The sequence below is a fragment of the Glycomyces mayteni genome (assembly GCF_042428885.1).
GTDB lineage: Bacteria > Actinomycetota > Actinomycetes > Mycobacteriales > Micromonosporaceae > Glycomyces > Glycomyces mayteni.
Genome location: NZ_JBHMBP010000001.1, coordinates 110,463 through 168,133, shown reverse-complemented (window position 1 = coordinate 168,133; position 57,671 = coordinate 110,463). Strand labels below are relative to the sequence as shown.

The window sequence follows — 57,671 nt, the reverse complement described above, 5'->3', positions numbered from 1 at the left end:
ACGGCTGGGCCCAGCTCATCGCCGACGGCGTCAAGTTCGCGCAGAAGGAGGACCTCGTCCCCGACGCCGCCGACAAGCCCGTCTTCAAGCTCGCGCCCGCCGTCGCCCTCCTGCCGTACCTGCTGGTCCTCCTGTTCATCCCGCTCGGCCCCGGCGACCTCGTCGGCTCCTCGCTCGACATGGGGCTCTTCGTGGTCGTCGCGCTCGTCGGGGTCGGCGTCCTCGCGGTGCTCATGGCCGGGTGGTCCTCCGCGAACAAGTACACGCTCATCGGCGCGCTCCGCGGCGCCGCGCAGCTCATGGCCTACGAGCTCCCGCTGGTCCTCGCCGCCGCCTCGGTCGCCGTCGCCGCGGGCACCCTCAGCCTCCCCGCGATCGTCGACGCCTGGAACCCCTGGTGGCTCCTGTGGCAGGCCCCCGCGGCGCTCGTGTTCTTCACGGCCGGGCTCGCCGAGATCCGCCGCCCCCCGTTCGACGCGCCCGTCGCGGACTCCGAACTCGTCTTCGGCTACCTCACCGAGTACGCCGGGCTCCGCTTCGCGCTGCTGCTCCTCGCCGAGTACGTCGGCATCGTCGTGATCTCCGCGCTCACGACCGTGCTGTTCCTCGGCGGCTGGAAGGGCCCCGGGCCCGACTCGCTCGGGTGGCTCTGGACGCTGCTGAAGACCGGCGCGCTCGCGGCCGTCGTCATCTGGCTCCGCGTCGCCTGGCCACGCCTGCGCGTCGACCAGATCCAGGCCCTCTGCTGGAAGGGCCTGGTGCCGGTCGCGCTGGCGCAGCTCGTCCTCACCACCGCCGTCGCGCTCCTCATCTGAGGCCGGTTCCTCACGCTTCGTACTGTTTCGCACTGCCAGGCAACCGATCCGGTCGCGGCGCATGTCTACCCGGTATGGCAGGTCGACACGTGCTGCGCCGCATCCGCGCAACGAAGCCCAGGCGCCGGGGGCGCCGCCGCCTCATCGCCCTCGGGCTGGTCCTGGCGGTCCTCACCGGGGCCGCCGTGGTCGTCGGATCGGTGTTCTACGCGAGCGTGGACCTCCCCGAGGACCTCGACGCGGCCCTGAGCCAGGGCACCACCGTCTACTACTCCGACGGGGCCACCGTCATGGGCGAGCTGGCCGCCGAGCGACGCACGTCCGTGGGCCTCGACGCGATCGCCGACGACGTCCAGTGGGCGCTCGTCGCCGCCGAGGACGCCGGGTTCTACGACCACCCCGGCGTCGACTTCAAGGGCGTCATGCGCGCCCTCGTCAACAACGCCACCGGCGGCGACCGGCAGGGCGCCTCCACGCTCACGCAGCAGTACGTCGGCATGGTCGCCGACATCCGCGGCGACGGCTCCTACCTCCGCAAGGCCCGCGAGGCGGCCATGGCCATGAAGATGGAGGAGGAGTACTCGAAGGACGAGATCCTCAACCACTACCTCAACATCGTCTACTTCGGACGCGGCGCGTACGGGGTGGAGGCGGGCGCGCAGGCGTTCTTCGGCCAGTCCGCCGCCGACCTCTCGACCTCGCAGGCCGCGCTCCTGGTCGCGCAGATCAAGTCCCCCGACGGCCCCTACGACCCGCGCGACCCCTACGGCCAGGGCGGCAGCGTCGAGGAGGCGACCGACCGGTGGAACTACGTCCTCGACCAGATGGTCGCGGCCGGGACGCTCGACCGGGTCAAGCGCGACGCCCTCACCGGGCTCCCCGAGACCCTCGACCCCACCGACGACCCCGAGGGCCTGGGCCCCGAAGGCTTCGTCACCGACGGGTTCGTGCTCCGCGAGCTCGCCGACGCGGGGATCTCCACCGACGAGGTCCTGCGCGGCGGCTTCGCCGTCACCACCACCGTCGACGCCGACCTCCAGTCGATCCTCCTGGGCCGCACCGGCATCCGCGAGGTCGCCGACGACGAGTCCCTCGCCGCCGCGGCCGCCGCCGTCGAACCCGGCACCGGCGCGGTCCTGGCGTACTACGGCGGCGAGAACGGCGCGGGCCTCGACCTCGCCCACGACGTGGGCCACCTCCCGGGGACCGCGTTCAACACCGTCACCGCCGCGGCCGCGATCGACGCCGGGTTCGACCCGTACACCGCGACCCTCGACGGCACCTCCCCGCAGCGATTCGCCACCTACACCGACGAGGACGGCGAGCCGAAGGAACTGGTGAACACCGGCGGCCAGTCCGACCCGGAGCTCAGCATCGTCGAAGCGGTCCTTCACAAACTCGACACGCCCGTGTACGGGCTCGCGGAGCAGGTCGGCGCCGACACGGTCGCCGCGGCCGCCGAGGCCCTCGGCATCCGCCGCTTCTGGGACCCGCACGACCGCGACGAGCACGGCGTGGCCGCCGAGACCAGCCCGGACGCGGGCGGCTTCCAGCCCGACCTCGGCATCGGCGCCTACCCGGTCACCGTCCTCGACATGGCCTCGGCCTACGCGACGTTCGCCTCCGGCGGCACCGTCGCCGAGCCGTACTTCGTGGAGCGCGTCGAGGGCCCGGAGGGCACCGAGTACGAGGCCGAGCCGCAGACCTCCGCGAGCGGCCTCGGCCAGACCGCCCTGGGCGCGGTCAACGGGCCGCTCCTGGACTACGCCTGGGAGGTCTTCGGCGAGACCACCGGCTACGAGGTCGGCTCCAACGCCTCCCCGACCTGGCACGTCGGCACCTCCTACGGCCTGTCCCTCGCGGTCTGGGCCGGGGACGAGACCAAGGAAGGCGACGGCAGCTCCCCGCGCGGCACCCTCGCCGAGCAGATCTGGTGGGCCGCCATGAGCGAACGCCCCGACGCCTACCGCCACCCCCGCACCGAACCCCCGGGCGAGCGCGGCGTCGCCGACCCCAGCGCCGAGGCCGAGTCGAAGCAGGAGGAAGCGGGCGCGGACGCCCCGACCCAGGACTGAACACACCGGCGCCCGGCCGCATCGCGACCGGGCACCGGTGGAAAAACTCGTGGGGCCTACGCGGCCTTGGCGGAGTCCGACTTCGCCGCGGGCTTCGCGTCGGCCTTCTTCTCGGACTTGGTCTCGCTCTTCTTCGCGCCGTTCTTCGACCCGTTCGAGCCCAGCGACGAGGAGTCGGTGGAGCGCGAGTCGGTCCGGTAGAAGCCGCTGCCCTTGAAGGTGACGCCGACGTTCCCGAAGACCTTGCGGAGCGCGCCCTTGGCCTCGCAGTTCGGGCAGTCCGTCAATCGTGCTTCGGAGAACGACTGGTGTTTGTCGAACTCGTAACCGCACTCCTTGCAGCGGTATTCGTAGACAGGCACGTCCAACCTCCAGGACTTGACACGGGACCCGACCGACATTAGCAGTCAACGCCCACACCGGCGAAATCCATCCTGCGCAGGCGTGAGGCGTCAGCCACTACCGCAGTGACACGAATCCCTTCACCGGCGTCACCACGCCCGTGACCGGCCGGTCGTGCGGCTCGGCCGGGACCTGGACCCCGAACTCGCCCTCGCGCAGCAGCGCCACCACCGGCACGTCCGGCCCGACGCGGGCCAGCGCCCGGTCGTACGAGCCGCCGCCGCGCCCCAGCCGCGTCCCGTCGAGTGAGACGGCCAGGCCCGGGACGATCACGGCCGCGGCGTCCTCGATGCGCGCCGCCTCCCGCGGCGTCTCCTCGGTGCCCAGCGTCTCCCAGGCGAGGTCCCGGTCCGGCAGCAGCACCGGCAGCATCACCCGGTAGACCACCGCGAGCCGTTCGGGCAGTTCGGGTTCGAGCGTGCAGCCCGGCTCCGCGCCGAACGGCCGGTACGCCGCCACCGGGGCGCCCTCGTCCACCGCCTCGATGAGGAAGTCCCGCAACGCCTTCCACGTCGCCACGTCGGCGGCCGCGCGGGCCTCCCCGGGCATGGCCTTGCGCGCTCCGAGGAGCGCGCGGCGCGCCAACTGCTTGCTCTCATGCATGCGAATTCCCTCCGTCGGCATATGTCACCTGGAAGGATTCCCCTGAACAGGCGATCACACTCGTCCTTTCAGCCAGAGTGATGGAAAACGGGACGCCTTGTCGTGTCCGGTCAGTAGCTCTAGGTAGTCTTCTAAGGGAGTGAACTTGAGGGGGCTTCGGTGTCGCTGCGCTCACGGCTCACCACGGCGTTCCTCGTGGTGGTGCTCGGCCCGGTCCTGGTGGGGGCCGTCTTCGTCGCTGCCGTCATGTCCCACCTGGCGGACTCCCGCGGGGAGGCGTTGGCGAGCTCGGCGGTGACGTCCGTCGACTCCACCCTCGGCACGATCTGCGAGCGCATCCAGGCGTCGGCCGCGGTCGTGGCCCTGAGCCACAGTAGCGGCGGCAACGACGACGCGCTCGAAATGGCCCAGCTCGTGGTCGACCGCAAGGTCGTGGACGGCGTGGTCTTCACCGGCCTCCAGGACGCCGACTCCACCACCGGCCCCGACATCGGCTCGCCCGCCCCCGAGGGCGCCTGGGTCGACTGCGGCGAGGCCGCCGCCTACGCCGGGGCGGGCCCCATCGTCGCCCTCGGCGCGCAGGCCGAGGTCAAGAACGCCGACGGCACCACGGCCGTGTTCAGCGCCTTCCGGGTGGTCGACCAGGAGTTCCTCGGCCGCATCGCGCGGGTCGCCGACGCCGACCTGGTCCTCCTCGACGGCCGCGCCGAGCCGATGCGCGTCGGCGACGTGGACGCGGGCCGCTGGGACGCCACCGACTCGTTCCTGCCGCTGAGCATCGGCACGGTCGCCACCAGCGTCACCCCCATGTACTGGACCCTCGCCGCGATGGTCGCCGCCTCCGGCCTGTGCGCGGTCGGCCTGGCCGCGTGGCTCGCCCGCTCCACGACCCGCCCCCTCCACGAGCTCGCCGACGCCGCCGAGCGCGTCTCCGAGGGCGACCTGAACGTCCGCGTCCCCGTCCACGGCCGCGACGAGGTCGCCCACCTCGCGCTCGCGTTCAACCGCATGACCGCGCAGACCCAGTCGTACGTGAACGCCCTGACCGCCTCCCGCGACCAGATGCGCGGCCAGCTCGGCCGCCTCGGCCAGACCCTCACCGCGACCCTCGACCTCGACCGCATCCTGGAGGTCATCCTCGACACCGCCATGGTCACCGCGGGCGCCGAGGCCGGGGTCGTCATGCTCGTGGACGTCGACGACGCCGACCAGCTGCGCCAGCGGGCCGGCGAAGGGGACCTCGGCATCGACCAGCCCGCCACGATCCGCCTCGGCGAGGGCATCATCGGGTCCATCGCCGCGTCCGGCGCACCCGCGCACGGGCGCATCGCCGACGGCTTCTTCGAGGGCCGCCGCCGCGCCGACACCGAGCCCGACGCCCGCACGATCGTGGCCGTGCCCTTCGAGGGCCGCGCCCCCGCCGAGTCCGACGACCCGGGCGCCCCGCGCACCGAGTCCGGGGTCCTCGGCGTCCTCGTCCTCTACAACCGGATCGCCGGGGACGACTTCGAGCCCGGCGACGTCGACACGCTCCGCACCTTCGCCGGGCAGGCGTCCGTCGCCGTCGAGAACGTGCTCCTGCACCGCCAGGCCCAGCGCCTGAGCCTCACCGACCCGCTCACGGGCCTGTGGAACTACCGGTTCATGCAGACCTCGCTGCGCCGCGAGGCCGAGCGCTCCCGCCGCTACCAGCGGCCCTCCGCGCTCCTGGCGATCGACCTCGACCGGTTCAAGTCCGTGAACGACACGTACGGGCACCCCGTCGGCGACCAGGTCCTCACCGAGCTCGCCCGCCGCATCACCGGCCAGATCCGCGAAGTGGACCTCGCGTTCCGCCACGGCGGCGAGGAGTTCATGGTCCTGCTCCCCGAGACCGACGCGACCGGCGCGACCGCGGTCGCCGAGCGCCTGGGCCGCTCCGTCGCCGCCCGCCCCTTCAAGGTCAACGACGCCTCCGGCGGGCGCGAACTGCACGTCACCGTCTCCATCGGCGTCGCCGTCCTCGGCGAGCACGCCGACACCGCCGGAGAGATCCTCGCGGCCGCCGACGAGGCCCTCTACGCCGCGAAAGCCGCAGGACGCGACACATGGAGAGTGGCAGCCTGATGCGAAGCATCAGTCTGGTTCGGGGAAACGAGCGAAGCGAGTGGTCGGGCGGGGTGACGGGTGCGGGAGGGTGGCCTCCGTGTGAAGACCGTTCACCGTCTGTTCTCCAGGGTGGCCGAGACCTGACGGAGCGTGCCCACGATACCCTCGCCATATGCCAGATACCGCGCCCCGCGCCACGAAAGCAGTCATTCCCGTGGCGGGCAACGCCACCCGCTTCCTGCCGGTCACCAAGGCCGTCCCCAAGGAACTCCTCCCGATCGTCGACACGCCGGTCCTCCAGTACATCGTGGAGGAGGCCGCCGCCGCCGGGCTCGCCGACGTCGCGCTGGTGACCGCCCGCGGCAAGGACGCGATCACCGACTACTTCGACGTCCGCCCCGACCTCGAAGAGGCCCTCGCCGCCAAAGGCAAGGACGACGTCATCGCCGCCGTCAAGGCCCCCGAGCAGATCGCCGACGTCCACGCCATCCGCCAGGGCCGCGCCAAGGGCCTCGGCCACGCCGTCGGCCGCGCCGCCGCCCACGTCGGCGACGAGCCCTTCGCGGTCCTCCTCGGCGACGAGTTCTACGACGTGGACGACAAGCTCCTCCCGCGCATGATCGACCTCCAGAGCGAGACCGGCGGCATCGTCCTCGCCCTCCTGGAAGTCCCCGAGTCCGAGGTCTCCCGGTACGGCGTCGCCTCGGTCCGCTCCACCGACACGCCCGACATCGTCGAAGTCACCGGAATGGTCGAGAAGCCCGCCCGCGAGGACGCGCCGTCCAATCTCATCCTCATCGGACGCTACGTCCTGCCCGGCGCGATCTTCGCCGAACTCGACCGCACCGAGCCCGGCAGCGGCGGCGAAATCCAACTCACCGACGCCATGGACGCCATGCGCGCCAACGGAACCCCCGTCCACGCCGTGATCCTCCGGGGCCGCCGGTACGACACCGGGCAGCCCGTCGAGTACCTCCAGACCCTCGTCGAGCTCGCCAGCCGACGCGACGACTTGCCCGGCTTCAACGCCTGGCTGCGCGAATTCAGTGCGACACTGGACTGACCGCACCGCCGCCAGGCGGCGCATTCGAGTTTCTGACCGACGGGGGGATGAGGAGAGATGGGGACCGGCGACGCGACGCCATTGGCCGACTTCCTGTCGAAGGCGCTGGCGCTCGTCCGACCCCTGCCCCCGGTCGACATCGACATGACCCAGTCGACCGGGTCGGTCCTCGCCGAGAACGCGGTCAACCCCGGGCCGCTCCCCGCCTTCGACTACGCCGCGATCGACGGCTACGCGTGCGCGGCCGACGACATCGCGGGCGCGAGCCCCGAACGGGGCGTGGGCCTGAAGGTCCTCGGCGACCTCGCCGCGTCCTCGTGGCGCCCGGTGCGCCTGGTCGCGGGCACGTGCTTCTCGGTCGCCGCGGGGGCCGCGCTCCCCGTGGGCGCCGACATCGTGGTCCCGCTCGCGTGGACCGACGAGGGCATGGCGACGGTGGACGTCCGCCAGGCGCCCCGCCGCGGGCACGGCGTGCGCCGCATGGGCTCCGAGCGGGCCGCGGGCGAGATCCTCGCCCACGAGGGCCGCCGCGTCACCCCGCAGCTCGTGGGGCTCCTCGCGGGCGCCGGGATCGCCGACGTCGTCGTGAGGCCCACGCCGCGCGTCGTCGTCATCGCCACCGGCGACGAGCTCGTGGACACCGGCCGCCCCTCCCAGCCCGGCCAGCTCATCGACGTCAACTCGCACCTGGTGACCGCCGCGGCCTCCGAGGCGGGCGCCCACGCGTACCGCGTCGGCATCTGCGACGACGAGCCCGACGCGCTGCGCTCGGTCCTCGACGACCAGATCCTCCGCGCCGACCTCGTCATCACCACCGGCGGCACCGGCACCGGCCCCGGCGACATGGTCCGGCGCACGTTCTCGCGCGACGGCGCCGTCGACTTCTCGCCGATCGCCGTGTACCTGTGCGAGACCATGGGCTTCGGAACGATCGGCCCCGAGGAGGTCCCCGTCGTGTGCCTCCCCGGCGACCCCGTCGCCGCGACCATCGCGTTCGAGGTCGTCGCCCGCCCGCTCATCCAGCGGCTCGCGGGCGCCGAGCCGGTTTTCCGGCCCAGCGTGCGCGCCAACCTGACCGAGCCCGTATCCTCACCGAGCGGACTCAGGGAGTTCCGCCCCGTCCGCGTCGCCGAGCGCCGCGGCGGCGGCTACACCGTCGCACCGCTCGGTGCCACCTCATACACGCTCTCCGGTCTCGCCGAGGCCACCGGCCTGATGACGATCGGCGAGAACGCGACCCGGGTGCCCGCCGGGTCCACGGTGGACGTGCTCCTGCTCGACAGGAACCGATGACCCACACCGACATCCAGCCGGACGGCCCCCGATGACCGTCCCACGAACGCAGTTGGACCCAGACCGATGACCCTTTCCAACCCCGGATGGCCGGTGCACCTCGAACACGAGCAGGTGAGCGTCCGGCCCTTCCGCCGCTCCGACGCCAACCGCTGGTCCGAACTGCGCCGCGCCAACGAGGCCTGGCTCGCCCCTTGGGAGCCCGGCACCGGCACCACCTGGCATGAAGCCCACTCGCCCGCCGCGTTCCGCGCGATGCTGCGCAGCCTCAAGCGGTCCGTCAAGGACGGCACCAGCTGGCCCCTCGCGGTCTGCTGGGACGGCAAGCTCGTCGGCGGCCTCACCGTCGGCAACATCGTGCGCCGCGCCTTCGGCTCCGCCTACGCGGGCTACTGGATCGACCGCGGCCACGCCGGGCGCAACATCACCGCGACCGCGCTCGCGCTCGTGGTGGACCACGCGCTCACCGTCGGCCGCCTGCACCGCATCGAAGTGAACATCCGGCCCGAGAACGGGCCCTCGAACCGCGTCGCCGAGAAGCTCGGCCTGCGCCGCGAGGGCCTCCACAAGCGGTACCTGTACATCGACGGCGACTGGCGCGACCACTACGGGTACGCCGTCACCGCCGAGGAGGTCGTCTCGGAGCGCATGGTCGACCGCTTCGAGCGCCTCAAGCGCGCCGAGGCCGAGCGCCCCGCGTCCTCGTCCTAGTCGCGTGCCGTGAGGACGATCGGCCCGTCCTCGGTGATCGCGACGGTGTGCTCCATGTGCGCGCCGCGCGAGCCGTCGGCGCTGCGCAGCGTCCACCCGTCGGGGTCGTAGACGATCTCGTCGGTGGTCTGGAGGAACCACGGCTCGATCGCGATGACCAGGCCCGGCTTGAGCTTCATGCCCCGGCCGGGGCGGCCGTCGTTGGGCACGTGCGGGTCGCCGTGCATGGTCCGGCCCACGCCGTGCCCGCCGAACTGGGTGTTCACGCCGAGGCCGTCGCCGCGCGCCACGGTGGCGATGGCGTGCCCGACGTCCCCGAGCTTGTTCCCGGCGACCGCCGCGCCGATGCCCGCTTCGAGCGCGCGCGTGGTGGTGTCGATGAGCCGCAGGTCCTCGTCCTTCGCCTTGCCGACCACGACCGACAGCGCCGAGTCCGCGACCCAGCCGTCCACCTCGGCCGCGAAGTCGAAGCTCACCAGGTCGCCGTCCTTGAGCTTGTAGTCGTGGGGGAGGCCGTGCAGGACCGCGTCGTTGACGGAGGTGCACAGGACCTTCCCGAAGGGGCTCCCGCCGAACGAGGGGTGGTAGTCGACGTAGCAGGAGACCGCCCCGGCCTCCTTGATCCTGCGGGCCACCAGGTCGTCGAGGTCCAGGAGGTTCATGCCGACGTCGGCGGTGCGCGCCAGCTCCGAGAGCGTGGCGGCCACGAAGCGGCCCGCCGGGCGCATCGCTTCGATCTCGGCGGGGGAGTACAGCTCGATCATCGTCGGCCTTCCATAGGGTTCCGGTATTTGTATACCGGTACTATAATACCGGTATGATCCGACCGCCGCTGAGGCCCGAAGAGCACGACCGCGGCCGCGCCCTCGGCCGGGCGCTGCGCACGGCCCGCGGTCCGCGCAGCCTCCCCGACGTCGCCGCCGAGGCCGGGATCTCCCCGGAGACGCTGCGCAAGATCGAGACCGGCCGCATCGCCACACCGGCGTTCTTCACCATCATGGCCCTCTGCGACGCCCTCGGCGTGGCCCCCGACCAACTCCTCGAAGTGGCCGAACATCCCATCACCGGTTGATGACCAGGTCACGCCGGTTTACGTTCGTAAACGCTCGCTTTTGAGCACGGGTTAGGCTCTCGCCGTGGATGCCGCGACCCAACTCCCGACCGTGGGCATGATCGGTGCCGGCCAACTGGCCCGCATGACCCATCAAGCCGCCATCGCCCTCGGCCAGAGCCTCAAGGTCCTCGCGGGCGACCCGGCCGAGAGCGCCGCCGTCGTCGCCCCCGCGACCGTGCTCGGCGACTACCGCGACGTCGAGGACCTCCGCGGCTTCGCCAAGGGCTGCACCGTGGTCACCTTCGACCACGAGCACGTCCCCCAGGAGGCGCTCCAGGCCCTCGTCGCCGAAGGCGTCGACGTCCAGCCCCGCCCCGAGGCCCTCCTCTACGCGCAGGACAAGCACGCCATGCGCACCCGCCTCACCGGCCTCGGCCTCCCGCAGCCGCGCTGGGCCCCCGTCGACTCCATCTCCGACGTCGAGGCCTTCGGCCTCCCCTGCGTCCTCAAGGCCGCGACCGGCGGCTACGACGGCAAAGGCGTGTGGATGGTCGACACGCCCGGCGACGCGCAGGCCGTCCTCGCCTCCGGCATCCGCCTCATCGCCGAGGAGCGCATGCCCCTCCAGCGCGAGCTCGCGATCCAGGTCGCGCGGTCCCCGCGCGGCGAGACCGCCGTCTACCCCGTCGTGGAGACCGTCCAGACCGGCGGCATCTGCACCGAGGTGATCGCCCCCGCGCCGCACCTCGACCCCGCCGTCGCCGCGCAGGCCAAGGAGATCGGCGAGACCGTCGCCCGCGAACTCGGCGTGGTCGGCATGCTCGCCGTCGAGCTGTTCCAGACCTCCAAGGGCCTGTTCGTCAACGAGCTCGCGATGCGCGCCCACAACTCCGGCCACTGGACCATCGAAGGGGCCGAGACCAGCCAGTTCGAGCAGCACCTGCGCGCCGTCCTCGACTACCCGCTCGGCTCGACCGCCCCGGTCACGCCGTACACCGTCATGGCGAACGTCCTCGGCGGCGCGCCCGGCGGCCCGCGCCTGGACGAGCGGCTCCAGCACCTCCTCGCCGACGACCCCGGCGCGCACGTCCACCTCTACGGCAAGGCCGTCCGGCCGGGCCGCAAGATCGGCCACGTCACCGTCCGCGGCGACGACCCCGACCTCCTGCGGCGCCGCGCCCTGCGCGCCGCCAAGTGGCTCCAGGAAGGCGAGTAATGACAGAGCAGCAGCCGCGCGTCGGCGTCATCATGGGCTCGGACTCCGACTGGCCCGTCATGGAAGCGGCCACCGCCGCCCTCGACGAGTTCGGCGTCCCCTACGAGGTCCGCGTGGTCTCCGCCCACCGGACCCCCCACGGGATGCTCAGCTACGCCGACTCCGCCGCCGGGCGCGGCCTCCAAGCGATCATCGCGGGCGCCGGCGGCGCCGCCCACCTCCCCGGCATGGTCGCCTCCGCGACCCCGCTCCCCGTCATCGGCGTCCCCGTGCCCCTCAAGCACCTCGACGGCATGGACTCCCTCCTCTCGATCGTCCAGATGCCCGCGGGCATCCCCGTCGCCACCGTCTCCGTCGCCGGGGCCCGCAACGCCGGCCTCCTCGCCGTCAGAATCCTCGCCGCCGCCGACCCCGACCTCCGCGCCAAGATGGAGGCCTTCCAAGTCGACCTCGAACGAATGGTCGCCCAAAAAGACGCCAACCTCCGCTACAAACTCACCCACCCCGAATAAGCGGTGGCGCGCCGACAGGGCCGGTGTCTAGCCTCGGCGGATGAGTGGACTGCATCCGACCGGCGGGTATGAGCACGTGACGATCGTCGAGGCGGGACGGCTCGCGTTCCTGGCCGGGCAGTGCCCGGTCGACGGGGACGAGCGGGTCGTCGGGGTCGGGGACCTGGAGCGGCAGATCGAGCAGGTGGCTGCCAACTGCCTTGCGGCGCTGGCGCATGCGGGCGCGAAGCCCGAGGACGTGGTCCGGTCGATCGTGTACGTGGTGAGCAGCGAGAGCAACGTGGTCGGCGGCGCCTGGCACCGGCTCTCGGAGCACCCCGAGCTCGGCCCGGCGTTTAAGGCCGCCAGCACCGTCACGGGCGTCACCGCGCTCGGCTACCAGGACCAGCTCATCGAGGTCGACCTCACCGCGAAGCTGGACTAGACCTCGGCGCAGAGGATTGCGACGTGGTCTCCGGCGAGGCGGGTCGCTACCAGGGTGGCTTCGTTGGGGCCCTTGAGTTTGAGTTGTCTTCTGAGGGCGGCGGGGTCGATGCCGGTGCCTCGTTGCTTGATGGTGAGGCGGCCGATTCCCCTTTCGGCGAGGAGGGGCTTGAGCTTCTTGGGGTGGAGGGGCCAGACCTCTCCGACCTTCCAGCGGCGGGCGAACGGGGATTCGGCGAGGGTGTCGCTGTAGAGGTAGGCGATCTCCTCGCTTCCCGTGCGGGCGTTCAGGGTCTCGGCGAGTTCGGCCACCAGGCCCGCCCTGATCACGGCGCCGTCGGGTTCGTAGAGGTAGTCGGCGACGTCGCCCACCTCGGCCCGTTCCTCCCCGGTTCCCGTCAGCTCGTGCCACTCGCCCGCTTTGAGCAGGCTCGCGCGTCTCGGGACCTCGGCGGCCTCGCCCAGCCACAGGCAGGCCTCCACGACGTCGCGGTCCACCGAGACCCATTCGGCTTCGGCGCCCGCGGGGATCCAGTCGTGGGAGATGCCGGGGCCGAGCTTGACGGCGGCGAAGCGCGCGGTGCGGAGGCGGGCGAGGAGCGGGTCCAGGGGCGGGGAGTAGTCGGCCGGGTTGAAGTTGCGGGTGCGGCCGGAGCGGCGGGCCGGGTCGGCGAAGGCGGACTCGGCGAGGGGGGTTTCGAGGGCGTCGGCGACGGTCACCCGGACCGGGAGGCCCAGGGCCGCGGCGTTCGCCGCCGCGTAGCCCGCGGTCGCCTCGCTCATGTCGACCGCTTCGACCGCCATGCCCGCCTGCGCGAACGCCAGGGCTTCGGTGCCCAGGCCGCAGCACAGGTCCGTGACCTCGTGGACGGCTGCGGCGAAGCGGGCCGCCCTGCGCTGCGCCACCGGCCAGCGCGTGGCCTGCTCCAGGCCCGCCCTGGTGAAGTACAGCCGGGGGGCGAGGTCGCCGAACTTGGCGCGGGCGTGGCGCCGCAGGTCCGCGAGGGTCAGGGCCGCGGCGGCAAGGTCCGGGTCGATCCCGGCCTTGCGGAGGGCGAGCGGGGCGCGGTCGCCGTCGCGTTCGAGGGCTTCGGCGGCGCGGGTCTGGAGCCCGGGGTCGGCGAGGAGGGCGTTGGGCAGGCTCGTTTCCACGGGACCATGGTATGACCTGTGAGACCCGTTGTTGACGCCCCCACCTGGGCGAACTAACGTCGGCCTTAGCACTCGCAGGACGAGATTGCTAAGCGCTATGATCGCTTTGGCACTCTCTCCGTGAGAGTGCCAGCCACGGGCCGGTGCCTCGGCACCCGCGACGACGAGACCCGCGCTGTCGTGGCGGACATCCGCACTGCACAGAACAGGTTTGGAGAAACCAAGTGAGCAAGGCTGCCATCAAGCCGCTGGGCGACCGCATCGTGGTCCAGGCGAACGAGGCCGAGACCACCACCGCTTCCGGTCTCGTCATCCCCGACACCGCCAAGGAGAAGCCCCAGGAGGGCACCGTCCTCGCCGTGGGCCCGGGCGCCTTCGACGACAAGGGCAACCGCCTCCCGATCGACGTGAAGGTCGGCGACACCGTCATCTACTCCAAGTACGGCGGCACCGAGGTCAAGTACAACGGCGAGGAGTACCTCGTCCTGTCCTCGCGCGACGTCCTCGCGGTCGTCGAGCAGTAGAGCGCGCACCGGGCCCTCGCCAGAGGGCCCGTCCGCGTTCCTAGGAAAGGGAACCAATGCCGAAGATTCTCAACTTCGCCGAGGACGCGCGGCAGAACCTGCTGAGCGGTATCGACCAGCTCGCCGACACCGTGAAGGTCACGCTGGGCCCGAAGGGCCGCAACGTGGTCCTCCAGCGGTCCTTCGGCGCGCCGCTGATCACCAACGACGGCGTGACGATCGCCAAGGAGATCGAGCTCTCGGACCCGTACGCCAACCTCGGCGCGCAGCTGGTCAAGGAGGTCGCCACCAAGACGAACGACGTCGCGGGCGACGGCACCACCACCGCGACCGTGCTGGCGCAGAAGATGAGCCGCGCGGGGATCAAGGCGGTCACGGCCGGGGGCAACCCGATCGCGATCCGCAAGGGCATCGAGGCCGCGGCGAACGCCGTGTCCGAGGAGCTGCTGCGCCAGGCCATCGAGATCTCCGACCACGAGCACATCGCGCAGGTCGCGGCCGTGTCGGCGCAGGACCCGGAGATCGGCGAGCTCATCGCGAAGGCGATGGACGTCGTCGGCGCCGAGGGCGTCATCTCGGTCGAGGACGGCTCCAGCCTGGAGACGATCCTCGAAGTGACCGAGGGCATGCAGTTCGACAAGGGCTTCATCTCCCCGAACTTCATCAACGACCAGGACTCGCGCCAGACGGTCTTCGAGGACCCGTACATCCTCATCACCAACGCGAAGATCTCCTCGATCGAGGAGCTCCTGCCGGTGCTGGAGAAGGTCATCGAGACCTCGAAGCCGCTGCTCATCATCGCCGAGGACGTCGAGGGCCAGGCCCTCGCGACCCTGACGGTGAACGCCCTGCGCGGGACGCTGCGCGTGTGCGCCGTCAAGGCCCCGGCCTTCGGCGACCGCCGCAAGGCGATCCTGGGCGACATCGCGACCCTGACGGGCGCCGAGGTGGTCTCCTCGGAGATCGGCCTGGAGCTCAAGGCCGCGGACCTGTCGCACCTGGGCCGGGCCCGCCGCGTCACCGTCTCCAAGGACGCCACCACGATCGTGGACGGCGGGGGCGAGCGCGACGAGGTGGACGCCCGCATCGCGCAGATCAAGCAGCAGGCCTCCACGACCGAGTCGTCCTGGGACCGCGAGAAGCTGGAGGAGCGTCTCGCGAAGCTCTCCGGCGGCGTCGCCGTCATCCAGGTCGGCGCGGCCACCGAGGTCGAGCTGAAGGAGCGCAAGCACCGCATCGAGGACGCGGTCAACGCGACCAAGGCCGCGGTCGAGGAGGGCATCGTCGCCGGCGGCGGCGCGGCCCTGGTCCACGCGATCGCGGTCCTCGACAAGGTGGAGCTCGCCGACCCGGAGGCCCGCGTGGGCCTCAAGATCGTCGCGGCCGCCCTGTCGGAGCCGCTGCGCCAGATCGCCGCGAACGCGGGCGAGTCGGGCGACGTGGTCGTGGCGACGGTCGCGGGCAAGGGCTGGCGCGAGGGCTGGAACGCGGCCACCGACACCTACGAGGACCTGGTCTCGGCCGGCATCCCCGACCCGGTGAAGGTCACGCGCAACGCCGTCCTGAACGCCGCCTCGATCGTGGGCCTCGCGCTCACCACCGAGGTGACGATCGTGGACAAGCCCGAGGAGGAAGAGGAGACCGCCGGTCACGGCCACTCCCACTCCCACGGGCACTCGCACTAAGCCCGGGATCTCCTGAGCGACAAGCGAATACGACGAGGGGCGCCGACGATGTCGGCGGCCCTTCCGCGTGCCCGGAGGCGGGGCCCGGGCTTCTGGACGCCCGCGGAACCGCAAGTGTCAACATCCCGACAGTTTGTCGCGCGGCTGTCGGGAAACCGATAGAGTTCAAGAGCCTTCGCGGCCTTTGGGGATCGGAGCCGCGAAGGCACTTTTACGCCTGATTCAAGGCGTTACGCGGGTGCGTCCCGCACCCGCAGCTCCCGCATCCGGTTGAGCGCCGCGGCCACCTCGAACCGCCTGGGCACCGCGAAGTCCGCGTCCCGCACCCGCAGCAGCACCTCCTGGCCCTCCGCGTCGAGCGCCGCGTCCAAGCGGTCCAGCGCCTCCGCGACCGTGGCCTCCCCGTCGATCCACCCCTGCCGCACCGCGGCCTCGATCGCGTACCCGATCCCGGCGGTCATGGAGTGGTCGGTGATCTGCTCGACGGCCCGCACGTCGATCTCGGACTCCCCGAACCGCAGCCCGTCGGTGTCGTCGGCGCGGATCTTCTGCTTCCCGCGCGACTCGGAGCTCACCGACCGCGGGTCGATGACGCGCGGGCGCGGCGTCCGGAACCCCTCGGCCTCGACCCGCCGCCCGGTCGGCTTGGCCGCCAGGGCCTTCGCGCGCTCGGTGACGTCCTCGGGGACGTACGCGTCCATGAGCACCACGCGGTCGGCGACGTCCATGTAGTCGCCGGAGCCGCCCATGACGAGCACGACCGCGACGCCGTGCTCGTCGGCCATCGACCGCACCACGTCGACCAGGGGCGTCAGCGGCTCGCGGTCCTTCGCGACGAGCTCCTGCATGCGCGCGTCGCGGATCATGAGGTTCGTGGCGGCCGTGTCCTCGTCGATGAGCAGCACGCGCGCACCGGCTTCGAGGGACTCGACGATCGCGGCGGCCTGCGAGGTGGACCCGGAGGCGTTCTCGGTGGAGAAGTGCCGCGTGTCGTCCCCCGAAGGCAGGTGGTCGACGAACGCGTGGACGTCGACGCCGGTGACCGCGCGCCCGTCCTCGGCCCGGACCTTGACCGCGCCCCGGTCGGCGACGACGAAGTCGCGCCCGTCCCCGGGCACGTGGTCCCACACCCCGGACTCCAAGGCCCGCAGCAGGGTCGACTTGCCGTGGAAGCCGCCGCCGACGATGAGCGTGACGCCCGGCGCGATCCCCATGCCCCGGACCCTGCCCGCGTGCGGCAGCTCCACCTCGACCGCGAGCGAGTCGGGGGAGCGGAACGGCACCCCCTTCTCCAGCGGCCGGTCGTCCACTCCGGACCGCCTCGCGAGCATCGCCCCGTCGGCGACGAACGCGACGAGTCCGATATCCGACACCTGCTTCCGCAGGGCCGCAACGTCATCGGCGTGGCGCACCCACGCGCCGGCTTCGCTCTCGCCGACGGCGAGCGCGTCGTCCGCCGCGTCCGGCAGGTCGTCGCACAGCAGCCGCGCGGCCTGGCGTCCGGCGATGCGCCGCCCGTGCCCCGGGAACTGCGCGCCGAGGCGGAACACGACCGACCCGTCCTCCCCGACCTGGCACGACGCGCGCCGCAGGATCTCCTGGCCGCCCGCGTCGATCCGCAGGTCCCTTGTCGGACATGCCTTCCGGAACCGCTTCGCGAGGAGCACCGCGAGGGCGCGGCGCCGCTCCTCGGTCGCGTACCACTCCGGCAGGAGGTCCGCGGTCTCGGCGTCGAAGCGCAGCTCGACGCGGCTCGGCGGGGCGAACGGATCGGACTGGACTTTCAAAATGTCCAGAATCGCCGGTCCTGTCCACCATTTGCCACGCAAGGATTTATATCGGCCGTAACTCGTACCTTCCAGGGCCGTTAGTTCGTTAGACAGGTCATGGCGAGGTGGATGTGAACGATGATCACCAAAATCGCGGGACTCGGCCCGGTGCTGTCGTCCGCCTCTTCGCTGTGTCATGCCCCCAGTTTCCCATCAGGGTCGAGGTCTTCGCGTCAGCGAACCCGAACACCATGCGTCCACGCCTCTTCCCGGAATCCTCGAAAAGTCACTCGAAAAATTCGCGCGAACTCGCGTCATGGCGGCGGACCGCCTGCGTGCTGGATACAGAGAGACACGCACGGCCTACCGCACCGAAAGGTAGAACAAAGTGAGAACCGTACTGGTCTGTGTTAAGACTCCTCAAGCCGGACAGAAGATCTCGGCCTGCGCGACCCGCATGGGCCTGGCGCAGGCGGTCAAGTCGGTCGAGGGATCGCCCGAGCTGTTCCTTGAGCTCGGCCGCCGCCAGGTGGACGTGGTGCTGGTCGACGTCGGCCTCGCCGCCCCGGACCCGGTGAAGTTCGTCAAGACCGTCCGCGCCCGCTCCCCGCGCACCGGGGTCCTCCTGTCCGGCGCTGCGGACCCCCGTACCGCCGCGATGGTCGTGGCCGCGGGCGCCCGGGGCGTCATCCGCACCCCGTCCAACAACTCCGACGACCTCCTGGTGGCCCTCGCCCAGGCGATCATGTTCGCCTCCCCGAGCCTCCAGCGCGTCACCGAGACCGTCCCGAGGCAGCGCTCGACCCTCCAGGGCATGAAGCTGACCGAGCGCGAGCTCCAGGTCCTGCGCGGCATGTCCGAGGGCAAGTCCAACGCCGAGATCGGGCGCGACCTGTTCGTCTCCGAGGACACCGTCAAGACCCACGCGCGGCGCATGTTCCGCAAGCTCGGCGCGCGCGACCGGGCCCACGCGGTGGCCGAGGCCTTCCGCTCGGGACTGGTCTGCTAGTCCGCATCCACTGAGGACTGACGCGGCGCCGTCCGGCAGGAGCGGCACCACCGCGGGGAGCTGGCAGGCCCCCGCCGGGTTCAGTCCGGATCGGCAAGCGCCAGAAGGACCTCGTCGCCTCCCGGAGTGGCGACGAGCTGAAGTCCGACCGGGAGGTCCTCGACCAGCCCGGCCGGAAGGGCCAGCCCGGGGGCACCGGCGAGCCCTGCGATGCACGTCAAGCGCACGATCGCCTCGCGGTCGGGTTCCTCACCGATCAGCGGCGCGGGTCCGGGCGCGGCGGGGATCGCGAGCGCGGTGCCCTCGGGGAGCCGGTCCCTGACGAGCGCCACCACGCCGCTGCGGACCCGCTGCGCCCGCGTCACCTCGGCGCTGGTCAGCTTCGCCGCGTTGGCGAAGCGCGCCTTGACGCCCGGCCCGAACTCGGGCCGGGACGCCTCGATCCACGCGCCGTGCGCCTGCCACGCCTCCCAGGCCTGGAGCACGGCGTACGCGCGCCTGGCGTTCTCCAGCGGCGCCACGGCGGGCGCCGCCTCGTGGACGAGCCCGAACTGCGGGTCGTCGAAGAACGGCGACGTGTCCACCTCCAGGCCGAACGCCTCGACCGCGGGCATCACCGCCGCGCGCGTCGCGGGCGCGATCTCGTCCCAGATGTCGCCGGGCGCCAGGAGCCTGCGGATCGGCGCGTGGTCCTCGGCGGGCTCGTCGAGGAGCACCTGCATGGCCAGGCGCAGCGTGTGCGCGTCCCTGGTGAGCACGCCCGCGGTGTCGAACGTCGGCGCGAGCGGCACGGCCCCGCGCAGGCTCACCCGCTCGTGCGTGGGCCGCAGCCCGTACAGCCCGCAGTAGGACGCGGGGACCCGGATCGACCCGCCGGTGTCGGTGCCGAGCCCGATGTCCGCCAGCCCCAGCGCGACCGCCGACGCCGAACCGGACGACGACCCGCCGGGCACGCGGCCGGGCGCGGCCGGGTTCTCGGGGGTCCCGTAGTGGAAGTTCGAGCCGTTGAGGCTCCACGCGAGCTCGTCGGTGACGGTCTTTCCCACGACGCGTGCGCCCGCCGCGCGCAGCAGCGCCACGGCCTCGGCGTCGGCCTCCGGCGGCACGTGCGTCTCCAGCCAGCGCGGATTGCCTGCGCCCGTGGGCGTCCCGGCCAGGTCGAACAGGTCCTTGACGGCGAGCCGGAGCCCTTCGAGGGGCCCGGCGGAGCCGGTGCCTTCGTAGACGACGCTGTCCTCCACGAGGGCGATGAACGGGTCAGTCAAGATCCAACTCCTTGGGCAGCGTGACGTGGGCGCCTTTGACGAGGTCGACGACCTGCGAGATCCGCACGTCCACGGCCGCGCTCAGGTACGCGAGCGCGACGGGCCCGGGGATGCCGCGCCGCTCCCGCAGGAACGCGAGCGCGGCCCGGGTCGCCTTCCGGACGGCCTCGTCCAGGTCCTCGTCGAGCCCCGTCGTGATCCAGTGTTCCCCGGTCTCGGCGTACGGGCCGCCAAGGGCCGCGGCGAGTCTCCTCACGTCGGGGTCCGCGTGCACCGTCAGCCGCAGCACCGCGCGCAGCGGCGCCTCGAACGCGGTGAGCGCGACCTCGCCGTCCCCCTGCGAGAAGTGCGGGTCGCCGCAGTAGAACGACGCGCCCGGGACGGCCACAGGCAGGTAGAGCTTCGCGCCCTCGCCGAGCAGCCGGATGTCGAGGTTCCCGCCGTGCGGGCCCGGCGGCACCGAGTGGACCGGGTCGGCCGTGTCCGGCGCGGTGCCCATGATCCCCAGGAACGGCGCGAGGCCGAACCGCAGCGACCTGCCGTCGCCCACGGGGATCACGCCGCGCCCGCGGCCGTCGACCGTGGCGACGGTGCTCACGGTGCCCTCGCCGAGCGGGTACTCCCCGGCGAGCGCGCCGCGCCCGTGCCGGTTGCTGACCACCCCGTACGGGGCGCGCCGCTCCAGTTGCAGCACTTCCACTTCGAGGACGTCGCCGGGCTCGGCCCCGGCCACGTGGACCGGTCCGGTGACGACGTGTGGCCCGGCCCCTTGCGCGCGCACGCATTCGCGGGCGATGCGCACGGCGTCGTCGAGGACCTCCCCGATCCCGTTGGCGCCGAAGAACGCCGCCGGGTCGCCGCCCTGGTCCTCAAGCAGCCCTTCATGGCTGACGGTGTCGATGCACACGGTCTCGCCGGAGCGGACCTTCAGGACCGGCGCGGACGCCGCGTTCGGGAGGCGCCCCCACTGGACGGTGTCGGGCCGGGACGGCAGGTAGTGGTCGGCGCGGACGAAAGCGGCGCGGTCGAAGGAGGCGAGCGGCTGGAGGAGCGTCATGGGGCGGCACCGCGTTCCGGGGGCGAGGGAGTGTATACGAGAATGGTGGCCTGATCGTAGTGGAGGGAATCCATGGCTGGGGACAAGGGTCCGCGGCGGGCGCCGCAGGAAGCGGTGCGCGCGGTCCGCGAGGACATCATCCGGGGCGTGTTCGCCCCCGGCGAGCGGCTCACCGAGGACGCCCTCGCGGCGCGGTACGGCGTCTCGCGCGTGCCCGTCCGCGAGGCCCTGCGGGTCCTCGAAGCCGAGGGGTTCGTCGAGGCCAAGCCCTACGTCGGGGTCTTCGTCAAGGAGCTGAGCGAGGCCGAGGCGGAGGACCTGCTGGAGCTGCGGTCGGTGATCGAGCCGATGTGCGCGGCCCGCGCTGCCCGCAACCGCACCCCCGAGCAGCTCGGACGCCTGAAGGAACTGGTGAACCTCGGCTGGGACGCGGTGCGCGAGGGCCGCCTCGAAGAGGTGCCGCGCCTGAACTCCCGCTTCCACGAGGTCATCGCCGAGGCCTCCGGCTCGGAGGTCCTCGGCCAGATGATCCGCCAGCTCAGCCAGAAGATCGCGTGGGTCTACGCGGTCGGCCTGACGCTGCGCGCCGAGGACTCCTGGCGCGAGCACGAGGAGATCCTCGCGGCCCTGTCCGCCGGGGACGCCGACCGCGCCTCGGGCCTGCTCGGGCAGCACATCCTGCGGGCCACCACGGCCTACCGCAGGCGCCTGCGGCCGGAGGCCTGAACGCCTCCCGAACCCCGCCGCGACACGTTGTATACGATTGGGTCCGCCACCGTTCCCGGAAGGACCCCATGGACCCGCAACACCTCGCCCTGCTGCTCGCCGCCGGATTCGGGGCGGGCCTGTGCAACGCCATCGCCGGAGGCGGCAGCCTCCTGACGTTCCCGGCGCTGCTCGCGATCGGGCTCCCGCCGGTCCCCGCCACCGTCACCAACGCCGTGTCCGTGTGGCCCGGGTACGCCGGGAACGCCTTCGCGCTTCGCAAGCACCTCACCGGGTTCCGGCCGGTCCTCGCGCGCCTGGTCGCCGTCGCCGCCGTCGGCGCGGTCGGCGGCACCGTCGCCCTCCTCGCGGCCCCGCCGGAGGTCTTCACCGCGCTCGTCCCGTACCTGATCCTCTCGGCCACCGCCCTGTTCGCGTGCCAGCCGCTCATCACCCGCCGCCTCGCCGCCCGCGGCGGCGGCCCCTCGGCGCCCCTGCTCTACGCGGGCGTCTTCATCGGCGGCGTCTACGGCGCGTACTTCAACGGCGGCATGGGGATCGTGTTCCTCACCGCGCTCGCCCTCGGCATCGACGCCGTCATCGGGCGGCTCAACGGCCTCAAGGCGCTCCTGGCGCTCACCACCGGGACCGCCGCGATGGTCTCCGTCTCGATCTTCGGCCCGGTCGACTGGCTCGCCGTCCTGATCCTCGCGCCCGCGTGCCTCCTCGGCGGCTTCGCGGGCGCGCGGCTCGCCGACCGCCTCCGGCCGATCGTCTTCCGCGTCGTCGTCATCGCGTTCGGCACCGCCGCCGGGGCCGCGATGCTCCTCACCTGACCGAAAGGACCCCCATGACCGACCTCCTCCTCAGGAACGGCCGCCCCTGGACCCCCGGCCTGCCCCTCCGCTCCGCCGACATCGCCGTCGCCGGCGGCCGCATCGCCGCGGTCGGCCCCGGCCTCGACCTCGAAGCGGCCGAGGTGATCGACCTCGACGGCGCGATCGTCCTCCCCGGCCTCGTGGACGCCCACTGCCACCTCGACAAGACCATGTTCGGCGGCCCCTGGACCCCCAACACCGGCGGGCGCACCCTCGAAGGGCGCATCGCCAACGGCGAGGGCCGCCGCGCCGAGCTCGGCGTCCCCAGCGCCGACTACGCCGCGAACCTCCTGCGCGCCATGGCCGCCGCCGGGACCTCCTTCGTGCGCAGCCACATCGACATCGACCCCGAAGTGGGCCTCGGCGGCGTCGCGGCCGTGCGCGAGGCCGCCGCCCGCCTCTCCGGCGCCGTGGACGTCGAGCTCGTCGCCTTCCCCCAGGGCGGCCTGCTCACCCGGCCCGGCGTGCCCGCGCTCCTCGAAGCCGCGCTCGCCGACGGCGTCGGCACCGTCGGCGGCCTCGACCCCGCCGGGTTCGACCGCGACCCGACCGGCCAGCTCGACCTCCTCTTCGACCTCGCCGAGCGCCACGGCGCGAGCATCGACGTCCACCTCCACGACCGGGGCCTGCTCGGCGCGTGGGAGTACGAGCTCATCATCGAGCGCACCAAGGCCCTCGGCATGGCCGGGCGCGTCGCCATCAGCCACGCGTACGCCATGGGCGGCCTCGAACCCGACCACCGGCGGCGCATCGCCGAGGCCCTCGCCGAAGCGGGCGTCGCGATGATCACCTGCGCCGTCGGCGGCGCCCCCGTCGTCCCCGTGCAGGTCATGGCCGACGCGGGCGCGCTGCTCGCCCTCGGCAACGACGGCATCCGCGACCTGTGGACCCCGTACGGCGACGGCGACATGCTCCGCCGCGTCAACCAGGTGTCCTTCCGCGACCGGCTCATGTCCGACCCGGAGATCGAGCTCGCGCTCGCGGCCGGGACGCACGGCGGCGCGGCCGTCCTCGGGCTCGACGGGTACGGCCTCGCGGTCGGATGCAACGCGGACCTGTTCGCCGTGACCGCTTCGGCCCCAGCGGAAGCCGTGGTCAGCGTCCCGACGCGCAAGCTCGTCGTCAAGCGCGGCGCGGTCGTCGCCCGCGACGGCGTCCTCGCCGCCTGATCGTATACGAAACATCCGCGTCATCGTCCGGACCGGAGCCTGCAATGGTATACCGGTAGAACTTGAGTCATGAACGCACGGCTCAACTCCGAACACGGGCTTGGGCCGGGTCATGTATACGACCGCCTCGGGCGGTCGCGATGAGCATCGACCCGGCCCTCGCCTTCCGCGGGACCTCCCTGACCTTCGCGAACGGCACCCGCGCGCTCCACGACGTCGACCTGGAGATCCGCCCCGGCGAACTCGTCTCCCTCGTCGGCCCCTCCGGCTGCGGCAAGTCCACGATGCTCCGCCTCGCGGCCGGGTTCGAGACCGCCACCTCCGGCGCGGTCGAGGTCGGCGCCGGCCGCCTCGGCTACGTCTTCCAGGAGGCCACGCTCCTGCCCTGGCGCACCGTCGCCCGCAACGTCGAGCTCCCCGCCGAACTCGCCGGCGTCCCCAAGGCCGAGCGCCGCGCCGCCGCCCTCGACGCGATCGAACGGGTCGGCCTGGCGGACTTCGCGAAGCACCGCCCCTCCCAGCTCTCCGGCGGCATGCGCATGCGCGCCTCCATCGCCCGCGCGCTCACCGTCAAGCCCGAGCTGTTCCTCTTCGACGAGCCCTTCGGCGCCCTCGACGAGATCACCCGCCAGCGCCTCAACGAGGAGGTCGGCGGCCTCTTCGCGCGCGAGGGCTTCGCGGGCGTGTTCGTCACCCACTCGGTGCCCGAGTCGGTGTTTATGTCCACCCGCGTGGTCGTCCTGCGCGGCCAGCCCGGCGAGGTCGCCGCCGACATCCCCGTCCCCTTCGACTTCCCCCGCGACCCCGAGCTGCGCTACACGGCCGCGTTCGCCGACGTCGCCGCCGAGGTCTCGGCCGCCCTGCGCGGCACGAAGAGGGAGGTCGCCGCGTGACCGCCGTCCTCGACACCCCCGACACGGAAGCGCCGCAGGCGAAGTCACGCCCGAAGGTCCGCTGGCCCTTCAAGACCGCGCCCGTCCGCGTCCTCGCCCCGGTCGCCGTGTTCGCCCTGGTGATCGCCGCGTGGGCGGCCTCCAGCCACCTCCTCGTCCCCGAGGCGTCCCGGTTCCTGCTGCCGTCCCCGGAGGCCGTGGTCGCCGAGGGGCTCCTGGACCCGCTGGCGCGCACCGAGATCCTGACGGCCCTGTGGAACACCGTGCAGGTCGCCCTGTGCGGCCTGGCGATCGCGATCGTCCTCGGCGTGCTGTTCGCCGTGATCATGAGCCAGGCCCGGTGGGCCGAGTTCTCCCTGTACCCGTACGCCGTGGTGCTCCAGACGATCCCGATCCTCGCGGTGGTGCCGCTGTTCGGGTTCTGGTTCGGGTACGAGTTCGGGTCGCGGGTGATCGTGTGCGTCATGGTCTCGCTGTTCCCGGTCGTCACGAACACGCTCTTCGGCCTCAAGTCGGTCGCGGCCGCCGAGCACGACCTGTTCACCCTCCACGGCGCGACCCGCTTGCAGCGCCTGTGGAAGCTCCAGCTCCCGGCGGCCCTGCCCGCGATGATCTCCGGGTTCAAGATCTCCGGCGGCCAGGCGATCATCGGCTCGATCGTCGCCGACTTCTTCTTCCGCCAGGGCGTCCCGGGCGTCGGCCGCATGATCGACGTCTACCGCCAGCGCCTCGCCACCGAGGAGCTCCTCACGGCCCTCCTGCTGTCCTCGCTCGTCGGCCTGTGCCTGTTCTGGGCGTTCGACCTCCTCGCCGGACGCGTCGACCGCCTGCACGGCAAGCGATAACGCCCCTCACGATCCCCTTAGGAGTAACCCATGCACCGCAGATTCACCGCCGCCGCGGCGGCCCTCACCGGCGCGAGCCTCCTCGCCGCCTGCACCGCCACGACCGCCGACGTGCCCGCCCCCACCGGCGAGGGCGTCCTCGCCGACATCTGCCCCTCCACGATCGTCATCCAGACCGACTGGTTCGCCACCCCCGAGCGCGCCGCCGCGTTCCAGCTCGTCGGCCCCGACGGCACCGTGGACGTCGAGAAGGGCGCCTACACCGGGCCCCTCGGCGACACCGGCGTCAACGTCGAGGTCCGCCTCGGCGGCCCCTTCCTCGGCGGCCAGCCCGTGCCCGCGCAGATGTACCAGGACACCTCCATCACCCTCGGCTTCGTCCCCACCGACGACGCGGTGCGCGCCAACGCCGAGTTCCCGGTCACCGGCGTGTTCGCCTCGCTGGAGGTCACGCCGCAGATCGTCATGTTCGACCCGGCGACGTACGACGTCGACTCCTGGGACGACGTGAAGGCCACCGGCGCCCCCATCGTGTACACCGAGGGCAAGGTCTTCATGGACTACCTCATCGCCCAGGGCTACGTGGACCCCTCGCAGGCCGACGCGTCCTTCGACGGCACCCCGAGCCGCTTCGTCGCCGAGGGCGGGCGGGTCATGCAGCAGGGGTACGTGTCGAACGAGCCGTACCGCTGGGAGCACGACGTCGAGGGCTGGATGAAGCCCACCGACTACCTGATGATCGACGACGCCGGGTACGAGGTCTACCAGCACGCCTGGTCGGTGCGCTCGGGCGAGCTGGAGGAGCTCGCGCCGTGCCTGACCGAGCTGGTGCCGATGCTCCAGCAGGCCCAGATCGACTACGTCACGGACCCCGAGCCGGTCAACGAGGCCATCCTGCGCATCGCCGAGACGATCCCCGACGGGCCGCCGATCACGCTGGAGGGCAACGCGGACTCGGTCGAGGTCCAGCTCGCGGAGGGCATCGTCTCCAACGGGCCCGACGACACGCTCGGCAACTTCGACACCGACCGCGTCGACCGCGTCATCGCCGCGGTCCTCCCGATCTTCGAGGGCTACGGCGAGACGATCCCGGACGGCCTCAGCGCCGACGACCTCGTCACTAACGAGTTCATCGACCCCGCCATCGGGCTCCCGGCGGCCGGGCGCCCCCGTCCCCGGAAGGACCCCCGTGCCCCCACTCGCCCGGATCACCCGCGCCCGCACCGCCGACGGCCTCCAGGACCTCCACATCGCCAACGGCCGCATCACCGGCGCCCCCGGACCGGGAGCGGTGTTCGACGCCGCCGGGCGCGTCGTCCTTCCCGCATTCACCGATGCGCACGTCCATCTCGACAAGGCGTTCCTGCTCCCCGCGATCGAAGACGCGCTCGCCGCCGAGGGCGCTGCCCTCACACCCGACCTCGGGGACGCCATCGCCACCGTCGCGCGGCTCCGCGACCGCCTCCCCGCGGGCACGGTCGCCGCGGGCGCGCAGCGCGCGGCCGACACCTTGCTGCGCAACGGGACCACCGCGGCCCGCGCGATGGTCGAGATCGACCCCGCCACCGGGCTCGGCCTCCTCGAACTCCACCGCGGCCTCGACACCCGCCTGGACCTCCAGCTCACCGCCTTCCCCCAGCGCGGCCTCGAACTCCCCGGCCAGACCGACCTCATGCGCGCCGCCATGCGCGAAGGCGCCCGCATCGTGGGCGGCTGCCCCTACGTCGACGCCGACCCCGCCGCGCACCTCGACTTCGTGTTCGGCCTCGCCGAGGCCACCGGCGCGCCCGTGGACCTGCACCTCGACTTCTCCGACGACCCCGGCGCCTCCCAGATCGGCCTGGTCGCCGACCGCACCCGCGCCCTCGGCCTCCAGGGCCGCGTCGCGATCGGCCACGTCACGACCCTCGCCGCCATGGACGACCCCGACAAGGCGCTCGCGGCCCTCGCCGACGCCGGGATCGCGCTCGCGGTCATGCCCGCCACGGACCTCTACCTCGCCGGGCACCCGCGCGCGGCCTCCGGCGGCTTCGCGACCCGCTCGGTGGCCCCGGTGCTGCGCGCCGCCGAACTCGGCGTGCGCGTCTCGATCGCCAACAACAACCTCTGCAACCCGTTCGCGCCCTACGGGAACGGGAGCCAGCTCCAGGCGGCGTGGCTCGCGGGGCTGCTCTTCCGGGCCGCCGCGCCCGCCGACCGCCGCGTCCTGCTCGACGCGATCACGGCGAATCCGGCGGCCGTCCTCGGCCTGCCCGCGCGCGGCCCGGCCCCGGGCGCGGTCGCCGACCTCGTGGTCGTGGAGGCGGACCGGATCGGGGACGTGGTCGTGCAGTCGCCGCGCATCGCGGCTGTCGTCAAGGACGGGGCGCTGATCGCCTGACCGCCCGGCGGCCCCTCAGCTCTCCTGGCCGTGCGTCTTCAGCCAGCAGTCGCAGAACCCGCGGGCGTAGTCCCAGGTCACGTAGTGCGCGGGGTCGGGGTCGAACGCGGGCTCGTGGACCTGCGCGCAGTTGGCCTCCAGCAGGCCGCGCAGGTTCGCCATGAGCAGGCCCCACGTGAAGTAGTGGGGCTCGTCGCAGTCGGCGCAGTCGACGACCACGCCCCGGAAGCCCTGCGGTTGCAGGACCTTCTCGAACATCTCCAGTTCGTGGAGGTCCTCAAGGAGGTCGGCGCGGTCGTCGTCGTCCAGCTCGGGTTCGAACGGGGCGAGCGCCTCCGCGTGGTCGGGATCGTCGGCGAACGGGTCGCGAGGCTCCTCATACACGCTTCCCAGCCTAACGCCACCGCGCGCCCGCGCGCCCGAGCACAGCGCGACGTGGCCAGGTGAACGCGGGTGCGCGGCCCGGACTCCCGGATGCGTGCCATCGTCGCGATCGGGTGCTGACACCGCGTGCGCCGCTGGTTAGGCTGGGCCGCAAGTAACCCCGACGGATGCGAGGAGACGGGCACATGGACGGTTTCGGCGAGAACGTGGAAGAGATCTTCGACGACGTGGTGGACGGGGTCGCGGACGCGGTCACCGACATCGACGCCACCGAGGTGTGGGAGGACGTCAGCGACGGCGCCACCGAGGCGTGGGACGCGGTCTCGGGGAGCGAGGTCTTCGAGACCGTCTCCGAGGAGGCCGGGGACCTCTTCGAGTAACCCCCCTCACCACACCCCTCAACTGAACACCCCCTGCACTTGACAGATCAGCACTCACAGGACCGGCCCCGGCGACACCGTCCGGGGCCGTGCCGATTCAGCGGATGACCGGATGCCCAGCTCTCCGCCGTGAATCACACCCCAAGGGGACGTGTGCGACGCGGGGCGACGCCCGTTACGGCACTACCATTGCCCCATGGCGTTCTCAGGGGATTTCGGAATTCAAGGGCTCGAAGGCGCTGCCGGCGAGCGTGTCGGAGGCACCACGGTGCCCATGGGCGCGGCGAGTGCGATCCCGCTCGGCCTCACCTACGACGACGTGCTGCTGCTGCCCGGCGAGTCCGACGTCGTTCCGGCGGGGGTCGACACCTCCTCCCAGCTCACCCGCAACATCCGCATCTCGGTGCCGCTCCTGACCGCGCCGATGGACACCGTCACCGAGGCCCGCATGGCGATCGCCATGGCCCGCCTCGGCGGCCTCGGCATCCTCCACCGCAACCTCCCCGCGGAGGAGCAGGCCCAGCAGGTGGACCTCGTCAAGCGCTCCGAGTCCGGCATGGTCGCCGACCCGGTCACGTGCTCGCCCGAGGACACCCTCGGCCAGGTCGACAAGCTCTGCGGCAAGTACCGCATCTCCGGCCTCCCGGTGACCGACGAGAAGGGCAAGCTCGTCGGCATCATCACCAACCGCGACATGCGCTTCGAGACGGACCACTCCGTCAAGGTCGCCGCGGTCATGACCCGGGAGCACCTCATCACCGCGCCCGAGGGCGTCTCGCAGGACGAGGCCCTCGAACTGCTCAAGAAGCACAAGATCGAGAAGCTCCCGATCGTCGACGCGGACTTCTACCTGCGCGGCCTCATCACCGTCAAGGACTTCGCCAAGCGCGAGGAGTTCCCGAACGCGTCGAAGGACGACTCGGGGCGCCTGCGCGTCGGCGGCGCCATCGGCGTCGGCGAGGACCAGTACGCGCGCGCCGGGCAGCTCGTCGAGGCGGGCGTGGACCTCCTCGTCGTCGACTCCTCGCACGGGCACTCCCGCGGCGTGCTCGACATGATCGCGTCGATCTCGAAGGACTTCGGCCACAAGGTCGACATCATCGGCGGCAACATCGTGACCGCGCAGGCCGCGGCCGCGATGATCGAGGCGGGCGTCGACGGCATCAAGGTCGGCGTCGGCCCCGGCGCGATCTGCACCACCCGCGTCGTCGCGGGCGTCGGCGCGCCCCAGGTCTCCGCGATCATGGACACGGTCCGCGTCGCCCGCGAGCGGGGCGTCCCGGTCATCGCCGACGGCGGCATCCAGTACTCCGGCGACATCGCCAAGGCCATCGTCGCCGGCGCGTCCACCGTCATGATGGGACAGCTGTTCGCAGGCTGCGCCGAGAGCCCCGGCGAGCTCATCTACATGAACGGCAAGCAGTTCAAGCAGTACCGGGGCATGGGCTCCCTGGGCGCCATGCAGTCCCGCGGCCAGGCGAAGTCCTACTCCAAGGACCGCTACTTCCAGGACGCGGTCGACTCCAACGACAAGCTCGTCCCCGAGGGCGTCGAAGGTCAGGTGCCCTACCGCGGGACCCTCGCACAGGTGGTCTACCAGCTGGTGGGCGGTCTGCGTATTGCGATGGGGTACACCGGGGCCGGTACGATCGAGGGGATGCATGAACGCGGCCGTCTGGTCCGGATCACCGCTGCGGGCCTCAAGGAGAGCCACCCGCACGACATCCAGATGACCGTGGAAGCGCCCAACTACCACACGCGGTAGTCGGGCCCGGTAGGAGGAGAGACTGTGCGGGAATTGGTCGAGATCGGCCCCGGCAAGATCGTGGCGCGCGGCTGGCGGCTGTCCGAAGTGGCGCTCGTGCCGACCCGGCGCACCAGGGACATCGACGATGTCTCCACCGAATGGCAGCTCGACGCCTACCGGTTCGAGATCCCGGCGGTCGCGCATCCCTCGGATGCGACGATGAGCCCGGCGTCCGTGATCGAGATGGGCCGCCTCGGCGGCCTGGGCGTCCTGAACGGCGAAGGGCTGTGGTGCCGCTACGTCGACCCCACCTCGCTGCTCAAGGAGCTCGCGGACACGCCGGCGGAGAACGCCATCGAGCGGCTCCAGGAGATCTACGCGGAGCCGGTGAAGCCCGAGCTCATCGCCGAGCGGATCGCCGAGATCCGCGCGGGCGGGATCACCACGGCGATCCGCTTCAGCCCGCAGCACACGGCCGAGCTCGCGCCGCTGGCGGTCGAGGCGGGCGTGGACCTGCTGGTCATCCAGGGCACCATCGTCTCGGCGGAGCACGTCTCCTCCGGCGGCGACGTCCTGAACCTGAAGCAGTTCATCGCCGACCTGGACATCCCGGTCGTCGTGGGCGGGGCCACCAACTACAAGACGGCGATGCACCTGATGCGCACCGGTGCGGCGGGCGTCATCGTCGGGGTCGGCTCCGACGACTGGTCGACCACCGACACCGTGCTCGGCATCGACGTGCCGATGGCCTCGGCGATCGTGGAGGCCGCGGCGGCGCGCCGCGACTACCTCGACGAGACGGGCGGACGCTACGTCCACCTCATCGCCGACGGCGAGGTCACCAACTCGGGCGCCATCGCCAAGGCCGTCGCCTGCGGCGCCGACGCGGTCATGCTCGGCTCGATCCTCGCCGACGCGGCCGAGTCCCCGGCCGCCGGCGCCTGGTGGCACTCCGCCGCCTCCCACCCGAAGCTCCCCCGCGGCCGCTTCCGCCCGGGAGACTCCGGCGACGTCGAAGTCCCCGACCTCGAAGCCATCCTCTACGGCCCTTCCAACTCCTCCGACGGCTCCCAGAACCTCTTCGGGGGCCTCCGCCGAGCCATGGCCAAGACCGGCTACACCTCGGTCAAGGAGTTCCAGAAGGCCAGCCTGGTCACCGCCTAACAACAAAAGCCGAATCGGGGCCCGGACGCATCCGCGTCCGGGCCCCAGCGCGTTCGCGACGGCTGCGCGGCACCATCGAAACCGGATCGGCCGTTCGGGTGGGGGTCGGCGATAATGGGGGAGGGTTGGTCCCCTGCTCGGGGGTTTGTGCCTCCGCACACAGGTATCTGTCAGGTAGGCCACGTATCCTTGCCACCGTGAAGCGCAAGATTGGCCCCGTTCCCACAAGGAGTGGGGAACAACACAACCCTGTCTCGGCGTTGGTGCTGCTGTGACCTGCCCGTTCTGTTCCGTGCCCACCGTGCCGGGCGCGCGCTACTGCCACAACTGCGGTGCGCCCCTGTCGCCCGAGGCGACCGCTCCCCAGACGGAGCGGCGCTACGTGACGGTGCTCTTCGGGGACCTTTCGGACTTCACGACCTGGTCGGAGAGCCTGGACCCCGAGCGGGTCTCCTCCGTGACCGACCGCCTCCTCGCCGAGTGCGTCTCCGCCGTCAACGAGTTCGGCGGGCACGTCGACAAGCTCACCGGGGACGGCATCATGGCCGTCTTCGGGGCCCCGCTTTCGCACGAAGACGACGCGGAGCGAGCGGTCCGGGCCGCCCAGGCCATGCAGAAGCGCGTCCGCAGGCTGCTGAAAGCAGAGTCCGGCGGGGGCCTCCCCATCGGGCTGCGCATCGGCCTGCGCTCGGGACTCGTGGTCGCCGGCATGCAGGCGAACCTCGAATACACCGTCATCGGCGACACCGTGAACACCGCCGCGCGCATCTGCGCGATCGCCTCCGTCGGCACCATCTGGGCCGGCGAGGAGACCATGCGCGCCACCAAGCACGCCGCGGCCTGGCGCCGCCTCACTCCCGTGCGCCTCAAGGGAAAGCGCGAGCCCGTCGAGGTGTTCCAGCTCCTGGGCCTCGAAGACGAGCCCGGGACGCGCGCCAGCCTCGGGGACACCGCGCCGTTCATCGGCCGCGACGCCGAGATCGGGCGCGTGACGGGGCGGCTCGAAGCCGTCATCGACCGCGGGGAGCCGCTGGTCCTCATCCACACCGCCGAAGCGGGCATGGGCAAGACCCGCTTCGCGCGCGAGGTCAGAACGCTGGCCACGGAACGGGGCGCCCGGGTGCTGACCGTGCGCGTCGCCCCCTACGGCGAAGGCCGCCGCTTCGGCCCCCTCGCCGACCTCGTGCGCAAGGCCGCGGGCCTGCGCTTCGACGACGACCGGGCCACCGCCGAGGCGAAGCTGCGGCGCATCGCCGACGGCCACGCCGACCACGGCGAGTGCCGCCTGAACATCACCGTGCTCCTCGGGCTCCTCGGCCACGGCCGCCCCGGGGCGGCCGACCGGGTCGGCGGGTTCACCGGGCAGCAGTCCGACGCGTACACGATCCCCGAGGCCGTCGCCGAGCTCATCACGCACATGTCGACGAACACGCCGATGGTCCTCATCATCGACGACCTGCACACCGCCTCGGCCGCGGGCATCGACGCCCTCGGCGTCGCGCTCGCGAAGATCCACGGCCCCGTGCTCGTGCTCCTCTACGGCCGCCCCGAGCTCACCAGGTCCTCCGGCGTCCTCACCCGCATCTCCGAGGCCGAGGTCCACCCGCTGCCGCCGCTCGCCGGCGCCGACGCCGCGCGCCTCCTGCGCGAGTTCCTCGGCGGCGGGCGCCTGCCCAAGCCCGACGAGGACCGGCTCCTCGGCTTCGCCCAGGGCAACCCGTACTACCTGGCCGAACTCGTCACCCTCCTCGTCGAGCAGGATCTCCTGACCGGGACGGGCGACCAGTGGCGCCTCGCCGCGGGCTCGCTCACCGGGAAGGTCCTCTCCCGCGACCTCGCGCAGGTCCTCGGCGCCCGCATCGACGCGCTCAGCCCCGCGGCCCGCGCCCTGCTGCGCGCCGCCTCGATCTTCGGCGACGCCGTCCCGCCGGAGGCCACGCAGCTCCTCGAAAAGGAAGTCCCCGGCGAGTTCGACCTCGCCCTCCAGGAGCTCCTCGACCGCCGCATGCTCCGCCGCCGCTCCTACGGCGGCTACCGGTTCGTGACCCCGCTGCTGCGCCAGGCCGCCTACGCGCCCATCGGCAAAGCCGACGCCGCGCACGCGCACGCCGAGGTCGCCCGCTGGGCCGCCGACACCGAGCTCGAAGGCCAGAGCGCCGACGACCTCGTGGTCTTCCACGCCGAGCAGGCCGTCACCCTCGCCCGCGAAGTCGAGATCGAGGCCGTCGACGAGGTCTGGAACGTCCTCCCGCTCGCCGTCGACGCCGTCCGCAAGCAGGCCGACCGCGCCATGGACGCCTCCGAGCCCGAACGCGCCGTCGCCCTCCTCAACGGCGTCGAGCGCATCGCGGCCCTCTCCCACGACGACCGCCTCCTGCGCGGCCGCGCCCTCACCCGCCTCGGCCGCACCGTCGACGCCGAGGCCGAGATCGAGGGCCTCGCCATCGACATCGGGCTCATCCCCGACGACGACCACGGCGGCGACGACCACGGCGCGGACGAGCACGACGACCACCCCGCGCCGCGCCTGTTCGGCGACGACTTCCCCGAGGACGCCTCCGAACTCGTGGCCCAGCTCCTGCTGCTGCGCGGGCGCCTCCACCGCTACAAGGGCGAGCTCGCCGAGGCCCGCGGGGCCTGGACGGCCGCGCTGGCGCTGTCGCGCCGCGAAGGGCTCGCCGGGCCCCGCTGCGACGCCCAGTGCCGCATCGGCCTCCTCGACTTCCTCGCCGGGCACCTGTCCGAGGCGGAGGCCCGCTTCATGGACGCCTACGACGTCGCGTTCGGCGTCGGCGACGACAAGCGCCTGGCCTGGGCCCTCCAGCACCAGGCGTGGGTGCTCGTCGCCCGCGGCGACTTCGACGGCGCCGACGAGGTGCTCCGGGAGGCCGCCAAGGCCTTCGCGCGCCAGATGGACCTGGTGGGCCGGGCGTGGGTTCGCGGCGTGTCCGCGTTCGCGCTGCTCATGGCCGGGCGGTTCACCGAGGCCAAGCGCCTCTCCGATGTGTTCATGCCCATCGGCGAGCGGAGCGGCGACGTGTTCGCCGTCGGGCTCCTGCGGGCCATCGGCGCCGCCGCGCAGATCGGCCTCGGCCACCCCGAGGGCGCCGACGCCTTGGCGCGCAAGTCCTTCCGCGACTTCGAGCGGATCGACGACGACTGGGGCCGCGGCTTCGCCAAGTACGTGCGGGCCCTCGCGGCCCGCTCGATCGGCGCGATCGACCACGCCCTGGACCTCGCCGCCCACGCCGAGGAGTACGGCGCGAAGACCGGCCACCCGCTCCTGATCAGCCTGGCGCACAACCTGAGGGGCCGCTGCTCTCTCGAAGCGGGGGACCCGGCGACCGCCGAGACCGCCGCCGAGGAGGCGCTCGCGCTGCTCACCGACGACGTCCTCGAACCGGGCCGCGCGGCCAACACCGCGCTCCTGGCCGAGGTGCGCGCCGCCAAGGGCGACCGGGCCGAGGCCCTGCGGATGCTCGAACCCCTTGCGGCGCACTACGACGAGCCGTCCCTGGGGCGTCCGCGGCGGGCCATCGTGGCCCGCTACGCGCGCCTGCTCGACGAGGACGGCCGGCCCGAGGAGGCCGCGAAGTGGGCCCGGCTCGTGCACAAGTCCTTCGGCGAGGACCCGGAGGCCACTGCGTGGGCCGCGGACTACGTCGCCGCCGCAAGGGAACTCGACGGCTCCAGGGCGGCGGGGGCCTGATGCGGGGAGGACGCGGCGGGCGGACGGGCGCTCCCGCGTTGCCCGCCGGAACACCCGTCCTCCCGCGCGCTACACGGGGGATGCGTTCACTATGCGCCACCGGTACTTCGCCCACGGGAAGCGACATATCAACCGTTCGGCCAGTTCTCGCTGGCTTTTCGTCTAGGGGTATACAGAATCGTGGGCGCGTTGCCGTACCGTTATCCGATAGGTCCCATGACTCGGATCCCCCAGGCCCGAGTCGCTTTCGCAACGCAGCGGCGCGCACCCCGGCGCTGACCCGCGCACCCGACCTGAACAGGCTCGACACCGAGTGACGCTTCGGCTTGCACGCTGGCCGAGAACGGAGGCAGTTTCCAGTGGACACCATGTCGTCCTACGGTGCTCCAACCGCTCCCCTCTCCCCGCCGAGAGCCCGGCCCGAGGCCGACCCCGAGTCCCTGCTCCAGGGCATCGAGCGCCTCACCGGCTTCAGCGAGATCGACCGCGGCGCGTACTCGACCGTCTTCAGCGCCACGCGCTTCGACGACGGCGCCGAAGTGGCCGTGAAGATCGAGGCCCGGCCCCTCACCGACGACGCCTCCCGCGAGCGCTTCCGCCACGAGGTCCAGACCGCCGGGCGCCTCTCCGACCACCCCTGCGTCGTCAAGATGCTCTCGGCCGGGCTCACCCACCAGGCGAACCCGTACGTCGTCATGGAGCGGTGCCGCGGCTCCGTCGCCGACCTGCTGGACCGCCACACCACGATCCCCCCGCACCGCACGATCGAGATCGGCATCCGCATCGCCGACGCGCTCGCCGCGGCCCACGAGGCCGGGATCGTCCACCGCGACATCAAGCCCGCGAACCTCCTCATCGACCACCACGGCCACGCCGTGCTCGCCGACTTCGGGCTCTCCAGCCTCATCCCCGTCCCCCGCCCCGGGGAGCGGTTCTCGATGATGGCGACCCCCGCGTACGCGCCGCTGGAGGTCTTCCAGATGCAGCACGTCGGCCCGAGCGCCGACGTCTACTCCCTCGCGGCCACCTTGTACGCGATGCTCAGCGGCAACCCGCCGCGCTTCCCCGCCGAAGGGGGCCTCGACATCAACGAGGTCGCGGCCCTGTTCGACCAGCCGATCCCGGCGATCCCCGGCATATCGCCGCTGCTCCTGGAGATGCTGCGCACCGCGCTCATCAACAACCCCGACGGGCGACCCACCGCGGTCGAGTTCCGCGAGTTCCTCGCGAGCATCCCCGAGGCGTCCACCGGCATCATCCCGCGCGTCACCGACGACCTCCCGCACGCGCCCTCGCCTGCGTCCCAGGGGCTCTACGGCGCGTACACCTCGCCGCCCCTGAACGCGCCGCCCACGGAGTTCCACGAGCCCGCGGCCCCCGGCTACGCCGACCTCGGCGGCGCGCCCGACTCGCCCTCGACGCTCCGCCTCGCCCCGGCCAAGCGCCGCGGCCGCGCCGAGGAGCGGCCGGGCACCGTCCCGGTCCGCCGCCCGGCGCAGGCCGCCGCGGCCCCCGCGCGCCTGCCCAGCCCGCCCGTGAGCCCCCCGGTGAGCCCCGCCCCGGCCCCGAGCCCCGCGCGCGACTTCGCGGGCGAGACGGGCCGCTGGGAGGCCTACAGCGCCGGACGCGACCAGGAACTCGAACGCGACCACGACTCGCGCCTCCCGGTCCCGGTGCCCCGCAACGAGACCGGCCTGACCCGCCGCGAGCGCCGCCTGAATGAGGGCGGCGGCAACGGCTCCGAGATGGGCCGCCTCATCGGCATGGGCGCGGTCGGCCTGGTCATCCTCGGCCTCCTCATCGCGGGCGGCGTGTGGCTCTTCGGCGACGGCGAGGAGCCCGCCGACCTGGCGTCCCAGTCCATGGCCGACGACTACGTCGGCGAGTGCACCCTCGCGGTCGAGGGCGCGGGCTGCGTCACCGAGCCGGCCTGCTTCGACGCCGCGTTCGCCGCGACCGGCTGCGACGGCGCCCACCAGTGGGAGGCGTACGCGACCGGGCAGCTCCCCGAGGGCGTCAGCGACGTCGAGGCCGCCCGCGCCGACCCGGCGGTGGCCGCGGCCTGCGTGAACGGCCAGGCCGACGGCGGCCCGCTCTCGCAGCTCATCTCCAGCGACGCCGTCGACTGGACCACGGACGTGTACGTCCCCGGCGACGGCACGTTCCTGTGCGTCGCCCAGCTCGGCGACGGCACCGAGGCCACGGGCTCGACGTTCGCGCGGGCGGGCTAGCACCGCAACCGAACCAGGCAACGAGGAAGGGGCCCGGCGCGTCGCGCCGGGCCCCTCCTCTTTCAGCCGCGGGCGGGAGACACCCCGCGGCCCGGGATCAGAACTCCTCGTCGAGGTCGACCTTGCCCTCCACGGCCACTTGGTAGGCGGTCGGCCTGCGCTCGAAGAAGTTCGTCAGCTCCTGCACGTCCTGGAGCGCCATGAAGGGGAACGGGTTCTCCGAGCCCCACTTCTTCGGCATGCCGAGGCGCACGAGGCGCTGGTCGGCGGCGTACTCCAGGTACGACTTCATGTCCTTGACGGTCATGCCGGGCATGCCCTCGCCGATGAGGTCCTCGGCGAACTGGAGCTCGGCCTCCACGGCCTCCTCCAGCATGTCGGTGACCTGGCGGCGCATCTCGTCGTCGAACAGCTCGGGCTCCTCCTGGCGCACGATGTCCACGACGCTGAACGCGAAGTTCATGTGGCAGGACTCGTCGCGGAAGACCCAGTTGGTGCCGGTGGCGAGGCCGTCGAGGAGGCCCCGGCTGCGCAGCCAGTACACGTACGCGAAGGCGCCGTAGAAGAACAGGCCCTCGATGCACGCGGCGAAGCAGATCAGGTTGAGGAGGAACTTGCGCCGGTCCTCGCCGGTCTTCAGCTCCTGCATGTCGAAGACCTCGTCGATCCACTTGAAGCAGAAGTCGGCCTTGCGCTTGATCGAGGGGATGTTGTTGACCGCGTCGAACGCCTTCGCGCGCTCGTCGGGGTCGGGCAGGTACGTGTCGAGCAGCGTCAGGTAGAACTGCACGTGCACGGCCTCCTCGAAGAGCTGGCGCGAGAGGTAGAGCCGCCCTTCGGGGGAGTTGACGTGCTGGTACAGGTTGAGCACCAGGTTGTTCGCGACGATCGTGTCGCCGGTGGCGAAGAAGGCCACGAGCCGGTGGATGAGGTGCTGCTCCTGGGGCGTGAACGACGCCAGGTCGGTCAGGTCCGAGGCGAGGTCGACCTCCTCGACGGTCCACGTGTTCTTGATCGCCGCCCGGTACTGGTCGTAGAAGTCCGGGTATTGCATGGGTCGCAGGGTCAGGTTCATGCCCGGGTCGAGCAGCATTGGGCGTCCTCTCGGTTGTCGGTTCGCTTGGGGCGGGCGGCAGTTCGATGTCATGGAGCGGGCGGGGCGCCGCGGCGCCCCGCCCGCAGCGGTCTTACTGGCAGGCTTCGCAGCTCTCCGGGTTCTCCAGGGAGCACGCGATGTCGGCCGGGACGACCTCCAGCTCGGTGGGGGCCTGCTCGGCGGGAGCGGCGCTCACGGTCGTCTGGTTGATGCGCGTGGCCGGGCGGCTGCGCAGGTAGTACGTGGTCTTGAGGCCCTGCTGCCACGCGTACCGGTACATCGACGAGAGCTTGCCGATGGTCGGGCTGGCCTGGAACAGGTTGAGCGACTGGGCCTGGTCGATGAACGGCGTGCGGGCCGCGGCGAGGTCGATCAGGGCGCGCTGCGGCAGCTCCCAGGCGGTGCGGTACCGCTCCTGGAGGTCGGCCGGGATCGCGCTGATGCCCTGGACGGAGCCCTCGGCGACGACGATGGCCTGGCGCAGCTGCTCGTTCCAGATCCCGCGCTCCTTGAGCTCGGCGATCAGGTGGCGGTTGACCTGGAGGAACTCGCCCGACAGGGTCTCGCGCTTGAACACGTTGGAGACGACCGGCTCGATGCACTCGGCGCACCCGGCGATCGAGGCGATCGTGGCGGTCGGCGCGATGGCGATCATGAGCGAGTTGCGCAGGCCGTGCTCGGCGACCTCGCCGCGCACGGCGTCCCAGCGCTCGTTCAGCGTGACGCGCGCGTTCGGGTAGTGGTCGAGGTGGAGCACGCCGTCGGCGGCGCGGGTCTCCCCGAAGTTCGGGTGCGCCCCGAGGGTCGCGGCGAGTCCGGCGGAGGTCTCGAAGGCCACCAGGGCGATCCGCTCACTGATCGCGGTGGACAGCGCGAGGGCCTCCTCGGAGTCGAACGCGAGCTTCAGCTTGAAGAACACGTCGGCGAGGCCCATGCAGCCCAGGCCGATCGGGCGCCACTTGCGGTTGGCCTTCTCGGCCTCGGCGGTCGGGTAGAAGCCCAGGTCGATGGTGCGGTCGAGGAACTTGACGGCGCTGCGGACCGTGGTCTCCAGGCGCTCGAAGTCGAAGCCCTCGGGGGAGCAGTGCTCGGCGAGGTTGACGGACCCGAGGTTGCACACGGCGGTCTCGGAGTCGTTGGTGACCTCCAGGATCTCGGTGCACAGGTTCGACAGGTGGATCACGTTCTCTTTGCGCGCGGTCTGGTTCGAGGTCCGGTTCGCGGTGTCGGAGAAGGTCATCCAGCCGTTGCCGGTCTGGGCCAGGGTCCGCATCATGCGGCCGTACAGCTCGCGGGCGGGGACGGTCTTGCGGGCCTTCCCGGCGTTCTCGGCGGCGCGGTACGCCTCGTCGAACTCCTCGCCCCACAGGTCGACCAGCTCGGGGGTCTCCTTGGGGTCGAACAGGGACCAGGTCGCGTCGTTCTCGACGCGGCGCATGAACTCGTCGGGGATCCAGTTGGCGAGGTTGAGGTTGTGCGTGCGGCGCTCGACGTCGCCGGTGTTGTCGCGCAGCTCCAGGAACTCCTCGATGTCGGCGTGCCAGGTCGCGAGGTACACGCACGCGGCGCCCTTGCGGCGACCGCCCTGGTTCACCGCCGCCACGGACGAGTCGAGGGTCCGCAGCCACGGCACGATCCCGTTCGAGTGGCCGTTGGTGCCGCGGATGAGCGAGCCGCGCGAGCGCACGCGCGACCAGGCGATGCCGATGCCGCCCGCGTACTTCGAGAGGCGCGCGACCTGGCTGTAGCGCTCGTAGATCGAGTCGAGCTCGTCCTTGGGGGAGTCGAGCAGGAAGCACGAGGAGAGCTGGGCGCGCTTGGTGCCCGAGTTGAACAGGGTCGGCGAGGACGGCAGGTACGCGAGGGCCGACATGAGCCGGTACAGCTCGGCGGCCTCCTCCACGGACTGGCTCAGGCCGCACGCGACGCGGAGCATGAAGTACTGGGGCCGTTCGAGGACCGTGCGGTGCTCGGGGTGGCGCAGCAGGTAGCGGTCGTAGACGGTGCGCAGGCCGAAGTACTCGAAGCGGTCGTCGGCGGCGTCGTCGATGACCGCGTCGAGCGCGGCGGCGTTGGCGTCGACGAACGCGACGAGGTCCTCCGAGAGGAGCCCGTTGTCGCGGCACGCGGCGATGGAGGTCGTGAACGAGGTGACGCCCTCGCCCGCGGTCTCGTCCGCGATGTGCTCGGCGAGCAGGCGGGCGGCGAGCTTGGAGTAGGTCGGCTCGGAGGCGACGCTCGACGAGGTGATCTCGACGGCCCGCTCGCGCAGCGCCGCCTCGGTCGCGCCGGGCCACAGGCCGGCCTCGATCTGGGCGATGACCTTCTCGCCGTCCACGTCGGGCAGTCCGGCGGCATGGACGCGAATGCGCTCGGCGATGAGCGCGACGGGGCCCTGCTCGGGCTCCCGCTGCTGCGGAGCGGTGGTGGTGGCGGATGGCGTGGTGGCGAGCCCGGTCATCTCTGCATCCCCTCGTGCTGTTGGTTCTGACAGAGGGGAATCATACATGTTGTGGTCGGGCTCCGGGGTCTCCCCAAGATGATGTGTTTTTCCGGTGATTCGGACGGCGAAACCGCAGCGTGTCCGCTAGGCTCACAGGTTTCGGCGGAGTCAGCCTATGCCCGTCCTCCGACACTCGACGCGCCGAATCGCAGGACGAAACGAAGGTGTGATCCTCGCCGGGCAAACCGCGTTCGATCCCCTCCCCGGGTGCTGATAGCATCGTTCCGTCCGACTCGTCGGGCACGCCTCCGTAGCTCAGTGGATAGAGCACTGGTTTCCGGGACCAGGTGTCGCAGGTTCGAATCCTGCCGGGGGCACGAGCAGGGCCGTCCGCGTTCGCGGGCGGCCTTTTCGCTGTCTTCGGTCCGGAAGTTTCGGAGTGATCGATCAAGAAAGTTCCGATAGTTTTCCGAAAGTCATTGACATGTTCGGGGCGCGCGTCCACGATGGTCTACATCGAGGGATAGACGATTCTCGATACGGCTTCTTCGGCCGTTCCGCCCCCTTTCGAGGAGACAGGATGAAGCACAACCCTCCCCCCAGCCTCTTCAGCCGCAGGAACCTCCTGCTCGGCGGCGCCGGCGCGCTCGCGCTCGGGGCCTCCGGGCTGGTCATGCCGAGCGCCGCGCAGGCGCAGCAGGTGATCACCACCAACCAGGAGGGCACCCACAACGGCTACTACTACTCGTTCTGGACCGACACCCAGGGCCGCGCCTCGATGACCCTCGGGTCGGGCGGGAACTACAGCTCCTCCTGGAACGGCGCCAACAACTGGGTCGGCGGCAAGGGCTGGGCCAACGGCGGCCGCCGCACGGTCAACTACAGCGGCTCGGTCAACCACGGCAGCAACGGCTACCTCGCGCTGTACGGGTGGACCTCCAACCCGCTGGTCGAGTACTACATCGTCGAATCGCACGGCCCCTACAACCCCAGCAGCGGCGCCTCGCAGCGCGGCACGCTCAACACCAGCGGCGGCACCTACTGGCTCGGCCAGTCCACCCGCTACAACGCCCCGTCGGTGGAGGGCACCAAGACCTTCAACCAGTACTGGAGCGTCCGCCAGGGCAACCGCACCTCGGGGACCATCAACACCGGCGAGCACTTCGACGCCTGGGCCCGCGCGGGCATGAACCTCGGCGCCTTCAGCTACTACATGATCATGGCGACCGAGGGCTACCAGTCCACCGGCAACTCCAACATCACGCTCGACAGCACCGGCGGAGGCGGCGGGGGCGGTGGCGGCGGCGCCTGCACCGCGGTCCTGTCCGCGGGCCAGAGCTGGGGCGACCGGTACAACCTCAACGTCACCGTCTCCGGCAAGAGCGACTGGCGGACCACGCTGAACATCCCCTCGCCCGCGAGGGTCCTCTCGACCTGGAACTGCAACGCGTCCTACCCCAGCGCGCAGCAGCTCGTGGCGACCCCCAACGGCTCCGGCAACACCTTCGGCCTCACCATCCAGGCCAACGGCAACTGGAACTGGCCCAGCGTCGGCTGCGCCTGACCCCCTTGGGGAACCCCGGAAGACCGCCCGCTCGCGCGGGCGGTCTTTCTCGGTTTCCCGCCCGGAACGCCGGGGCATAGGATCGCCCTATGCGATCGAAACTCCCCGTGATCGGCGCCGCCGCCCTCGCGCTCACGGCACTCGCCGCCGGCTGCTCCGACGGCGCCGACGAGGTGCCCGCCGCCGACGAAGTGCTGCCCAGCGCGTCGGAGGTGATGGCCGAGGTCGAATCGGTCCACTTCGAACTGGCGGTGGACGGGGAGGTCGAGGGCCTCGCGGTCAAGAGCGCCGACGGCGTGGTCACCGCCGACGGGGACGCCGAGGGGACCGGCACGATCACCGCGCTCGGCATGGACCTGGAGGTCGACTACACGATCATCGGCGAGAGCGCCTACGTCAAGGGCGTCACCGGCGGATACCAGGAGATCCCGGTGGGGGACGAGATGCTCCCCTACGACCCGACCGTCCTGCTCGACCCCGGCGCCGGGATCGCCGCCCTCCTCAACGCCGTCGAGACCGCGACGCCCGAGGACACCGAGGCCGTCGGCGGCTTCGACACTTACCGGTACGAGGTCGTGTTCGACCCCGCGGCGTTCGCGGAGTTCCTGCCCGCGGCCGGGGACTGGAACACCGCGACCGTGTGGTTCGACGAGGAGACCCTCCGAGTCGTCAAAGCCGAGTTCGCCCAAGGGGACGCGACCGTGACGCTCCTGCTCGACGACTACGACAAGCCGGTCGACATTGAAGCCCCCTGAGCCCGCCGCCCCCCGCCGCTCCGGCCTGGCCCTGACCGCCGCGGGCGCGGCCGTCCTCCTCGGCTCGATCGACGCCTACGTCCTCGTCAGCGTCCTGGTCGACATGATCGGCGACCTCGACATCCCCGCGAACCACCTGGAGCGGGCCACGCCCCTGGTCACCGGGTACCTCCTCGGCTACATCGCGGGCATGCCCCTGCTCGGGCGCGTCTCGGACCGGTTCGGGCGCCGCATCGTCATCCACGTGTGCCTGGCGGCCTTCGCGATCGGCTCGGTCGTCTCCGCCCTCTCGGTCGAACTCGCGCCCCTCGTCGCGGGCCGGACCCTCCAGGGCCTCGCGGGCGGGGCGCTCCTGCCCGTGACGATGGCCCTCGCCGCGGACCTGTTCGCCACCGAGCGCCGCGCCGCGGTCCTCGGCTGGGTCGGGGCCGCCCAGGAGCTCGGGGCCGTCCTCGGGCCGCTCGTCGGCGCCGGGATCGCCGCGCTCGTCGGCTGGCAGGGGATCTTCTGGATCAACGTCCCCCTCGCGGCCCTCGCCGCCCTGGCCGTCCACGCCGCGCTCCCGCGGGACGTGCCCCGCCGGGACGCCCGCATCGACTTCCTCGGCGGCGGCCTCCTCGCCGTCGCCCTGGGGCTGTTCACGATCGGCCTGTACAACCCCGAGCCCGAGGACGCGGTGCTGCCGCCGTGGGGCCCGGTCGCGATCGTCGCCGGCGCCGCCGTCCTCGCCCTGTTCGCGATCCAGCAGCGCCGCTCCCCGGTGCGCCTCCTCGAACCCGACGGCGTCAGATGGCGGCCCTACACGGCGGTCCTGGTCGCCAGCGCCGCCGCGGGCGCGGTCCTCATGGTCACCCTCGTCGACACGCAGCTGCTCGCCCAGACCCTCCTGGGCCTGGACTCCGCGGGCGGCGCGCTGCTGCTCATGTGGTTCCTCGCGGGCCTGCCGGTCGGGGCCGTCGCGGGCGGGGCCCTCGCGGGCCGCTACGGCGAGCGCGTCCCGGCCCTCGCCGGGTTCGCCACGGCCGCTTTGGCGTACGTGTGGATCGCCGACGCCGTCCCGCACGTCGCGCTCGGCCTCGCGCTGGCCGGGGCCGCCCTGGGCCTGACGATCGCGCCGCTGTCCTCGGCGGCGCTGCGGGTCGTCCCCGAGGACCGCCACGGCACGGCCGCGGCGCTCGCGGTCGTCGCCCGCATGATGGGGATGCTCATCGGCGTCGCGGCGCTGACCTCCTGGAGCCTCCACCGCTTCCAGGAGTCCACCGCGGACCTCGACACGCCCCTGCCGTTCGGGATCTCCGAGTCGGTCTACCTCTCCCGCCAGGAGGCGTACCTGGAGGCCATCGACCACGCCCTCGCCGCCCAGTACGCCGACGTCTTCACCGCGGCCGCCTGCATCTGCCTCGCCGGAGCCGTCGCCTCCGTGGCGCTGCCGGGCCGGGTGAGAGTGACGAGCGCCGTTTAGCCGGGCCCGGAGGCCGCCGGGCCGGATAGGGTTGGCGCATGGCGGATCTTTCTGTTGTGGAGAACGGCGGCGAGCAGCGGTACGAGCTGCGGAACGACGCGGGCGAGGTGCTGGGGTACCTGGAGTACATGCAGGGGGACGACTTCATCGTCCTGCCGCACACGGAGGTCGACCGGTCGCTGCGCGGGCAGGGCTGGGGCGACCGGCTGGTGCGGCACGCACTGGACGACCTGCGGGCGAAGGGCGCGAAGGCGTACCCGACCTGCCCGTTCGTGGACCGGTGGATGCAGCGGCACGACGAGTACGAGGACCTGCGCTACGTGCCGCAGTAGGGCTGCCGTTCAAGGGCGCTAGGCCGCACCGCCGCGGACTGTTCACCTCCGCGCAAACTGCGGGTTCAACTGCCGTTCACCGGGGGATGAAGCATCGTCGATATGCGACGCTCCCCCGCCCTCCGAGGCCGCTGATGCTGTCGGCGCTCATCCTGCTCCGGCACGTCGCCGACGGGCCCGGCGACCGGCTCACCGACGCCCAGTCGAGGCGCGCCTGGGCGCTCGCCGACTTCCTCCAGCTGTACAACCCGACGGCGCTCCTGGCCGGGCCCGGCCGGGCGTGCGCCGACACGCTCGCGCCGCTGGCGAGCCGCCTCGACCTCCAGGCGCTCGCCTCCCCGGACCTGGCCCGGGACGCGCCCGCGCTCAGCCCCGCGCACGCCGCGGTCTGGCGGGCCGCCCGCGCCCTGCGGTCCCTCCCGGACCCGCGCCGCACCGCGGTCGTGTGCGCCGAGGCCCCGGTGCTGTGCGCGCTCCTGGTCGGCACGGCCGCCCTGGACGGCCACGACCTGGCCGCGCGCTCCCAGGAGCCGGACGGCGACCTCGCCCCCGGCGGCGGGTGGGTCCTCCACCGCGACGACGGGCGGCTGGTGGACGTCAAGCCGCTGAGTGTGCGCTAAATCGTTTGCAGCTCCTGTTCAACCCCCGGTAAGGTCGACGGTTCGCCTTTCAGGCATCCAGCGCCGCGCTCCGCGCGTCAGAAGCATGGTCTGACAAATCCACCGGGGAGACTCCTGTGTCAGAAACCGAACTCCAGGAAGAAATCGCCCGACACGAGCACGCCCGCGTCTGCATGGCGCGGATGCGGGACCTCACCGAGGGCATCCACGACATCTACTCGGGGGACTTCGACGAGTCCGCGAAGAACCTCGGGCTCGGCGACGTCAGGTCCGACCACCTCTTCGGGTGGGCCATGGCCAACTACACCAAGCCCCGCCTCGCCGACCTCACCGACCGCGGCATCGCCCTGTTCTTCGGCCGCATCTGGATGGACGACGGCGAGGACTTCCACATCGGCCGCCGCCACATCCGCGACGAGCGCAACGACCCGATCGTCCTCGACTGGCGCGCGCCCCTCTCCGAGCAGTACTACCGGGCCTCCGTCCACGACCGCCGCGAGGTCGCCAGGCGCCGCCGCTTCGGCTTCAACGGCGGCGCGCTCACCGGCTTCGAGGACGAGAACCTCGTCTTCGGCGAGGAGGTCGCCTCCGACATCCTCACCGCCGAGATCGAGCGCCCCCGCACCGGCCCGATGCGCGACATCGTCGCGACCATCCAGCCCGAGCAGGACGAGCTGATCCGCCGCGGCGCCGAGGCCAACCTGTGCGTCCAGGGCGCCCCCGGCACCGGCAAGACCGCCGTCGGCCTCCACCGCGCGGCCTGGCTGCTCTACAACTACACCGACAAGCTCAACAAGTCCGGGGTCCTCGTCGTCGGCCCCAACGAGGGCTTCCTCAACTACATCGCCGGGGTCCTCCCCACCCTCGGCGAGACCTCCGTCTGGCAGGTCACCGTGCAGCAGCTCACCGGCGCCCACACCGCCACCGCCGCCGACACGCACGAGGCCGCGCTCGTCAAGCACGACGAGCGGATCGCCCTGGTCTGCGAGCGGGCCGTCTGGGGCCACCTCGGGACCGTCGCCGACGCGGGCGTGACCGCCGAGGAGGGCCTGCTCATCGCCGACGGCGGGTGGCGCTGGCGGCTCGGCGCGAGGTTCCTGGAGGAGGCGATCGCGAACGCCCGCAGGCACACCCGCACCTACACGGCCGGGCGCAAGGCCGTCGAGGACGCGATCGTGCAGGGGGTGCGGCGCCAGGCGGAGATCCGGTCGGGGCACTCCCCGGACGCGAAGTGGGGCACGAAGATCAAGCGGACCGAGGCCGTCCAGGGGTTCATGGACGCGGTGTGGCCCAAGCTGAACGCGAAGACCGTCATGAAGAAGCTGTACACGGACGCGGCGTTCCGGGCCGACGCGACGCGCGGCATCCTCACCGAGGCCGAGGCCGCCCTGCTCACCGGGAAGCCCGCGAAGCCCAGCGCCGCCGACCTGCTCGTCGCCGACGAGGTGGAGGCGCACCTGAAGCTGCGCGACCCCTCGGCCTCGTTCGGGCACATCGTGATCGACGAGGCCCAGGACCTGTCCCCGATGCAGTGCAGGGCCATCGCCCGCCGCTCGGGGAAGGGCTCGGTCACGGTCCTGGGGGACCTCGCGCAGGGGACGACGCCGTGGGCCGCGTCCTCGTGGGCGGACCAGATGCGGCACTTGGGGAAGGACCAGGTCGAGCACACCGAGCTGACCACCGGGTTCCGCGTCCCCGCCGTCATCATCGAGCTGGCGAACCGGGTCCTGCCGCACCTGGGCGTGGGCGTAGCCCCGGCCCGGTCGATCCGCTCGGACGGGTCCCTGGACCACATCGAGACCGCCGACCTCGCCCAGGGCGTGCGCGACGCGGTCGCCAAGGCGCTCAAGGAGGAGGGCCTCGTGGGGGTCATCGCCGCGGACGCGCGCGCCGAGGAGCTGCGGCCGCTCCTCGAAGGGACCGAGCGGGTCGAGCTGGTCGCCGCGAGCCTCGCGAAGGGCCTCGAATACGACCACGTGGTGGTCGTCGAGCCCGTCGAGATCGTCGAGGCCCCCGCCACGGGCGGCGCGACGGTCGAGGGAGTCGGCTTGCGGCACTTGTACGTCGCGCTCACGCGCGCCGTCTCGCGGCTCACCGTGGTCCGCTCGCGGGAGCTGCCGGCCCAGATGCGGTGACGCACGGAGCGTGGTCGGTCCGATGTGGCGCCCGCCTCGGTGTTGGTACCGATTTGGTCACAATCATCTGACGCCGAGGCGAACGCCTGGATTGTCGGGCAAAGCGATGAAATCTACGGGTCCTTTACGGATTCGCCGCAACCATGCCCCAACCTGCGGATATACCCCCCGTAAGTTCCTCATCCGTACCCAATGGACGGTCAATGAGGACACTTGGGGCGCAGTGGCACTGCATGCTCATATTCCCCATAGCGCCGCGAACCCCCGTATCGCCCCGCGGCCCGGAGTATGAGGAGAACGATGTTGCGAGCACGACGACCCGGAACCGGCGCCATCGGGACCGGCGCCGCCCTGGTCATGATCCTGGGCGCCACCACCGCCTGCGGCCAGGGCCAGGGAGCCGGCGACCCCGGCTTCGAGGACTGCGCCTCCGACCCCGTCTCCTGCAACTCCGGCGAACGCGCCGACGGCGGCGAGATCACCTGGGGCATCGACGGCTCCTGGACCGGCTGGAACCCCAACCTCTCCGCCGAGTACACCGTCTACACGCTCCAGGTCACCGCCCCCTACTGGCCCGCCGTGGGCCAGTTCGACCAGAACGCCGACTTCGTCGTCAACGACGCGATCTTCTCCGGCGACCCCGTCCTGGTCAACGAGCACCCCATGCAGGTCGAGTACACCCTCAACCCCGACGCGAACTGGGGCGACGGCAACCCCATCGGCATCGACGACTTCACCTACACCTGGTACGCCCGCTCCGGGAACCCCGCGCTCTGCCAGGACTGCACGCCCGCCGCGGCCACCGCCGCCGACGTCGCCTCCATCGAGGAGGGCGCCACCGCCGACAAGATCGTCATCACCTACAGCGACGAGTACGCCTCCTCCGAGTGGAAGTACGAGCCCGTCCTCTCCAACCCCTCCCACATCGCCGACGAGCAGGGCCTGGACTGGAGGGGCGACCCCGCCGCCATGGCCGCCGCCGAGACCTACTTCTCCCAGGCGATCCCCACCTGGAGCGCCGGGCCCTTCAAGATCGACGACGCCGCCACCGGCGACTACGCGATCTTCAAACCCAACGCGGACTGGGCCGGGTCCACCGAGGTCACCCTCGACAAGCTCACCCTCAAGTCCTTCGACTCCCTCGAATCGATCATCACCGAGATCCGCCAGGGCAACGTCGACGGCTCCAGCCCCGGCAACATCAGCGCCGAGAACGTCGTCCAGCTCGTCGGCGAGTCCGGTATCGACTTCAACGTCGACCGCGGGCCCCTGTGGCACCACATCGACATCAACGTCAACAACGAGTTCCTCTCCGACCCGGTCCTGCGCACCGCCGTCTTCCAGGCCATCGACGTCGAGGAGATCATCGCCCGCACCTACGCCAACGTGCAGTCCGACGCCGCGCGCAAGCTCAACCACCTCTACCGCAACGACTCCGCGAACTTCCAGGACCACCTCACCGCCACCGGCCAGGGCGCCGGCGACACCGAGCAGGCCCGCGACGGCCTCACCGAGGCCGGGTACACCTGGGACGGCGACGGCAAGCTCCTCGACCCCGACGGCAAGCAGGTCGTCTTCAACTACCGGTACGCCGACGGCTCCGACGACCGCCAGACCATGGCCGACCTCGTCGCCTTCAACCTCGCCGACATCGGCATCGACGTCGAGCTCAAGTCCTTCCCCGCCGCCGACCTCGGCCCCACCCTCGACGGCTCCGAGTTCGACATGGTCGCCTTCGGCTGGACCTCCCAGCCCGTCATCGTCAACTCCGCCCGCCAGTTCTGGGCCTCCGACGCCCCCACCAACTACGGGCGCCTCAACGACCCCGAACTCGACGACCTCATCGACGCCCTCGCCCTCGAACCCGACCCCGCCAAGGCCGCCGAGATCGGCAACCGGATCGCCGAGCAGGTCGTGGACGACGCCTACCAGCTGCCCCTGGTGAACACCCCCGTCGCCATCATCGCCACCCCCGAGCTGGTCAACGTCCGCGACAACTGGGCCTCCCAGCAGCGGGCCCTGTACAACGTCGCCGAGTGGGGGCTCAGAGCCGAGTAACCCTCATGCGCAACGGGGCCGGTGCGGACGCACCGGCCCCTTCGCCCTTTCAGAACGCGGTTTTGTCCGAAACTCCCCGAAACGCGGCCCCCCAGGTGTAACGATGAACCGGTCGCGCCCCTCGGCGCGGCCCACAAGGGAGCAACAGGGGGAGTGGTCATATGCGACCTGCAAGGGCAACCGCGCTGGCGGTGGCCGGTGCGGCGGCGCTCGCGGCGGGGGCGCTCGGCGCCTGCGGCGGCGGCTCGTCGAGCGGCGGCGACAGCGACGTCACCTGGGCGATCAGCTCGGGCTGGGACTCGTGGAACCCGAACACCAGCGAGGGCAACAACAGCTACCTCAACCAGGTGCTCACCCCGCTCGCCGCGTCCTTCGGCGACTTCAACCCGGACGGCGACTTCGAGTTCAACGACGCCGTCCTCTCCAAGGCGCCCGAGCTGACCTCCGAGGCCCCGCTCACCGTCACGTACACCCTCAACGAGAACGCCCAGTGGTCCGACGGCAAGCCCATCCGCGCCGAGGACTTCATCTACGTCTGGTACCAGATGTCCGGCAGCGCCGACTTCTGCAACCAGGAGCAGTGCGCGCCCGCCACCACCGACTGGGGCGCCAACGTCGCCTCCGTGACCGAGGCCGACGGCGTCGTCACCGTCACCTACATCGACGGCTACCTCAACCCCGAATGGCAGTTCGCCTACCCGAACCTCCAGCCCAGCCACGTCATCGAGGACAACGGCTTCGCCGACTGGCAGAGCGACCCGGCCGTCATGGGCAACAGCGCCGACTGGCTCGCCACCACCGCGCCCACCTGGTCGGCCGGGCCCTACAAGCCCACCGACGCCAAGGTCGGCGAGTACGTCATCTACGAGCCCAACGAGAACTACCAGGGCAGCGCCGACCCCGGCCTCGACAAGCTCACCCTCAAGGTCGTGGAGGGCACCGACGCGATCGTCACCGCCCTGCGCAACGGCGAGATCGACGGCTCCTGGCCCAGCGAGTTCAGCCAGGAGGAGCTCGACAAGCTCGACGGCGACGACGCCGTCAAGACCGAGGTCTACGAGGGCAACGTCTGGCTCCACATCGACACGAACACCAAGAACAAGTTCCTGTCCGACCAGGTGCTGCGCCAGGCCGTGTTCACCGCCATCGACAACCAGGAGCTCGTGGACCGCGCCTACCCCGACACCGAGGTGGCGCTGCGGCAGAACCACTTCTTCAGCCAGACCAGCCAGTACTTCGAGGACTTCCTCAGCCAGACCGACCCGCAGCAGGGCTCGGGCGACGCCGACGCCGCCAACGCCGCGCTCGCGGCCGCGGGCTACACCACCGGCGACACGCTGACCACGCCCGACGGCGAGGCGGTCACGCTGAAGTTCCGCTACGCCGACGGCGACGCGACCCGCACGCTCATCGGCGAGGTCGTCCAGTCCCGGCTCGCCGAGATCGGCATCGACGTGACGCTCACGGCGATCCCGGACGGCCAGCTCGGCCCGGTCCTGTCCGAAGCGGACTTCGACCTCATCGTCTACGGCTGGTCGGGCACGCCCGCGTTCACGACCGCGCCCTACCAGTACTTCGGCTCGACCTCGGGCTCCAACTTCGGCGGGTACTCGCTCGACGGGCTCGACGAGGCGATCGCCAAGGTCACCTCCACGACCTCGCTGGACGAGGCCGCCGGGTTCGCCAACGACGTCGAGGCCATGGTCATGCCCGCGGCGTTCACGCTGCCGCTGCTGGACGAGCCGCAGTCCACGATCTACAACCAGAACAACCTCGGCGGGGTCACGCCGAACGGCAACAGCCAGTCCGGCCCGCTGTGGGACGTCCAGAACTGGAAGCCCGCCTAGCAGGGAAAACCGCTTGACAGCGGCGTGAACGAGGGGCGATCCGCACGGATCGCCCCTTTCGCGTATCGGTCGGGTAACAATGCCCCGCCAAATCCGTACCGAGACGTTCCATTCGCTCCGCGGCCGTGGAAGCCTGTGATCCAGTACTGCCGAGGAGAACGCCCACCCCCTCTGCGCCCGCGCGCGGCACCGACGCCGCTCCCCGCGGTCCGCGAACGGGCGGTCCCCCCGGTCGAACACACCCAATGGAGGAGACACAGCAATGGCTCTTACCCGTAGAGCACTCGGCGGACTGACCATCGGCGGGTCGTCCGCGCTCATGCTGGCGGCCTGCGGCGGCAACGAAGAGGACGGCGGCGAGGCCAGCGGCGAGCTGGTCTGGGCGATCGCGTACCCGTGGGAGGCCTGGAACGAGAACACCAGCACCGGCAACAACTCGGCCGGCCACCTCGCGATGACCCCGATGATCGCCGTCGGCCAGGTCGGCTACGACTTCGACCCGGAAGGCAGCGTCTTCTACGACGACGCGATCTTCGACGGCGAGCCGCAGCTCATCAGCGAGGACCCGATGCAGGTCCAGGTGACCCTCAAGGAGGGCGCCCAGTGGTCGGACGGCAAGCCGATCCGCCTGGAGGACTTCATCTTCCAGTGGTACTCGCTGTCCGGCAACGCCGCGCACGCGAACCAGGAGAAGGCCCTCCCCGCGGGCACCGCCTGGGGCTCCATGATCGAGAAGATCGAGGAGACCGAGCCCGGCGTCATCGTCACCACCTTCCTGCCCGGCACCGTCGACCCGGAGTGGCTGTTCACCGGCGGGGTCTACCTGCCGAGCCACTACGCCGAGGAAGAGGGCGGCTTCGCGACCTGGGCGAGCGACCCCGAGGTCATGGGCGACGCGATCACCTGGTTCAACGAGAACCTGTGGACCGTCGTCTCCGGCCCGTACAAGCCCGTCGACAACAAGCTCGGCGAGTACATCGTCTACGAGCCCAACGAGAAGTACCAGGGCTCGAAGAAGGCCAAGTTCACCAAGCTCACGATGAAGCCGGTGACGGGCATCGAGGCCGAGGTGACCGAGCTGCGCCAGGGCACCATCGCGGGCTGCTGGCCGAACGACTTCTCGCTGGAGATCCTCCAGGAGCTCGACGAGAACCCGGAGGAGTGGGCGTACGAGACGTACGCGGGCGCCACCTGGTCGCACTTCGACATCAACGTGCGCAACGGCTTCCTCAAGGACGTCGAGCTCCGCAAGGCCGTCTTCACGACGATCGACATCAACGAGATCAAGGAGCGGGCGTTCCCCGGCACCGAGGTCCCGTGGCTCGGCAACCACTACTTCACCGAGGACAGCCCCTACTACGAGGACTACCTGACCCCGGCGAACTACGGCCTCGGCGACATCGACGCGGCCAAGGCGATCCTCACTGCCGCCGGGTACACCTGGAACGCGGAGGAGAAGCTGGAGAAGGACGGCGAGCAGGTCGTCTTCAACTTCCGCTTCGCCACCTCGAACGAGATCCGCAAGCTCACCGGCGAGATCATCCAGGCCCAGCTGGAGCCGCTCGGCATCGACCTGGAGCTGAAGGGCTTCGGCGACGAGGACTTCTCAGCGACGCTCGCCTCCGCGGACTTCGACATGATCGTGTTCTCGTGGGTCGGCTCCCCGGCGTTCACCACCAGCCCGGACCAGCAGTTCTCGACCGAGTCGGCCTCCAACTACGGCGGCTACGACGACCCGGTCATCAACGAGCTGCTCCCGAAGGTGCGCGGCACGTTCGACATCGCCGAGTCCGCGGGCTTCGCGAACCAGATCAGCGCGCAGGCCGTCGCCCAGGCGTTCACCCTGCCGCTGTACTCCAGCCCGCTGTCGGTGCTGTGGAACAAGAAGCTCGTCAACCTCACCGACCCGGTCAACCCCGCCAGCCAGGCGGGCCCGGTCTGGAACGTCCGCGAGTGGGACAAGCCGTAGCGCCACGGCCCCCCTCGGGCCCGGAAACGGGGCCCGAACAACGGCGGTCGATTCGCAGTACTGCATCCCGATAATTCACTGAATTCCCCCGTGGGGCCGATGCCACATCGGCCCCACGGTCCATTCAGACCACACCCTCCGGGGCCCTAAGTCACGAATGCATCACGAATAAACTCCAGTTGGGCCCTCCGCCGTGTCAATCCGCTCACGTCTGTGCCAGTGTTTGTCACAACACCGCCGAGGGACGCACGCCTTCCCCCAACCCGTTTCGTCCGGACGCGAGGCATCGGCGCTTTCGCGACCGACCGGAGGCCCCTCGGCATCGATATCTGGAGGAGAAACACTCATGGCTCTTACCCGTAGAGCTCTCGGCGGCCTGTCGCTCGGCGGCGGCGCCGCCCTCACGCTGGCCGCTTGCGGCGGCAACGACGGCGACGGCGGCGGTTCCGGCAAGACTGAGGTCGTCTGGGCGATCTCCTCCGCCTGGGCCTCCTGGAACGAGAACACGCAGGCCGGCAACAACTCCTACGGCCACCAGGCCATGGTGCCGATGGCCGCCGGCTCCGGCGACTTCGACCCCAACGCCAAGTGGGTCTACGACGACGCGATCTTCGCCTCGGAGCCGGAGCTCGTCTCCGAGTCCCCGATGACCATCAAGTACGTGCTGAACGAGAACGCCCAGTGGTCGGACGGCAACCCCGTCCGCGTCGAGGACTTCATCTTCCAGTGGTACTCGATGTCCGGCAAGGCCGAGCACGCCAACCAGGAGAAGGCCCTCCCGGCCTCCGTCGACTGGGGCTCCATGGTCGAGTCCATCGAGCAGGCCGACGACGGCTCGATCGTCGTCACCTACGTCGCGGGCTACTCCGACCCCGAGTGGCTCTACGCCTCGACGGTCTACCTGCCCTCGCACATCGCCGAGGCCAACGGCTTCGCCGACTGGGCCACCGACCCCGAGGTCATGGGCGACGCGATCCAGTACTTCGAGACCACCACCCCCACCGCCGACGGCCAGGGCGTCCTCGGCACCGGCCCGTTCAAGCTGGTCGACGCCAAGCTCGGCGAGTACATCGTGTACGAGATCAACGACAAGTACCAGGGCTCCATCAAGCCCACCATCGAGAAGCTCACGCTCAAGGTCGTCGAGGGCACCGCCAACATCGTCACCGAGATGCGCCAGGGCACCATCGACGGCGCCTGGCCGAGCGAGTTCTCCGAGGAGGAGAACGCCAAGCTCGCCGAGGACCCGAACATGCAGATCGAGACCTACGCGGGCTCGGTGTGGCTGCACTTCGACGCCAACGTGCAGAACGAGTTCCTCGCGGACATCCCGCTGCGCCAGGCCGTGTTCACCGCGATCAACATCCCGGACATCTCGGCCAAGAACTACCCGGAGTCGGGCGTCCAGCAGAAGCTGAACCACTTCTTCTCCAACGACAACGAGTACTTCCAGGACATCATCGGCCCGACGGGCCAGGGCTCCGGCGACGTCGCCAAGGCCGCCGAGATCCTCACGGCCGCCGGCTACACCGGCGCCGAAGAGGGCGGCACCCTGACGACCGCCGACGGCAAGGCCGTGACCTTCCGCATCCGCTACGCGGAGTCGGACCCGGTCCGCAAGCTCGCCGCCGAGCTGTCCCAGGCGTCCCTCGCCTCCATCGGCATCGCGCTCGAACTCGTCGCGATCCCGGACGGCGAGCTCGGCAACGTCCTCGCCGAGGGCGACTTCGACCTGATCATCTTCGGCTGGTCCGGCTCGGCCGCGTTCACCGTCGCCCCCTCGCAGTACTTCCAGTCGGACTCCGGCTCGAACTACGGCAAGTACAACAACCCCGAGGCCGACGCGCTCATCGCGCAGGTCCGCGCGACGTTCGACATCGACGCCGCCGCCGAGGCCGCCAACGCGGTCGACGCGCTGGTCGTGCCGGACGCCTACACCCTGCCGATCTTCGACGAGCCGCAGGCGTTCTACAACAACCCGCAGGTCCTGGAGGGCCCGGTCGTGAACGGCTACACCCAGGCCGGACCGCTCTTCAACATCCGCGAGTGGAAGATCAAGTAAGCAGGGCTCTCTGAGCCCGAGCGGCGGAGCCCCTTCCCGGGGCTCCCCCGCTCGAATGGTTTCTGAGCGGATTCCGTTCTGGTGGCGAGGCGATGACGCAGCGCCGCGGGCGGCCCGCCCGGACCCCGGCCCGGTCTCAGTGTCGCGACGGGTTTCCCCTGGTGGACTGTGAAAATCCCACCTTTCGCAGCCATTCAGGGAATGAACATCACGGGACCATAACGAACGAAGATCATCTCTGGTTCGGCTGTCCGAAACCTGCGATTCCCGTGGAAGGCTGTACCTCGCGTCACCCGACCGTCGCCTCACGGAGCCCTCCCGCGGCCCCCGGCGGCGAATCGGCCAGGCAGGCACACCGCCCCCACCACGGTGCCCTCCCCGCCGACCGGTCCGGCGGCGCAAACCCACGAGAGGAACCATGAAGCGACACCACATGGCGGCCGTCGCCGCCTTCGCCTGCACCACCCTGGCCCTTGCGGGCTGCGGCCAGGGGAACGCGGTCTCGTCCAGCCTGGACGACTGCGTCACCGACGCCGCCGGATGCAACTCCGGCGAGCGCGCGGACGGCGGCGAGATCACGTGGGCCATCGACGCCGGATGGAGCAGCTGGAACCAGAACACGGCCGACGGCAACAACGCGTACGTGAGCCTCGCCCTCGCGGGCATGTGGCCGTACACCGGCCAGTGGGATCAGGACAACAATTTCATCGTCAACGAGGGCCTGTTCGCCTCCGAGCCCAAGCTCGTGAGCGAGAGCCCCGTGACGGTCGAATACACCCTCAAAGAGGGCGCCAACTGGGGCGACGGCACCGACATCACCGTGGACGACTTCATCTACCACTGGTACGCCAGGTCCGGCAACAACGACCTGTGCGCCGAGTGCACCCCCGCGACCACCACCTACGGCTCCCAGGTCGCGAGCATCGAGGGCGACGCCAACACCGTCACCGTCACCTACGTCGACTCGTACCACTCCGCGGAGTGGAAGTACGAGGAGGTCCTCTCCGAGCCCGCGCACGTGGCCGAGGACCAGGGCTTCGACTGGAAGAACGACCCGGCCGCCATGGCCGCGGCCGAGCTGTACTTCTCCGAGACCACCCCCACCTGGACCACCGGCCCCTACAAGGTCGCGAACGCGGCCATGGGCGAGTACGTGATCTACGAGCCGAACCCCGACTGGGCCGGCGACACCGAGGTCACCCTCGACAAGATCACCTTCCAGGTCATGGAGGGCCTCGACAACATCGTCACCGCCCTGCGCAACGGCGAGATCGACGGCGCCTCCCCCTTCTCGGTCACCGCCGAGGCGATCACGCAGCTGGAGAGCGCCGACGGCCTCTCCTACTCGATCGCGGGCGGCCCCTCGTGGGAGCACATCGACCTGAACACCAACAACGAGTTCCTCTCGGACGTCGAGCTGCGCACCGCGGTCTTCCAGGCCATCGACCTGGAGAGCATCATCTCCCGCACCTACGCGTTCGTGCAGTCCGACATCGAGCGGAAGAACAACCACCTCTTCCGCAACGGCTCGGAGTACTTCACCGACTACCTGACCGCCACCGGCCAGGGCGCGGGCGACATCGAGATGGCCCGCGACACCCTCGTGGACGCCGGGTACACCTGGAACGCCGACGGCGCGCTGGAGACCCCGGACGGCGAGGAGGTGAAGCTCAACTTCCGCTACATCGAGTCCCGCGAGTCGCGCAAGATCACCGGCGAGCTCACCCAGGCGACCCTCGCCGACCTCGGCATCGACGTCACCCTCAAGCCGATCCCCGACTCCGACCTGGGCACGGTCCTGGCCGAGTCCGACTTCGACATGATCAACTTCGGCTGGAGCTCGGACCCGCTGTTCGTCGGCTCCGCGTCCCAGTACTGGTCCTCGGAGTCCGGCTCGAACTTCGGCAACCTCGACGACCCCGACCTCGACGTGCTCATCGAGGAGATCAACGGCACCCTGGACATGGACGACGCCGCCGCACGCGCCAACGAGGCCGTCAAGCGCGTCATCGAGGACGCCTACGTCCTCCCGATCGTGGACTCACCGGTGGTGGTGATGGTCTCCGATAACTTGGTCAACGTCCGGGACAATTGGGCTTCCCAGCAACGAGCGGCCTACAACATCGC

At 71.3% G+C, this 57,671-nt stretch carries 46 protein-coding genes and 1 tRNA gene (2 of these 47 cut by a window edge); 36 read left to right on the top strand and 11 right to left on the bottom strand.

The window, feature by feature from the left end; translation table 11 throughout:
- Both ACFFXY_RS00800 and ACFFXY_RS00795 read left to right on the top strand, forming a co-directional pair.
- On the top strand, positions 1–815 hold the 3' portion of the coding sequence (locus tag ACFFXY_RS00800; protein ID WP_382344931.1) for a complex I subunit 1/NuoH family protein. 139 nt of this gene lie to the left of the window's left edge; only the last 815 of its 954 coding nucleotides appear in the window; its start codon lies beyond the left edge, outside the window; the stop codon is at positions 813–815.
- Between the two features lie 74 nt (positions 816–889).
- Entirely contained in the window at positions 890–2,890 is a 2,001-nt protein-coding gene (locus ACFFXY_RS00795) for a transglycosylase domain-containing protein (protein ID WP_382344929.1), read from the top strand.
- Positions 2,891–2,946: 56 nt separating this feature from the next.
- Here ACFFXY_RS00795 and ACFFXY_RS00790 read toward each other — a convergent pair whose 3' ends face one another.
- Positions 2,947–3,252 (bottom strand): FmdB family zinc ribbon protein, encoded by a 306-nt coding sequence (locus ACFFXY_RS00790; protein WP_382344927.1) that lies wholly within the window; start codon positions 3,250–3,252, stop codon positions 2,947–2,949.
- A 97-nt stretch (positions 3,253–3,349) separates the two neighbouring features.
- Positions 3,350–3,895: a 5-formyltetrahydrofolate cyclo-ligase gene (locus ACFFXY_RS00785; protein WP_382344925.1), complete on the bottom strand. Its 546-nt coding sequence runs from the start codon at positions 3,893–3,895 to the stop codon at positions 3,350–3,352.
- Between the two features lie 159 nt (positions 3,896–4,054).
- On the opposite strand from ACFFXY_RS00785, the gene ACFFXY_RS00780 reads away from it, so the two are divergent.
- The 4 genes from ACFFXY_RS00780 (at position 4,055) to ACFFXY_RS00765 (ending at position 9,050) form a co-directional block, all read left to right on the top strand.
- A complete protein-coding gene (locus ACFFXY_RS00780; RefSeq protein ID WP_382344923.1) occupies positions 4,055–6,001 on the top strand; it encodes a diguanylate cyclase in 1,947 nt (648 codons plus the stop codon).
- A 154-nt stretch (positions 6,002–6,155) separates the two neighbouring features.
- Positions 6,156–7,046: a UTP--glucose-1-phosphate uridylyltransferase gene (locus ACFFXY_RS00775; protein ID WP_382344921.1), complete on the top strand. Its 891-nt coding sequence runs from the start codon at positions 6,156–6,158 to the stop codon at positions 7,044–7,046.
- A gap of 57 nt (positions 7,047–7,103) precedes the next feature.
- Positions 7,104–8,339 (top strand): molybdopterin molybdotransferase MoeA, encoded by a 1,236-nt coding sequence (locus ACFFXY_RS00770; protein WP_382344918.1) that lies wholly within the window; start codon positions 7,104–7,106, stop codon positions 8,337–8,339.
- Between the two features lie 66 nt (positions 8,340–8,405).
- Positions 8,406–9,050, top strand: coding sequence for a GNAT family N-acetyltransferase (locus tag ACFFXY_RS00765; RefSeq protein ID WP_382344916.1), 645 nt, complete (start codon positions 8,406–8,408; stop codon positions 9,048–9,050).
- Here the strand turns inward: ACFFXY_RS00765 and map are convergent.
- Positions 9,047–9,814 (bottom strand): type I methionyl aminopeptidase, encoded by a 768-nt coding sequence (gene map, locus ACFFXY_RS00760; RefSeq protein WP_382344914.1) that lies wholly within the window; start codon positions 9,812–9,814, stop codon positions 9,047–9,049. The two genes, ACFFXY_RS00765 and map, sit on opposite strands and share 4 nt — an antisense overlap.
- Before the next feature lie 53 nt (positions 9,815–9,867).
- On the opposite strand from map, the gene ACFFXY_RS00755 reads away from it, so the two are divergent.
- From ACFFXY_RS00755 to ACFFXY_RS00740, 4 genes are all read left to right on the top strand, one after another.
- The gene (locus tag ACFFXY_RS00755) at positions 9,868–10,122 is read left to right on the top strand and encodes a helix-turn-helix domain-containing protein (protein WP_382344912.1); all 255 of its coding nucleotides are present in this window, start codon (positions 9,868–9,870) and stop codon (positions 10,120–10,122) included.
- A gap of 64 nt (positions 10,123–10,186) precedes the next feature.
- Positions 10,187–11,320, top strand: a complete 1,134-nt coding sequence (locus ACFFXY_RS00750; RefSeq protein WP_382344910.1) for a 5-(carboxyamino)imidazole ribonucleotide synthase — start codon at positions 10,187–10,189, stop codon at positions 11,318–11,320.
- Positions 11,320–11,832 carry a 5-(carboxyamino)imidazole ribonucleotide mutase gene (purE, locus tag ACFFXY_RS00745; protein WP_382344908.1) on the top strand — a complete coding sequence of 171 codons (513 nt, stop codon included), beginning with the start codon at positions 11,320–11,322 and terminating at the stop codon, positions 11,830–11,832. Before ACFFXY_RS00750 ends, purE begins: the two co-directional genes overlap by 1 nt.
- Before the next feature lie 40 nt (positions 11,833–11,872).
- Positions 11,873–12,256, top strand: a complete 384-nt coding sequence (locus ACFFXY_RS00740) for a RidA family protein (RefSeq protein ID WP_382344906.1) — start codon at positions 11,873–11,875, stop codon at positions 12,254–12,256.
- Here ACFFXY_RS00740 and ACFFXY_RS00735 read toward each other — a convergent pair.
- Positions 12,253–13,407, bottom strand: a complete 1,155-nt coding sequence (locus ACFFXY_RS00735) for a class I SAM-dependent methyltransferase (protein WP_382344904.1) — start codon at positions 13,405–13,407, stop codon at positions 12,253–12,255. The genes ACFFXY_RS00740 and ACFFXY_RS00735 overlap by 4 nt on opposite strands.
- A 224-nt stretch (positions 13,408–13,631) precedes the next feature.
- On the opposite strand from ACFFXY_RS00735, the gene groES reads away from it, so the two are divergent.
- Positions 13,632–13,931, top strand: a complete 300-nt coding sequence (groES, locus tag ACFFXY_RS00730) for a co-chaperone GroES (RefSeq protein WP_198667284.1) — start codon at positions 13,632–13,634, stop codon at positions 13,929–13,931.
- A 56-nt stretch (positions 13,932–13,987) separates the two neighbouring features.
- On the top strand, positions 13,988–15,616 hold the full coding sequence (groL, locus tag ACFFXY_RS00725; RefSeq protein WP_382344901.1) for a chaperonin GroEL: 1,629 nt from the start codon (positions 13,988–13,990) through the stop codon (positions 15,614–15,616).
- A 230-nt stretch (positions 15,617–15,846) separates the two neighbouring features.
- Here groL and ACFFXY_RS00720 read toward each other — a convergent pair whose 3' ends face one another.
- Positions 15,847–17,583, bottom strand: coding sequence for a P-loop domain-containing protein (locus tag ACFFXY_RS00720; protein ID WP_382344899.1), 1,737 nt, complete (start codon positions 17,581–17,583; stop codon positions 15,847–15,849).
- 190 nt (positions 17,584–17,773) lie between these two features.
- Here ACFFXY_RS00720 and ACFFXY_RS00715 point away from each other — a divergent pair, with 190 nt between their 5' ends.
- On the top strand, positions 17,774–18,394 hold the full coding sequence (locus tag ACFFXY_RS00715; RefSeq protein ID WP_359952482.1) for a helix-turn-helix transcriptional regulator: 621 nt from the start codon (positions 17,774–17,776) through the stop codon (positions 18,392–18,394).
- Positions 18,395–18,474: 80 nt separating this feature from the next.
- Here ACFFXY_RS00715 and ACFFXY_RS00710 read toward each other — a convergent pair whose 3' ends face one another.
- Positions 18,475–19,659, bottom strand: coding sequence for an amidase (locus ACFFXY_RS00710; protein ID WP_382344896.1), 1,185 nt, complete (start codon positions 19,657–19,659; stop codon positions 18,475–18,477).
- Positions 19,652–20,716 (bottom strand): acetamidase/formamidase family protein, encoded by a 1,065-nt coding sequence (locus ACFFXY_RS00705; RefSeq protein ID WP_382344894.1) that lies wholly within the window; start codon positions 20,714–20,716, stop codon positions 19,652–19,654. Before ACFFXY_RS00705 ends, ACFFXY_RS00710 begins: the two co-directional genes overlap by 8 nt.
- 72 nt (positions 20,717–20,788) lie before the next feature.
- Between ACFFXY_RS00705 and ACFFXY_RS00700 the strand changes: the two genes are divergently transcribed.
- From ACFFXY_RS00700 to ACFFXY_RS00680, 5 genes are all read left to right on the top strand, one after another.
- Positions 20,789–21,442 (top strand): GntR family transcriptional regulator, encoded by a 654-nt coding sequence (locus ACFFXY_RS00700; protein ID WP_382344892.1) that lies wholly within the window; start codon positions 20,789–20,791, stop codon positions 21,440–21,442.
- Positions 21,443–21,510: 68 nt separating this feature from the next.
- Complete coding sequence (locus ACFFXY_RS00695; RefSeq protein ID WP_382344889.1) at positions 21,511–22,257, top strand: sulfite exporter TauE/SafE family protein; 747 nt, start codon at positions 21,511–21,513, stop codon at positions 22,255–22,257.
- Between the two features lie 14 nt (positions 22,258–22,271).
- On the top strand, positions 22,272–23,468 hold the full coding sequence (locus tag ACFFXY_RS00690) for an amidohydrolase (protein WP_382344886.1): 1,197 nt from the start codon (positions 22,272–22,274) through the stop codon (positions 23,466–23,468).
- 140 nt (positions 23,469–23,608) lie between these two features.
- The gene (locus ACFFXY_RS00685) at positions 23,609–24,361 is read left to right on the top strand and encodes an ABC transporter ATP-binding protein (RefSeq protein WP_382344884.1); all 753 of its coding nucleotides are present in this window, start codon (positions 23,609–23,611) and stop codon (positions 24,359–24,361) included.
- Positions 24,358–25,206 (top strand): ABC transporter permease, encoded by an 849-nt coding sequence (locus tag ACFFXY_RS00680; RefSeq protein ID WP_382344881.1) that lies wholly within the window; start codon positions 24,358–24,360, stop codon positions 25,204–25,206. The genes ACFFXY_RS00685 and ACFFXY_RS00680 overlap by 4 nt, the downstream gene beginning before the upstream one ends.
- Positions 25,207–25,212: 6 nt before the next feature.
- Here the strand turns inward: ACFFXY_RS00680 and ACFFXY_RS00675 are convergent, their stop codons facing one another.
- Positions 25,213–26,418: a hypothetical protein gene (locus ACFFXY_RS00675; RefSeq protein WP_382344878.1), complete on the bottom strand. Its 1,206-nt coding sequence runs from the start codon at positions 26,416–26,418 to the stop codon at positions 25,213–25,215.
- Between ACFFXY_RS00675 and ACFFXY_RS00670 the strand changes: the two genes are divergently transcribed.
- Positions 26,396–27,586, top strand: coding sequence for an amidohydrolase family protein (locus ACFFXY_RS00670; protein ID WP_382344876.1), 1,191 nt, complete (start codon positions 26,396–26,398; stop codon positions 27,584–27,586). The genes ACFFXY_RS00675 and ACFFXY_RS00670 overlap by 23 nt on opposite strands.
- A gap of 15 nt (positions 27,587–27,601) precedes the next feature.
- On the opposite strand, the gene ACFFXY_RS00665 is transcribed toward ACFFXY_RS00670, so the two are convergent.
- Positions 27,602–27,970 (bottom strand): DUF5319 family protein, encoded by a 369-nt coding sequence (locus tag ACFFXY_RS00665; protein WP_382344873.1) that lies wholly within the window; start codon positions 27,968–27,970, stop codon positions 27,602–27,604.
- Between the two features lie 185 nt (positions 27,971–28,155).
- Here ACFFXY_RS00665 and ACFFXY_RS00660 point away from each other — a divergent pair, with 185 nt between their 5' ends.
- The 5 genes from ACFFXY_RS00660 to ACFFXY_RS00640 all read left to right on the top strand — a co-directional run bounded on the left by ACFFXY_RS00660 (position 28,156) and on the right by ACFFXY_RS00640 (position 37,201).
- Entirely contained in the window at positions 28,156–28,350 is a 195-nt protein-coding gene (locus tag ACFFXY_RS00660) for a hypothetical protein (RefSeq protein WP_382344871.1), read from the top strand.
- Positions 28,351–28,624: 274 nt separating this feature from the next.
- A complete protein-coding gene (gene guaB, locus ACFFXY_RS00655) occupies positions 28,625–30,115 on the top strand; it encodes an IMP dehydrogenase (RefSeq protein ID WP_382344868.1) in 1,491 nt (496 codons plus the stop codon).
- A 24-nt stretch (positions 30,116–30,139) separates the two neighbouring features.
- Positions 30,140–31,261 carry a GuaB3 family IMP dehydrogenase-related protein gene (locus tag ACFFXY_RS00650; protein WP_382344866.1) on the top strand — a complete coding sequence of 374 codons (1,122 nt, stop codon included), beginning with the start codon at positions 30,140–30,142 and terminating at the stop codon, positions 31,259–31,261.
- Positions 31,262–31,553: 292 nt separating this feature from the next.
- Positions 31,554–34,970: an adenylate/guanylate cyclase domain-containing protein gene (locus tag ACFFXY_RS00645; RefSeq protein ID WP_382344863.1), complete on the top strand. Its 3,417-nt coding sequence runs from the start codon at positions 31,554–31,556 to the stop codon at positions 34,968–34,970.
- 368 nt (positions 34,971–35,338) lie between these two features.
- On the top strand, positions 35,339–37,201 hold the full coding sequence (locus ACFFXY_RS00640) for a serine/threonine-protein kinase (RefSeq protein ID WP_382344861.1): 1,863 nt from the start codon (positions 35,339–35,341) through the stop codon (positions 37,199–37,201).
- Positions 37,202–37,298: 97 nt separating this feature from the next.
- On the opposite strand, the gene ACFFXY_RS00635 is transcribed toward ACFFXY_RS00640, so the two are convergent.
- Positions 37,299–38,294 (bottom strand): ribonucleotide-diphosphate reductase subunit beta, encoded by a 996-nt coding sequence (locus ACFFXY_RS00635; RefSeq protein ID WP_382344859.1) that lies wholly within the window; start codon positions 38,292–38,294, stop codon positions 37,299–37,301.
- 94 nt (positions 38,295–38,388) lie between these two features.
- Entirely contained in the window at positions 38,389–40,758 is a 2,370-nt protein-coding gene (locus ACFFXY_RS00630) for a ribonucleoside-diphosphate reductase subunit alpha (protein WP_382344857.1), read from the bottom strand.
- A gap of 286 nt (positions 40,759–41,044) precedes the next feature.
- Here ACFFXY_RS00630 and ACFFXY_RS00625 point away from each other — a divergent pair.
- The 12 genes from ACFFXY_RS00625 to ACFFXY_RS00570 form a co-directional block, all read left to right on the top strand.
- Positions 41,045–41,117: transfer RNA gene (locus ACFFXY_RS00625), tRNA-Arg, on the top strand.
- Positions 41,118–41,320: 203 nt separating this feature from the next.
- Positions 41,321–42,304, top strand: coding sequence for a glycoside hydrolase family 11 protein (locus ACFFXY_RS00620; RefSeq protein WP_382344856.1), 984 nt, complete (start codon positions 41,321–41,323; stop codon positions 42,302–42,304).
- An 89-nt stretch (positions 42,305–42,393) separates the two neighbouring features.
- Entirely contained in the window at positions 42,394–43,059 is a 666-nt protein-coding gene (locus tag ACFFXY_RS00615; RefSeq protein WP_382344855.1) for an LppX_LprAFG lipoprotein, read from the top strand.
- A complete protein-coding gene (locus tag ACFFXY_RS00610) occupies positions 43,046–44,521 on the top strand; it encodes an MFS transporter (RefSeq protein ID WP_382344854.1) in 1,476 nt (491 codons plus the stop codon). Before ACFFXY_RS00615 ends, ACFFXY_RS00610 begins: the two co-directional genes overlap by 14 nt.
- A 38-nt stretch (positions 44,522–44,559) precedes the next feature.
- Positions 44,560–44,853, top strand: coding sequence for a GNAT family N-acetyltransferase (locus ACFFXY_RS00605; RefSeq protein ID WP_382344853.1), 294 nt, complete (start codon positions 44,560–44,562; stop codon positions 44,851–44,853).
- 134 nt (positions 44,854–44,987) lie between these two features.
- Positions 44,988–45,473, top strand: coding sequence for a histidine phosphatase family protein (locus ACFFXY_RS00600; RefSeq protein WP_382344852.1), 486 nt, complete (start codon positions 44,988–44,990; stop codon positions 45,471–45,473).
- Positions 45,474–45,589: 116 nt separating this feature from the next.
- The gene (locus tag ACFFXY_RS00595) at positions 45,590–47,608 is read left to right on the top strand and encodes a HelD family protein (protein WP_512700547.1); all 2,019 of its coding nucleotides are present in this window, start codon (positions 45,590–45,592) and stop codon (positions 47,606–47,608) included.
- Positions 47,609–47,911: 303 nt separating this feature from the next.
- Complete coding sequence (locus ACFFXY_RS00590) at positions 47,912–49,666, top strand: ABC transporter family substrate-binding protein (protein WP_382344851.1); 1,755 nt, start codon at positions 47,912–47,914, stop codon at positions 49,664–49,666.
- Positions 49,667–49,827: 161 nt separating this feature from the next.
- Entirely contained in the window at positions 49,828–51,513 is a 1,686-nt protein-coding gene (locus ACFFXY_RS00585) for an ABC transporter family substrate-binding protein (protein ID WP_382344850.1), read from the top strand.
- 262 nt (positions 51,514–51,775) lie between these two features.
- On the top strand, positions 51,776–53,482 hold the full coding sequence (locus ACFFXY_RS00580; RefSeq protein WP_382344849.1) for an ABC transporter substrate-binding protein: 1,707 nt from the start codon (positions 51,776–51,778) through the stop codon (positions 53,480–53,482).
- A gap of 346 nt (positions 53,483–53,828) precedes the next feature.
- The gene (locus tag ACFFXY_RS00575; protein WP_382344848.1) at positions 53,829–55,544 is read left to right on the top strand and encodes an ABC transporter substrate-binding protein; all 1,716 of its coding nucleotides are present in this window, start codon (positions 53,829–53,831) and stop codon (positions 55,542–55,544) included.
- Positions 55,545–55,962: 418 nt separating this feature from the next.
- Positions 55,963–57,671 carry the 5' portion of an ABC transporter family substrate-binding protein gene (locus tag ACFFXY_RS00570; protein WP_382344847.1) on the top strand. Its footprint extends 28 nt past the window's final position, so only the first 1,709 of its 1,737 coding nucleotides appear in the window; its start codon is at positions 55,963–55,965; its stop codon lies off the right edge, out of view.

Coding starts and splice junctions, on each gene's coding strand:
- groL (WP_382344901.1), top strand. CDS start 13,988: ATGCCGAAGATTCTCAACTTCGCCGAGGACGCGCGGCAGAACCTGCTG.
- ACFFXY_RS00765 (WP_382344916.1), top strand. CDS start 8,406: ATGACCCTTTCCAACCCCGGATGGCCGGTGCACCTCGAACACGAGCAG.
- ACFFXY_RS00630 (WP_382344857.1), bottom strand. CDS start 40,758: ATGACCGGGCTCGCCACCACGCCATCCGCCACCACCACCGCTCCGCAG.
- map (WP_382344914.1), bottom strand. CDS start 9,814: ATGATCGAGCTGTACTCCCCCGCCGAGATCGAAGCGATGCGCCCGGCG.
- ACFFXY_RS00695 (WP_382344889.1), top strand. CDS start 21,511: ATGGACCCGCAACACCTCGCCCTGCTGCTCGCCGCCGGATTCGGGGCG.
- ACFFXY_RS00700 (WP_382344892.1), top strand. CDS start 20,789: ATGGCTGGGGACAAGGGTCCGCGGCGGGCGCCGCAGGAAGCGGTGCGC.
- ACFFXY_RS00620 (WP_382344856.1), top strand. CDS start 41,321: ATGAAGCACAACCCTCCCCCCAGCCTCTTCAGCCGCAGGAACCTCCTG.
- guaB (WP_382344868.1), top strand. CDS start 28,625: ATGGGCGCGGCGAGTGCGATCCCGCTCGGCCTCACCTACGACGACGTG.
- ACFFXY_RS00740 (WP_382344906.1), top strand. CDS start 11,873: ATGAGTGGACTGCATCCGACCGGCGGGTATGAGCACGTGACGATCGTC.
- ACFFXY_RS00785 (WP_382344925.1), bottom strand. CDS start 3,895: ATGCATGAGAGCAAGCAGTTGGCGCGCCGCGCGCTCCTCGGAGCGCGC.
- ACFFXY_RS00660 (WP_382344871.1), top strand. CDS start 28,156: ATGGACGGTTTCGGCGAGAACGTGGAAGAGATCTTCGACGACGTGGTG.
- ACFFXY_RS00755 (WP_382344912.1), top strand. CDS start 9,868: ATGATCCGACCGCCGCTGAGGCCCGAAGAGCACGACCGCGGCCGCGCC.
- ACFFXY_RS00720 (WP_382344899.1), bottom strand. CDS start 17,583: ATGACACAGCGAAGAGGCGGACGACAGCACCGGGCCGAGTCCCGCGAT.
- ACFFXY_RS00795 (WP_382344929.1), top strand. CDS start 890: ATGGCAGGTCGACACGTGCTGCGCCGCATCCGCGCAACGAAGCCCAGG.
- ACFFXY_RS00580 (WP_382344849.1), top strand. CDS start 51,776: ATGGCTCTTACCCGTAGAGCACTCGGCGGACTGACCATCGGCGGGTCG.
- purE (WP_382344908.1), top strand. CDS start 11,320: ATGACAGAGCAGCAGCCGCGCGTCGGCGTCATCATGGGCTCGGACTCC.
- ACFFXY_RS00575 (WP_382344848.1), top strand. CDS start 53,829: ATGGCTCTTACCCGTAGAGCTCTCGGCGGCCTGTCGCTCGGCGGCGGC.
- ACFFXY_RS00775 (WP_382344921.1), top strand. CDS start 6,156: ATGCCAGATACCGCGCCCCGCGCCACGAAAGCAGTCATTCCCGTGGCG.
- ACFFXY_RS00605 (WP_382344853.1), top strand. CDS start 44,560: ATGGCGGATCTTTCTGTTGTGGAGAACGGCGGCGAGCAGCGGTACGAG.
- ACFFXY_RS00685 (WP_382344884.1), top strand. CDS start 23,609: ATGAGCATCGACCCGGCCCTCGCCTTCCGCGGGACCTCCCTGACCTTC.
- ACFFXY_RS00585 (WP_382344850.1), top strand. CDS start 49,828: ATGCGACCTGCAAGGGCAACCGCGCTGGCGGTGGCCGGTGCGGCGGCG.
- ACFFXY_RS00770 (WP_382344918.1), top strand. CDS start 7,104: ATGGGGACCGGCGACGCGACGCCATTGGCCGACTTCCTGTCGAAGGCG.
- ACFFXY_RS00690 (WP_382344886.1), top strand. CDS start 22,272: ATGACCGACCTCCTCCTCAGGAACGGCCGCCCCTGGACCCCCGGCCTG.
- ACFFXY_RS00600 (WP_382344852.1), top strand. CDS start 44,988: ATGCTGTCGGCGCTCATCCTGCTCCGGCACGTCGCCGACGGGCCCGGC.
- ACFFXY_RS00640 (WP_382344861.1), top strand. CDS start 35,339: ATGTCGTCCTACGGTGCTCCAACCGCTCCCCTCTCCCCGCCGAGAGCC.
- ACFFXY_RS00615 (WP_382344855.1), top strand. CDS start 42,394: ATGCGATCGAAACTCCCCGTGATCGGCGCCGCCGCCCTCGCGCTCACG.
- ACFFXY_RS00635 (WP_382344859.1), bottom strand. CDS start 38,294: ATGCTGCTCGACCCGGGCATGAACCTGACCCTGCGACCCATGCAATAC.
- ACFFXY_RS00705 (WP_382344894.1), bottom strand. CDS start 20,716: ATGACGCTCCTCCAGCCGCTCGCCTCCTTCGACCGCGCCGCTTTCGTC.